Source organism: Luteimonas sp. A277 (genome assembly GCF_054052045.1).
The window spans coordinates 168,399-217,346 of sequence record NZ_JBSVRG010000005.1; the positions used below are offsets into that span (position 1 = coordinate 168,399).

At 65.5% G+C, this 48,948-nt stretch carries 45 protein-coding genes (1 of these 45 cut by a window edge); 16 read left to right on the plus strand and 29 right to left on the minus strand.

What is annotated here, in order from left to right; genetic code table 11:
* The 12 genes from ACW7G2_RS06850 to ACW7G2_RS06905 form a co-directional block, all read right to left on the minus strand.
* Positions 1-131, minus strand: the beginning of a protein-coding gene (locus tag ACW7G2_RS06850; protein ID WP_456974052.1) for a PD-(D/E)XK nuclease family protein. It extends 784 nt beyond the left edge of the window; 131 of the gene's 915 nt are visible here — the first part of the coding sequence; it begins with the start codon at positions 129-131; its stop codon lies off the left edge, out of view.
* A gap of 556 nt (positions 132-687) precedes the next feature.
* On the minus strand, positions 688-2,076 hold the full coding sequence (hslU, locus tag ACW7G2_RS06855) for an ATP-dependent protease ATPase subunit HslU (RefSeq protein WP_456974054.1): 1,389 nt from the start codon (positions 2,074-2,076) through the stop codon (positions 688-690).
* Complete coding sequence (hslV, locus tag ACW7G2_RS06860; protein WP_456974056.1) at positions 2,076-2,627, minus strand: ATP-dependent protease subunit HslV; 552 nt, start codon at positions 2,625-2,627, stop codon at positions 2,076-2,078. Before hslV ends, hslU begins: the two co-directional genes overlap by 1 nt.
* 229 nt (positions 2,628-2,856) lie before the next feature.
* Positions 2,857-3,762, minus strand: coding sequence for a tyrosine recombinase XerC (xerC, locus tag ACW7G2_RS06865; RefSeq protein WP_456974058.1), 906 nt, complete (start codon positions 3,760-3,762; stop codon positions 2,857-2,859).
* A 182-nt stretch (positions 3,763-3,944) separates the two neighbouring features.
* Positions 3,945-4,616 (minus strand): DUF484 family protein, encoded by a 672-nt coding sequence (locus tag ACW7G2_RS06870; RefSeq protein ID WP_456974060.1) that lies wholly within the window; start codon positions 4,614-4,616, stop codon positions 3,945-3,947.
* A complete protein-coding gene (gene dapF, locus ACW7G2_RS06875) occupies positions 4,613-5,440 on the minus strand; it encodes a diaminopimelate epimerase (RefSeq protein ID WP_456974062.1) in 828 nt (275 codons plus the stop codon). Before dapF ends, ACW7G2_RS06870 begins: the two co-directional genes overlap by 4 nt.
* Positions 5,441-5,468: 28 nt before the next feature.
* Positions 5,469-5,732 (minus strand): LPS translocon maturation chaperone LptM, encoded by a 264-nt coding sequence (gene lptM, locus ACW7G2_RS06880; protein WP_456974064.1) that lies wholly within the window; start codon positions 5,730-5,732, stop codon positions 5,469-5,471.
* A gap of 46 nt (positions 5,733-5,778) precedes the next feature.
* Positions 5,779-6,186, minus strand: coding sequence for a YbaN family protein (locus tag ACW7G2_RS06885; RefSeq protein WP_456974066.1), 408 nt, complete (start codon positions 6,184-6,186; stop codon positions 5,779-5,781).
* Positions 6,187-6,284: 98 nt separating this feature from the next.
* Positions 6,285-8,483, minus strand: coding sequence for a S9 family peptidase (locus ACW7G2_RS06890; protein ID WP_456974068.1), 2,199 nt, complete (start codon positions 8,481-8,483; stop codon positions 6,285-6,287).
* Positions 8,484-8,737: 254 nt separating this feature from the next.
* Positions 8,738-10,870, minus strand: coding sequence for a prolyl oligopeptidase family serine peptidase (locus ACW7G2_RS06895; RefSeq protein ID WP_456974070.1), 2,133 nt, complete (start codon positions 10,868-10,870; stop codon positions 8,738-8,740).
* Positions 10,871-10,949: 79 nt separating this feature from the next.
* On the minus strand, positions 10,950-11,189 hold the full coding sequence (locus ACW7G2_RS06900) for a hypothetical protein (RefSeq protein WP_456974072.1): 240 nt from the start codon (positions 11,187-11,189) through the stop codon (positions 10,950-10,952).
* A gap of 132 nt (positions 11,190-11,321) precedes the next feature.
* The gene (locus ACW7G2_RS06905) at positions 11,322-12,290 is read right to left on the minus strand and encodes a helix-turn-helix transcriptional regulator (RefSeq protein WP_456974074.1); all 969 of its coding nucleotides are present in this window, start codon (positions 12,288-12,290) and stop codon (positions 11,322-11,324) included.
* A 102-nt stretch (positions 12,291-12,392) separates the two neighbouring features.
* Between ACW7G2_RS06905 and ACW7G2_RS06910 the strand changes: the two genes are divergently transcribed.
* Positions 12,393-12,953 (plus strand): hypothetical protein, encoded by a 561-nt coding sequence (locus ACW7G2_RS06910; RefSeq protein ID WP_456974075.1) that lies wholly within the window; start codon positions 12,393-12,395, stop codon positions 12,951-12,953.
* 9 nt (positions 12,954-12,962) lie between these two features.
* Here ACW7G2_RS06910 and ACW7G2_RS06915 read toward each other — a convergent pair whose 3' ends face one another.
* Positions 12,963-14,378: an FAD/NAD(P)-binding protein gene (locus ACW7G2_RS06915; protein WP_456974077.1), complete on the minus strand. Its 1,416-nt coding sequence runs from the start codon at positions 14,376-14,378 to the stop codon at positions 12,963-12,965.
* 181 nt (positions 14,379-14,559) lie between these two features.
* Here ACW7G2_RS06915 and ACW7G2_RS06920 point away from each other — a divergent pair, with 181 nt between their 5' ends.
* The 3 genes from ACW7G2_RS06920 to ACW7G2_RS06930 all read left to right on the plus strand — a co-directional run bounded on the left by ACW7G2_RS06920 (position 14,560) and on the right by ACW7G2_RS06930 (position 17,509).
* Positions 14,560-16,386: an SLC13 family permease gene (locus ACW7G2_RS06920; RefSeq protein WP_456974079.1), complete on the plus strand. Its 1,827-nt coding sequence runs from the start codon at positions 14,560-14,562 to the stop codon at positions 16,384-16,386.
* A 22-nt stretch (positions 16,387-16,408) separates the two neighbouring features.
* Positions 16,409-16,636, plus strand: a complete 228-nt coding sequence (locus ACW7G2_RS06925; RefSeq protein ID WP_456974081.1) for a hypothetical protein — start codon at positions 16,409-16,411, stop codon at positions 16,634-16,636.
* 93 nt (positions 16,637-16,729) lie between these two features.
* Positions 16,730-17,509: a DUF481 domain-containing protein gene (locus tag ACW7G2_RS06930; protein WP_456974083.1), complete on the plus strand. Its 780-nt coding sequence runs from the start codon at positions 16,730-16,732 to the stop codon at positions 17,507-17,509.
* Here the strand turns inward: ACW7G2_RS06930 and hemC are convergent.
* The 4 genes from hemC to ACW7G2_RS06950 all read right to left on the minus strand — a co-directional run bounded on the left by hemC (position 17,502) and on the right by ACW7G2_RS06950 (position 21,004).
* Complete coding sequence (gene hemC, locus ACW7G2_RS06935; protein WP_456974085.1) at positions 17,502-18,431, minus strand: hydroxymethylbilane synthase; 930 nt, start codon at positions 18,429-18,431, stop codon at positions 17,502-17,504. The two genes, ACW7G2_RS06930 and hemC, sit on opposite strands and share 8 nt — an antisense overlap.
* A 66-nt stretch (positions 18,432-18,497) precedes the next feature.
* Positions 18,498-19,229 carry a LytR/AlgR family response regulator transcription factor gene (locus ACW7G2_RS06940; RefSeq protein ID WP_456974087.1) on the minus strand — a complete coding sequence of 244 codons (732 nt, stop codon included), beginning with the start codon at positions 19,227-19,229 and terminating at the stop codon, positions 18,498-18,500.
* Positions 19,226-20,227 carry a sensor histidine kinase gene (locus tag ACW7G2_RS06945; protein ID WP_456974161.1) on the minus strand — a complete coding sequence of 334 codons (1,002 nt, stop codon included), beginning with the start codon at positions 20,225-20,227 and terminating at the stop codon, positions 19,226-19,228. The genes ACW7G2_RS06940 and ACW7G2_RS06945 overlap by 4 nt, the downstream gene beginning before the upstream one ends.
* A 111-nt stretch (positions 20,228-20,338) precedes the next feature.
* The gene (locus tag ACW7G2_RS06950) at positions 20,339-21,004 is read right to left on the minus strand and encodes an alpha/beta hydrolase (protein WP_456974163.1); all 666 of its coding nucleotides are present in this window, start codon (positions 21,002-21,004) and stop codon (positions 20,339-20,341) included.
* Between the two features lie 256 nt (positions 21,005-21,260).
* On the opposite strand from ACW7G2_RS06950, the gene ACW7G2_RS06955 reads away from it, so the two are divergent.
* From ACW7G2_RS06955 to ACW7G2_RS06965, 3 genes are all read left to right on the plus strand, one after another.
* Positions 21,261-22,442 carry an alkaline phosphatase gene (locus tag ACW7G2_RS06955; RefSeq protein ID WP_456974088.1) on the plus strand — a complete coding sequence of 394 codons (1,182 nt, stop codon included), beginning with the start codon at positions 21,261-21,263 and terminating at the stop codon, positions 22,440-22,442.
* Between the two features lie 264 nt (positions 22,443-22,706).
* Positions 22,707-25,631: a TonB-dependent receptor gene (locus tag ACW7G2_RS06960; protein ID WP_456974090.1), complete on the plus strand. Its 2,925-nt coding sequence runs from the start codon at positions 22,707-22,709 to the stop codon at positions 25,629-25,631.
* Between the two features lie 90 nt (positions 25,632-25,721).
* Entirely contained in the window at positions 25,722-27,116 is a 1,395-nt protein-coding gene (locus ACW7G2_RS06965) for a metallophosphoesterase (protein ID WP_456974092.1), read from the plus strand.
* A gap of 95 nt (positions 27,117-27,211) precedes the next feature.
* Here the strand turns inward: ACW7G2_RS06965 and ACW7G2_RS06970 are convergent, their stop codons facing one another.
* Positions 27,212-28,615 carry a PQQ-dependent sugar dehydrogenase gene (locus ACW7G2_RS06970; protein ID WP_456974093.1) on the minus strand — a complete coding sequence of 468 codons (1,404 nt, stop codon included), beginning with the start codon at positions 28,613-28,615 and terminating at the stop codon, positions 27,212-27,214.
* A 321-nt stretch (positions 28,616-28,936) separates the two neighbouring features.
* On the opposite strand from ACW7G2_RS06970, the gene ACW7G2_RS06975 reads away from it, so the two are divergent.
* Complete coding sequence (locus ACW7G2_RS06975; RefSeq protein ID WP_456974095.1) at positions 28,937-29,509, plus strand: NADPH-dependent FMN reductase; 573 nt, start codon at positions 28,937-28,939, stop codon at positions 29,507-29,509.
* Positions 29,510-29,649: 140 nt separating this feature from the next.
* Here ACW7G2_RS06975 and ACW7G2_RS06980 read toward each other — a convergent pair whose 3' ends face one another.
* From ACW7G2_RS06980 to ACW7G2_RS06995, 4 genes are all read right to left on the minus strand, one after another.
* Positions 29,650-29,976, minus strand: coding sequence for a tetratricopeptide repeat protein (locus ACW7G2_RS06980; protein ID WP_456974097.1), 327 nt, complete (start codon positions 29,974-29,976; stop codon positions 29,650-29,652).
* 203 nt (positions 29,977-30,179) lie between these two features.
* Positions 30,180-31,328 carry an MFS transporter gene (locus tag ACW7G2_RS06985; RefSeq protein WP_456974099.1) on the minus strand — a complete coding sequence of 383 codons (1,149 nt, stop codon included), beginning with the start codon at positions 31,326-31,328 and terminating at the stop codon, positions 30,180-30,182.
* Positions 31,329-31,440: 112 nt separating this feature from the next.
* The gene (locus ACW7G2_RS06990; RefSeq protein WP_456974101.1) at positions 31,441-31,917 is read right to left on the minus strand and encodes a hypothetical protein; all 477 of its coding nucleotides are present in this window, start codon (positions 31,915-31,917) and stop codon (positions 31,441-31,443) included.
* Between the two features lie 98 nt (positions 31,918-32,015).
* On the minus strand, positions 32,016-32,546 hold the full coding sequence (locus ACW7G2_RS06995) for an outer membrane beta-barrel protein (protein WP_456974103.1): 531 nt from the start codon (positions 32,544-32,546) through the stop codon (positions 32,016-32,018).
* Between the two features lie 289 nt (positions 32,547-32,835).
* Here ACW7G2_RS06995 and ACW7G2_RS07000 point away from each other — a divergent pair, with 289 nt between their 5' ends.
* Positions 32,836-33,891, plus strand: coding sequence for a lipid A deacylase LpxR family protein (locus ACW7G2_RS07000; RefSeq protein ID WP_456974105.1), 1,056 nt, complete (start codon positions 32,836-32,838; stop codon positions 33,889-33,891).
* 3 nt (positions 33,892-33,894) lie between these two features.
* Here ACW7G2_RS07000 and ACW7G2_RS07005 read toward each other — a convergent pair whose 3' ends face one another.
* Positions 33,895-35,697: an esterase/lipase family protein gene (locus ACW7G2_RS07005; protein WP_456974107.1), complete on the minus strand. Its 1,803-nt coding sequence runs from the start codon at positions 35,695-35,697 to the stop codon at positions 33,895-33,897.
* A 59-nt stretch (positions 35,698-35,756) separates the two neighbouring features.
* Positions 35,757-36,359 carry an NAD(P)H:quinone oxidoreductase gene (gene wrbA / locus ACW7G2_RS07010; RefSeq protein ID WP_456974109.1) on the minus strand — a complete coding sequence of 201 codons (603 nt, stop codon included), beginning with the start codon at positions 36,357-36,359 and terminating at the stop codon, positions 35,757-35,759.
* Positions 36,360-36,530: 171 nt separating this feature from the next.
* Between wrbA and ACW7G2_RS07015 the strand changes: the two genes are divergently transcribed.
* The 4 genes from ACW7G2_RS07015 (at position 36,531) to ACW7G2_RS07030 (ending at position 40,892) form a co-directional block, all read left to right on the plus strand.
* The gene (locus ACW7G2_RS07015; RefSeq protein WP_456974111.1) at positions 36,531-37,430 is read left to right on the plus strand and encodes a LysR family transcriptional regulator; all 900 of its coding nucleotides are present in this window, start codon (positions 36,531-36,533) and stop codon (positions 37,428-37,430) included.
* A 128-nt stretch (positions 37,431-37,558) separates the two neighbouring features.
* Positions 37,559-37,900, plus strand: a complete 342-nt coding sequence (locus ACW7G2_RS07020; RefSeq protein ID WP_456974113.1) for a carboxymuconolactone decarboxylase family protein — start codon at positions 37,559-37,561, stop codon at positions 37,898-37,900.
* 208 nt (positions 37,901-38,108) lie between these two features.
* A complete protein-coding gene (locus tag ACW7G2_RS07025) occupies positions 38,109-38,885 on the plus strand; it encodes an isochorismatase family protein (protein WP_456974115.1) in 777 nt (258 codons plus the stop codon).
* Between the two features lie 171 nt (positions 38,886-39,056).
* A complete protein-coding gene (locus ACW7G2_RS07030) occupies positions 39,057-40,892 on the plus strand; it encodes an amidohydrolase (RefSeq protein WP_456974117.1) in 1,836 nt (611 codons plus the stop codon).
* Positions 40,893-40,963: 71 nt separating this feature from the next.
* On the opposite strand, the gene purF is transcribed toward ACW7G2_RS07030, so the two are convergent.
* From purF to ACW7G2_RS07055, 5 genes are all read right to left on the minus strand, one after another.
* Positions 40,964-42,448 carry an amidophosphoribosyltransferase gene (gene purF / locus ACW7G2_RS07035; protein ID WP_456974119.1) on the minus strand — a complete coding sequence of 495 codons (1,485 nt, stop codon included), beginning with the start codon at positions 42,446-42,448 and terminating at the stop codon, positions 40,964-40,966.
* Positions 42,405-43,529, minus strand: coding sequence for an oxidoreductase (locus ACW7G2_RS07040; protein WP_456974121.1), 1,125 nt, complete (start codon positions 43,527-43,529; stop codon positions 42,405-42,407). Before ACW7G2_RS07040 ends, purF begins: the two co-directional genes overlap by 44 nt.
* 16 nt (positions 43,530-43,545) lie before the next feature.
* Complete coding sequence (locus ACW7G2_RS07045; protein ID WP_456974123.1) at positions 43,546-44,217, minus strand: DsbA family oxidoreductase; 672 nt, start codon at positions 44,215-44,217, stop codon at positions 43,546-43,548.
* 13 nt (positions 44,218-44,230) lie between these two features.
* Entirely contained in the window at positions 44,231-45,421 is a 1,191-nt protein-coding gene (locus ACW7G2_RS07050; RefSeq protein ID WP_456974125.1) for an MFS transporter, read from the minus strand.
* Between the two features lie 309 nt (positions 45,422-45,730).
* Positions 45,731-46,849 carry an alkene reductase gene (locus ACW7G2_RS07055; protein ID WP_456974127.1) on the minus strand — a complete coding sequence of 373 codons (1,119 nt, stop codon included), beginning with the start codon at positions 46,847-46,849 and terminating at the stop codon, positions 45,731-45,733.
* Between the two features lie 119 nt (positions 46,850-46,968).
* On the opposite strand from ACW7G2_RS07055, the gene ACW7G2_RS07060 reads away from it, so the two are divergent.
* The 3 genes from ACW7G2_RS07060 to ACW7G2_RS07070 form a co-directional block, all read left to right on the plus strand.
* Positions 46,969-47,586: a TetR/AcrR family transcriptional regulator gene (locus ACW7G2_RS07060; protein WP_456974129.1), complete on the plus strand. Its 618-nt coding sequence runs from the start codon at positions 46,969-46,971 to the stop codon at positions 47,584-47,586.
* Positions 47,587-47,742: 156 nt separating this feature from the next.
* A complete protein-coding gene (locus tag ACW7G2_RS07065) occupies positions 47,743-48,447 on the plus strand; it encodes a pirin family protein (protein WP_456974131.1) in 705 nt (234 codons plus the stop codon).
* Positions 48,448-48,552: 105 nt separating this feature from the next.
* Positions 48,553-48,948: catalase (locus ACW7G2_RS07070; RefSeq protein WP_456974133.1), on the plus strand; the 396-nt coding region annotated here is incomplete at its 3' end.

The following is a 48,948-nucleotide window of genomic DNA, read 5'->3' on the forward strand; positions in this document are numbered from 1 at the left end:
ATTGATGGAGCCAAGTGGCCGACCCTTTCCAATAACCAGGCAGAGAACTTTGGTGAAACATTGATCTCTTCCAGAAGGAGCAGGTCAATATCCCTCTCCGCCACATACGAAACCTTACTGACGTTGATCACGGAATCTAACACCTAATTCGAGGACAAAATGGGCTGTAAGACAAGGTTATAAACCTGCCTTTGCACACTTTACATCCCATGAAACCCCCTTGGATTCAACTACATAGGGCCTGTGCCGGCACCTAAGCCCGCGTCCCGACCTCCCCGCCGGTTGCGCCCTTTCGACGCTACCACCGCCCTCCCACCCCCGGCAACTGCATGACTAGCCCACGTGACTGGCGCGGGGACATTCGGGTTTGCGGGGAGTCGGGGGCGTAGCCCCGACCTACCGGAGCGCCGACAATGAAGTAGCGGTGAGCCGCGTCCTGGCGCCGGGGTGTCGCGTCAAGCAATACATGGATGTATTGCGCGCGCGTCAGGGCAGGATGCCCTGCCGCGCGAAAAGCGACACCGCGGCGGCAGGGCGCGGCGTTCGGCCGAAGCCCGGCGCTGGGTGTCCGGGTTTGCGGCGCGTCGGAGGCGTAGCCCCGACCTACGTCAGGCGCGGGCTTCCCGGCGAAGAACGAAAAAAAGGCCCGCCAGATGGCGGGCCCTGTGTTTCCACGGTACGGGCGGATCAAAGGATGTAGCGACTCAAATCCGGATCCTCAACCAGCTCACCCAAGTGCTCATCCACATACGCACGGTCGATGGTCACGCTGCCGGTCTTGTCAGGCGCCTCATAGCTCAGCGTGTCGAGCAGCCGCTCAAGCACGGTATGCAGCCGCCTTGCGCCGATGTTTTCCTGCCGCTCGTTCACCTGGGCGGCAATTTCGGCCAGGCGCTCAATGGCGTCCTCGCCGAATTCCAGCTCCACCCCTTCCGTCTTCAACAGCTCCACGTACTGGGTGGTAAGCGCCGCCTTTGGCTCGGTGAGGATGCGCACGAAGTCATCCTTGGTCAGGGCGGCCAGTTCAACGCGAATGGGGAAGCGGCCCTGGAGCTCAGGGATCAGGTCGCTGGGCTTGGCCATGTGGAACGCGCCCGAGGCGATGAACAGGATGTGGTCGGTCTTGACCGAGCCGTACTTGGTGCTGACGGTGGAGCCTTCCACCAGCGGCAGCAGGTCGCGCTGCACGCCCTCGCGGCTGACATCGGCACCACTGGTGCCGCCTTCACTGCGGCGGGCGACCTTGTCGATCTCATCCAGGAACACGATCCCGTGCTGCTCGGTGGCCTCGATGGCGGCCTCGCGCACTTCGTCCTCGTTGACCAGCTTGCCGGCCTCTTCCTCGATCAGCAGCGGACGCGCGGCGCGGATGGTCATCTTGCGCTTCTGGGTCTTGGCGCCGCCGAGGTTGGAGAACATCTGCCGCAGCTGCTGGCCCATTTCCTCCATGCCGGGCGGGGTCATGATGTCCACGCCGCCGCTCATGCTGAGGTCGAGTTCGATTTCGCGGTCATCCAGTTCGCCAGCGCGCAGGCGCTGGCGCAGCTTGCGGCGGGTTTCCGATTCCTGGCTGGAGGGCTCGGCGCCGATATCCACGGTGGCGCTCTGCTGCGAAGGGCCGAAGCCGAAGCCCGGGGCCGGGGTTTCGCGGCGCGGCAGCAGGGCGTCGAGGATGCGGTCTTCGGCGTTTTCCTCCGCCCGGGTGCGCATGCGCAGCTTGGCCTGCTGGCGGAACATCTTGACCGCGGTGTCGGCCAGGTCGCGGATGATCTGCTCCACGTCCTTGCCCACGTAGCCGACCTCGGTAAACCGGGTGGCTTCCACCTTCACGAACGGCGCGTTGGCCAGGGTGGCCAGGCGCCGGGCGATCTCGGTCTTGCCCACGCCGGTGGGGCCGATCATGAGGATGTTCTTGGGCATGACCTCGTTGCGCAGGTCTTCGGCCAGCTGCATGCGGCGCCAGCGGTTGCGGAGCGCGATGGCTACGGCGCGCTTGGCGTCGTTCTGGCCAATGATGTGGCGGTCCAGCTCCTGCACGATCTCGCGCGGGGTCATTGTGGACGAGTTGTCAGCCATCAGAGTTCCTCCACCACGACGTTGCCATTGGTGTAGATGCACACCTCGCCGGCGATCTTGATCGCCTCCACGGCAATGGTTCTGGGGTCCAGGTCGGTATGGGCGGCCAGCGCGCGGGCGGCCGAGAGTGCGTAGGGGCCGCCGGAGCCGATGGCCACCACGCCGTCATCGGGTTCGATCACATCGCCGGTGCCGCTGATGATCAGCGAGGTCTCCTTGTCGGCTACGGCCAGCAGGGCCTCGAGTTTTCCAAAGCGGCGCTCGGTGCGCCAGTCCTTCGCAAACTCCACCGCTGCGCGCAGCAGCTGGCCGTGCTTTTCGAGCTTGGATTCGAACAGTTCGAACAGGGTGAAGGCGTCGGCGGCGGCGCCGGCGAAACCGGCCAGCACCTGGCCGTTGCTGCCGAGGCGGCGCACCTTGCGTGCGTGGGCCTTCATCACGGTGTTGCCAAGGGTCACCTGGCCGTCGCCGGCGATGGCAACTTTGTCGCCACGGCGCACCGACACGATGGTGGTGGCGTGGAAGACGTGGGGGTTCTGTCTGGGGTCCATGCGGCCTCCGGAGGTTGAACCCCCTGTCTGGGGGTCGCGCCCGGCCGATACAAGGGTGCGGCCTACTGACCGTTTACGCTGGACCACCTGAAATCTGCTGCTGTAGGAGCGCGCCATGCGCGCGAAGCCGCGTGACGACAATCCACGCCGTGGGGCGTCGGACGGAGCGTACTGGCCGAAGCTGTTCGGCGAAACACGATTCACGCGGTTTCGCGCGCGTGGCGCGCTCCTACTTGGGGTCGGGTTTGCGGCGAGCGCGGGGATGGGCGGCGTCGTAGACGCGGGCCAGGTGGCCGAAATCCAGGTGGGTGTAGATCTGGGTGGTGGCGATGTCGGAGTGGCCCAGCAGCTCCTGCACGCCGCGCAGGTCGCCGGACGATTCCAGCACGTGGCTGGCGAACGAATGCCGCAGCAGGTGCGGGTGGACACGCTTGAACAATCCCTGGCGCTGGGCCAGCAGGCGCATGCGGGCCTGTACGCTGCGCGGGCTGATGGGGCCACCGCCGCGGCCGGGGAACACCGGCGAATCATTGATGCCGCCGCTTTCCGCGCGCCATTCCTCCAGCGCGCGCCGTGCGTGCGAGCCGACCGGCACCATGCGCTGGCGGTTGCCCTTGCCGAGCACCGTGACCAGGCCGTCATCCAGCTGCAGGTCGCGCCAGCGCAGCTGACACAGCTCGCTCACCCGCAGGCCGGATGAGTACAGCAGCTCCAGCATGGCCCGGTCGCGCAGGCCCAGCGGAACGTCGGTGGGCACTTCCACCAGCGCCTTTGCCTCGTCGGGATCCAGCACCTGTGGCAGCTTGCGGCTGGCCTTGGGCGCGCGGATGCCGGCGGTGGGGTCGGCAGTGATCCGGCCGTTGCGCAGCAGCCAGCTGTACCAGCCCCGACAGGCCGAGAGCCTGCGCTGCAGGCTGGCCGGCGACAGGCCGCGACGGTGCTCGGCGGCGATGAAGGCGCGGATGTCGGCTCCATCCAGCAATTCCACCGCCCCGCCCTGCTTTGCCGCCCACGTGCACAGGGCAGTCAGGTCGCGGCGGTAGGCATCCAGCGTGTGCGGGGACGCACGGCGCTCGAACTGCAGGTGGTCGAGGAACGGCTGCGCCGGCGCGATCGGGTCGGCGGGCGCTGTCACAGGCCGAAGCGCCAACCGGTCGCCTGTAGGAGCGCGCCATGCGCGCGAAGCCGCGTGACAGCAGGCATCGCGGCGGGGCTACGGCAGGCAGTGTCCTGGCCGAAGCCACCCTGCACCCCACGATTCACGCGGTTTCGCGCGCATGGCGCGCTCCTACGGTGGGGGTGGCGGCGGCTCGGGGTTCAGTCATCGAAGCGTTGCAGGGCGGCGGTAAAGGCGTCGCCCATCATGCGCAGGAACAGGGTGCCCATGCCGGGGTAGAAGCGGTTGGGGTCGTGGCTGCCGATCGCCACCATGCCCACGCCCTCCAGCGGCAGGAGCGCACTGGAATTGACCTCTTCCACCCGCTCGCCGTACAGCACGGTCTGCTTGCCCGGGTGCAGTCGCCCGCACAGCGGCTCGCCGTCCTTCAGGCAGTCAGTGAACGGCTGCAGCAGACGATCATCGCGGGTGATCACCTGCAGCCACTCGGCGCTCTCCAGTCCGGGCAGCGGCTGGAACAGCACGATCCGCACCAGATCCCCGGCGAAATCCTCCGCCAGCGAGGCGGCCATGGCACGCACGGTGCCGGCGGCGTTGGCCTGGCGCATCAGCGACAGGGTCAGCTGGTGGGTGCGCACGGCCAGGCGCTCGTTCTCCTGCGAGATCGCGAACAGGTCCTGCAGGCGGCGCGACAGCTCGCGGTTCTTGTCGCGCAGCACTTCCAGTTGGTAGCTGGCCAGCGAGGCCGCCGGGCCATCGTCGCGCGGCACCACCAGGCTCAGGGCCAAATCGGGGAACTGCTGCAGGAACCTCGGGTGGCGGCGCAACCAGGCAGCCACTTCGTGGGCGCCGATTTTTTCGAGGTCGGTCATGCGGTCCACTCTCCTTCAAAAACAAATGCGGCCGGTCCGGCCATCGTGATCGGTTCGCCGTGGCCGGGCCAGGCAATCTGCAGGGTACCCCCTGGAAGCTGCACTGCTACCCGGCGTCCCACCCGTCCGCGCCGCATCAGCACCGCCGCGGCGGCACAGGCACCGCTGCCGCACGCCAGGGTTTCGCCCACGCCGCGCTCGTACACACGAAGGCGCACCGTGACCGCATCCACCACCTGGGCGAAGCCGACGTTCACCGAGTCGGGAAAGCACGCTGACTGCTGCAGTGCAGACCCAAGCCGGGCGACCGGGACGGTGTCCACGTCGCTGACTTCAATCACCGCGTGTGGATTGCCCATTGAGACCGCGCCGAATTCCACCGTGGTGCCGTCCAGCTGCACGCGATAGGCATCCTCGGCGCTATCAAACCCGGCCAGCGGAACTGCGGCCGGCTCAAAATCGGGAACGCCCATGACCACCTGCAGCTGGCCGTCGGGCAGCACGGTCACTTCGTGCAGGCCTGCGGGGCTGTCCATCAAGAAGGTTGGTGGCTGGGCAGCACCGTCGCGCAGCAGCCAGGCCGCCACGCAGCGCGCGCCGTTGCCGCACTGTCCGGCGGGCAGGCCGTCCGCATTCCAGATGCGGTAGGCGGCGACGGCGCCGGGCGAACGCGCCGGCTCGATGGTCAGGATCTGGTCGCAGCCGACGCCGGTATGGCGGTGGGCCAAGGCGCGGCACAGCTGCGGCGAAGGCGGCGGGCTGCCGTCACGCAGGTCCAGCACGACAAAGTCGTTGCCGGCGCCATGCATCTTGGTGAAGCGCATGCCCGCAGGGCCGCGGCGGCCTGTGGCCTCAGTCGTCACCGGTCGGCACGGGCAGCGGCAGTTCCGGTTCGCCGTCGTCCAGGTCGGTCTCGTCCACAGGATCGGTCTGGTCTGCTGGATCGGAATCGTCCAGCGGCGCGAAGTCGTCTTGCAGGTCCTCGTCACCGAAATCGTCGATCATTTCATCGTCGTCGGGCGGCGGTGGCATGAACAGGTCGTGCTTGTTGCCGCAGCCGGCGAGGGCCAGCGCGGCCAGGAGCAACAGGAGTGCGGACAGGCGTGTCGGTTTCATGCCGGCAGTGTAGCGGCAGGGAAGCCGGCGCGGAATCCAGCGGCCTTCATTTCCGCCCTGCCCCATGGGTCGGCACTGACGCCGGCGGCTCCGGCCGCCGCCACAGCCACGCTGCCACGATGGCCATCACCCCGGTGCCGGCCATTGCGGCCCAGAACATGGGGGAAACGAGGAACAGCACCACTGCGCACAGCACCATCGAGCCGATGGCCAGCACTTTGGAGCGGCGGGTGACGGCGCCATGTTCCTGCCAGTTGTGGATCATCGGCCCGAACGTGCGGTGCGCCAGCAGCCAGGCGTGCAGCTTCGGCGATCCGCGCATCGCCGCCCAGGCGGCGGCGAGAATGAACGGCACCGTCGGCAGCCCTGGCAGCACCACGCCCAGCATGCCGAGGCCGAGCATGGCGTAGGCCAGCAGCAACCAGGCCCAGCGGAAGCGGACGGGCGAGTTCATTGGAGGCAATGATATCTGGCCGGGGCCTCGCGGCACGCCGGAATTCACGCGGTTTCGCGCGCGTGGCGCGCTCCTACGAGGGAGCGCGCCACGCGGGGTCAGTTGACGCCGAGCTCGTCGAGCAGGAAGGCGTACATTTCCGACAGTTCCTCGTAGCGACGGAAGCGGCCGGATTTTCCGCCGTGGCCGGCGTCCATGTTGGTGCGAAACACGATCGGGTAGTCGCTGGTGTTCAGCACCCGCAGCCTGGCGACGTACTTGGCCGGCTCCCAGTACTGCACCTGCGAATCCCACAGGCCGGTGCCGACGAACATGGCCGGGTAGGCCTTTTCTTCCAGGTTGTCGTAGGGCGAGTAGCTGAGCATGTAGCGATAGGCCTCGGGCTGCTCCGGGTTGCCCCACTCGTCGTACTCGTTGGTGGTCAGCGGGATGCCGCGGTCGAGCATCGTGGTCACCACATCGACGAACGGCACCTGCGACAGGATCACCCGGTACTTGTCCGGGGCAATGTTGGCCACCGCGCCCACCAGCAGGCCGCCGGCGCTGCCGCCGTAGGCCGCCACGCGGTCAGGGGCCGCATAGCCCTGGGCCACCAGGTGGTCAGTGACGTCGATGAAGTCGGTGAAGGTGTTGATTTTGTTGAACAGCTTGCCCTGGTCGTACCACTTGCGGCCCATTTCCTGGCCGCCGCGGATATGGGCGATGGCGTACACCACGCCGCGGTCGAGCAGGCTGACCACCGGCAGGTTGAAGCCCGGATCCATCGACATGCCATAGCTGCCGTAGCCGTACTGCAGCAGCGGCGCGGTGCCGTCACGCTCGAAGCCGTTGCGGTACACCAGCGACACCGGCACCTTCGTACCGTCGCGCGCCGTCGCCCACAGGCGCTCGGTGGTGTACTGCTCCGGGTCGTAGCCGATCACCGGCTGCTGCTTGAGCTGGCGGCGCTCGCCGGTCACCACGTTCAGTTCAAAGGTGGTCGCCGGGGTGGTGAGCGAGGTGTAGCCGTAGCGCAGCCATTCGGTGTCCGGCTCGGAGTTGGTGCTCAGGCCCATGGAGTACGCCGGCTCATCGGCGCTCACGTAATCCTCGCTGCCGTCGGCACGGATCACGCGCACGCGCTCGAGCCCTTCAGAGCGCTCGCCGATGGCGGTGAAGCCGTCAAACAGCTCCACGTCTTCGATGAACACCTCTTCGCTGTGGGCCAGCCAGTCCTGCCACTGCTGGCGCGAGGTGGCATTGCTGGGCGCGGTCATCACGCGGTAGTTGGGCGCGTTCCAGTTGGTGCGGATCACCCAGCGGCCGTCGTGGTGGTCGGCGTCGTATTCAACGTCGCGCTCGCGCTCGGCCAGCACGGTGAAGCTGGCCGGGTCTGCCGCCGGGGCGCAGCGCATTTCCGAGGCCACGGTGCTCTGCACGTAGATGCAGATGTAGGCGTCGTCGCGAGTGCGGCCGATGCCCATGTAGAAGCTGTCGTCCTTCTCTTCGTAGACCAGCACGTCCTCGGAGGCCGGCGTGCCCAGCACGTGCCTCTTCACCCGCACGGTGAGCAGGGTCTCGGGATCGTTCTCGACGTAGAACAGGGTGCGGTTGTCGTCGGCCCAGACCAGGCCGGCGGACACGCCGCGGATCTCGTCCTCGAAGATCTCGCCGGTCTCCAGGTCCTTGAAGCGGATCACGTACTGGCGGCGGCCCACGTCGTCCTCGGCCCAGGCCAGGATGCGGTTGTCGGGGCTGGTTTCGTAATTGGCGACGGAGAAGTAATCCTTGCCCTCCGCCATGGTGTTCACGTCCAGCAGCACCTGTTCGGCGGCGAAATCGCCGGCATCGTTGGCCTGCTGGATGGAGAGCGCGTCCACGCCGTCGGCGTCCGCACGGCGTGCGTACACCGGGTAGTCCTTGCCGGTCTCGAAGCGCGAGTAGTACCAGTAACCACGCTCGCGGAACGGCACCGAGCTGTCGTCCTGGCGGATCCGGCCGACGATCTCCTCGTACAGCTTGCCCTGCAGCGGCTTGCTGGAGGCCATCACCGAATCGGCATAGGCGTTTTCGGCATTGAGGTAAGCCAGCATGTCCACGTCTTCGCGGGTGTCGTCGCGCAGCCAGTAGTACTCGTCATTACGCACCGCGCCGTGGGGCGAGGTGACCTGGTGCGAGCGCAGCTCGGCGATCGGCGGCTCCGGCACGGTGGCGGGCGCGGCGGCGGAAGCGTTGGAAGCCCCCGCTGCGTCATTGGCGGAAGGGGTGCAGGCGGTAGTCATCAGCAAAGCCAGGGCAAAGGACAGGGGAAGCTTCATGGATGGGGGTTTTCCGTCAAATAACAACGTTGCGGTTGCGGGACAGGTCGTTTTACTGCAGGCCGTTTTGCTGCGTGACGATTGCGGCTGTAGGAGCGCGCCATGCGCGCGAAGCCGCGTGACGTATGGCGTTTGGCGGGGCTTCGGACGGGACGCGGTGTCCGAAGCCGTTCCGCACAACATGATTCACGCGGTTTCGCGCGCGTGGCGCGCTCCTACGGTCAAAGCCGTCCCCGGGGCGCGGGGACGGAGGGTCAGTCCTTGCCCAGCTGCTGCCACAGGAAGGTGTAGAACAGCGCGTCCATGTGCGCGGCCTGGCGGTTGTTGGCCGCGCCGCCGTGGCCACCCTCGATGTTCTCGTAGTAGCGCACGTCCGCGCCCGCCTCGCTCATCAACGCATGCATCTTGCGGGCGTGGCCGGGGTGCACGCGGTCATCGCGGGTGGAGGTGAGCAGGATCGTGGGCGGATAGTCTTTCTTCGCCGGGTCGAACAGGTGGTACGGCGAGAAGGTCTGGATGTACTCCCACTCCTCGGCGATATCCGGGTTGCCGTACTCGGCCATCCACGAGGCGCCGGCCAGCAGCTTGTGATAGCGCTGCATGTCCAGCAGCGGCACCTGGATCACCACCGCACCGAACAGCTCCGGGTACTGGGTGAGCATGTTGCCGGTGAGCAGGCCGCCGTTGCTGCCGCCGCGGACGCCCAGGTGCTCGGGCGAGGTGATGCCGCGCTCGATCATGTCCTTCGCCACTGCGGCAAAGTCCTCGTAGGCCTTGTGGCGATTCTGCTTCAGCGCGGCCTGGTGCCAGCGCGGGCCGTACTCGCCGCCGCCGCGGATATTGGCCACCGCGTACACGCCGCCACGCTCAAGCCAGGCCTTGCCCACGCCTGCGGCGTAGCCCGGGGTCAGCGAGATTTCAAAGCCGCCGTAGCCGTAGAGCAGGGTCGGGTTGGTGCCATCGGCCTGCATGTCCTTCGGGCGCACCAGGAAGTACGGAACGCGGGTGCCGTCCTCGGAGGTGGCGAAGTGCTGCTCGGCCACGTGGGTGGAGCCGTCGAAGAACTCCGGCATCGACTTCAGCTCTTCCGGCGCGCCGCCGGTGGCCAGATCAGCCAACATCAGGGTGCTGGGGGTGAGGTAATCGGTGACGGTCAGCCACACCGCGTCGGATTCATCGCTGTCCACCGCGCTTACGCCCACGGTGCCCAGCTCCGGGGCGCCTTCAAACGGTGCGCGCGTCCAGCCGTCCTCGCCCGGGGTCAGCACGGTCAGGCGGTTCTTGACGTCGTCCAGCACGTTGATGACCACGTGGTTCTTCGTGATGGTCAGCCCGGCCAGCGAGGTGGTTTCGCTGGGCTCGAACAGCACGTCGAACTCACGCTCGCCGGCCATGTAGCCGTCGAAGTCCGAGACCAGCAGCGAACCGGCCTCGAAGGTCTTGCCGCCCACTTCCCACGGCTCGCGCAGCTCGAAGCCGATCCAGTTGCGCACCGCGAACTTGTTGGCCGAGTTCGGAGCGTCGATCTTGGTGAGCGAACCGTCTTCTCCGCGCAGGTACAGCTCGTCGTTGTAGAACGCCAGGGTGCGGCTGACGAATTCGCGCTCAAAGCCCGGGGTCAGGTCGCGCCGGGCGCTGATATACATGTCATCGGCCTGGCCTTCATAGACCACTTCGGCCGACTCCATCGGCGTGCCGCGCTTCCACTCCTTGACGATGCGCGGGTAGCCGGACTCGGTCATCGAGCCCTCGCCGAAATCGGTGTAGACGAACACCGTGTCGCGATCGATCCAGGCCAGGCCGCCCTTGGCCTCTTCACGGAAGTAGCCGTCTTCCACCCAGGTTTTGTTGGCCAGGTCGAATTCGCGGGTCACGTCGGCGTCGGCGCCGCCGCGCGAGAGCGCGATCAGGCAGCGGTCGTAATCCGGACGCAGGCAGTTGGCGCCGTGCCAGACCCAGTTTTCGTCCTCTTCGGCGTTGAGCGCATCCAGATCCAGCAGCAGCTCCCACTGCGGGGCGTCCTTGCGGTACTCGGCCAGCGTGGTCCGGCGCCAGATGCCGCGCTCGTTGTTCTGGTCGCGCCAGAAATTGTAGTAGTACTCGCCCATCTTCGACACTCCCGGAATGCGCTCGTCGGAGTCGTAGATGGCCAGCAGCTCGGCTTCAAGCCGGCGGAATTCATCGGTATCGGCCAGTTCGGCCTCGGCGACAGCGTTCTGCTCGCGCACCCAGGCCAGGGCGTCATCCCCGGTCACATCTTCCAGCCACTGGTGGGGATCTGCTGCCACGTTGGTTTCTCCCTGGTTGGCCTCGCCTGCTCCGGCGGAACAGCTGGCCAGCCCAACGGCAATCGCCGCGGCGAGGCAGAATCGTGAAATCGGGGACATGCGGCCAACTCCGTTCAGGTGTCAAACCCGAAACGCTAGCACAGGCCGGCCCGGCAGGGATCTGTCTTAAGTTTTCGGCTCAGGCTGCCGCGGGGGATTCCGGTGTCCGGGCAGCAATATCGGCCAGGGCCAACGCCCCCAGCGCAGACAAAGGCATCCCAAGCAGCCACAGCGGCACCCACCCGATCGGCCCGGCCCCGCGCGCCGCGGGCAGCGACGCCATGGCTATCAGGCCGAGGAAAGCCGCCCCCAGCAGGGCTTGCCGCAGGAAGCGGCTGGAGATGATGTCAGCAGGGCACTGGGACGTGGCGTTGCGCATGGCCGGCTCCGGGAAGGGGAAAGTGGTCGATGACCACAGCCTCGCCCTCCCCGGTCGCACGGGCTGCGATCCACGATTCGCACGTAGGTCGGGGCTACGCCCCCGACGCCCCCGACGCCCCCGACGCCCCCGCTATTGCTCGTAGTTGGACAGGGCCAGGGCCAGCAGCGCCCGGGCCTGCTCGCGCAGCGACTGCGGCTCGAGGATGGTGGCGTCGGCGCCGTAGTGCAGTACGTCCATCAGCAGTTCCCGCGGCGAGCTGTAAGGCACCTTCAGCTCATAGCTGCCATCGGCCAGCATCCGGCCTTGCTGCTGCGAGTGCCAGTGCTCGTCGGCCACCCAGCGCGCGGCGCGCTGGTTGAACAGGATCGTGGCCCAGCCGCGCGGTTCGCCGGAGAAAATCCCGTAGCTGCCGGTGAGGTGGCGATCAAGATCCTCCTCCTCGATGTCGCGGGCAGGCTGATCCAGCATCCGGGCTTTGCTGATCCGGTCCACCGAAAAACTGCGCAGACCCTCGCGCTCCTGGTCCCAGGCGTCCAGATACCAGTTGCCGCGGTAATGGGTGACGCGCTGCGGCGATACCGTGCGCCGGGTTTTCTGGTCGGTGGAACGGGCCTCGTATTCGAACGCCAGCTGCCGGCGCTCGAGCACCGCCGAGCACACGAAGCGGAACGCCTGTTCGTCCATCCGCCGGCTGTGATGCGGGATCACCCGGACACGCTCCACCGGCCACTCCTTGCCGGTGGAATGGGTGTTGAGCAGGGTCTCGATGCGCTGCTGCAAAGGCGCCAGCGCGCTGGAAAGCACCCCGCCTGCGCTGCGCGACAGCAACTGCTGGGCCGCCAGCAGTGCGTGCAGCTCGTCCGAGCTCAGCCACAGCCCCGGGAGCTCAAAACGCCCGCCTTCCTCAGGCTCGTAGCGGAAGCCCGCCTCGCCATCGCCGGTAATCGGCGCCATCAGCGCGTCCCGCAGGAAGGCCAGGTCACGGTAAACCGTGGCCCGCGAGCAGCCCAGATCGTCCTGCAGCCACGCCACGGTGACCGGGAGGCGGGCGTTCTTGAGCGTGCGGTGCAGCGAAAGGATGCGTTCGTATCTGTCCATGGGCTGATTATGGGCAAATTTCCGCGCTGGCAGGGCGGGATGTCCCCAAGCCGGGCCCAACCGCGTAAACAAGGGCAACCCTTACAGACGGAGCCTCCCTCCATGCGTCAGCTCTTCACCCTCGCCGGCGTGGCCGCACTGCTGTTTGCCGCCGCGGCCATGGCATCGCCCCGCGACGACGTGACCCGCGCCGTCGGCAAGCTGGCCGACGCCACCAGCTACGTCATCCATATTGACGCCCCGCAGACAGGCGCGGCCGGCCAGATCGAAATGCAGTACGTCGCCCCCGACCGCTACCGGATGATGATCCCGGGCGCGCCGGCGCAGACCATCATCGGCAACCAGGTCTATATGGAGATGGGCGGGCGCGTCATGCGCGTGCCGCTGCCGGCCGGCACCCTGAACCAGATGCGCGACCAGGCGCATATCCGCGAAACCCAGGAAAACGCGCAGATCGAGTCCGCCGGTAGCGATGTCCTCGACGGCACCCCTGCCAGCAAGTACCGGATCATCCACCCCGACCAGCCGGGCACCGAAGTCATGCTGTGGGTCGACAGCAGCGGCTGGCCGCGGCAGATGCAGGTGGATGGTGGCGACGGCTCCGCGACGATGCGCTATTCGCGCTTCAACGATCCGTCGCTGACGATCCAGGCTCCAGACTGAGCGACCGGCTCAGCGGCCGTGCAGATGCTTCTGCACGGCCTTCGCCACGGCCTGCGCCTGCCCGCGCAGGTCGGGCATGGCGATGGTTTCCCACAGGTCGCCGATGCGCAGCACGCCCAGCGTCCACAGCCCGGGGACCGGCTCGCCGTTGGCGCCCAGCACCGCACCATCGCCGTTGGTAGCGGCGCCCATGCGATGCGGGCCCGGCCGCATCAGCCCGCGGGCCTGCAGGTTCGCCAGCAGTCCGGTACCGCCTTCGATGCGCTTGTCCATGCCCAGCGCGTTGACCAGCACATCGGCCTTGAAATCCCGCACCTGGTCCTCGCCGCGCGGACGCCAGGAAATCTCCAATGGCGACCCCGCTTCCACCGCCACCAGGCGGCCGGCGACACGCTGCAGCCGCCCGGCCCCGGTCGCGGCCTGCAGCCGGCCTGCCGCTTCCGGCGCGATCCGATGGCGGTGTATATCCCAGTGACGCACCAGGTGACGCAGGAAGCGGCGCTGTCCGGCTTCATCCAGGCTGGTCCACAGGGCCTGCACGTGCGGACGCAGCGCATCCATCACCCCATGCCAGGGTCGGCCCTGCGCCACTTCCGTTGCGGCCAGCGCGCGCAGGGTGCGGGTGCGGGCGCGCAGGTCCATCGCCAGCAGGCGGTCGATGTCGATCTTCGCCGGGGGCGCCGGTGCGGCATGCGCCAGCGGCATCAGCCCGCTGCGGGACATTGAAACGATACGTCCACGGTGGCCGTTGGCTTCCAGGCTCAGCACCACATCCACCATGCTCAGGCCGGCACCGAGGATGCACACGTCGGCATCGGCGGGAATGGCGGCCACCGCGGGATAATCCCAGGCCTGGATGGTGGCCTCATCGTCATCGCGGCAACCCGCCCCCAGCGGCAGGCGCGCCGGCCGGTTGCCGACCGCCAGCACCACGGCCGCGGCTTGCAGCCGCCCGCCAGAGGCCAGCTCAACCTCGAACCCTGCGTCCACCGGCGCCACGTCCACAGCGGCATCGGTGATGCGGCTCAGCCGCTCCTGGTTCGGGCGGCCGCTGAGCACCGCTTTCAAATAGCGTGCATAGGCCATGCGCGGCATGAAGCGGGCAGCCAGGGCCGCTTGGCCTTCATCGGCCTGACTCTCATCGGCTTGGCCCTCGGCAGTGTGTTCCGGCAGACCGCGCAGGAAATCCACGAAATCCGCGGGCGCCTCGTCAAATGCGCTCATTCCGCTGGCGCGCACGTTCAGCAGATGCTCGCCGCGCCGGGTCGAGTACGCCACGCCTTCGGCCGCCGCCGGACGGGCTTCCACCAGCGCCACGCGGCAGCCGGCCGGGCTGGCGTCCAGCAACCGGGCCGCCACCAGAGCGCCACTGGCACCGCCGCCAATGATGACGACATCGAAACGCGAACACTCCGGACTGGCCAAGCAACCCCCTTCTGCAGGGCAGGAAAACGGGGAGTATCCCACCGGCCCGCGGCGCGGATCCACAGCCGCGGCAGGGCGACCGCAACGCATCCGCGTTACACCCGGCACGCCTGCGGATATCCTTGCCCTTGTTTGCCGGGGGCCCACAAGGGCGGAAAGGCATGTTTCCGGATGTGGATGAATGGATCTGCCGCTTAGCCTGTTGATCACGATCGCCGTCATGCTGGTGGCGATATACCTGTTCATCACCGAAAAGCTGCGCGTGGATGTCGTGGCGCTGCTGGTGATGACCGCGCTGTTGGTACTGGGCGTGCTCAGCGTGCCCGAAGCGCTGTCGGGCTTCAGCAACCAGGCCACGGTGATGGTGGCCTGCATGTTCGTGCTCAGCGGCGCGCTCAAGGCCAACGGCGCGCTGGTGGCGATCGGCGATCTGCTCTCGCGCATCCGCTGGCGCTGGCTGTTCCTGCTGGTGATGCTGGGGCTGGTGGTCAGCGTGGCGGCCTTCATCAACAACACCGCCACGGTAGCCGTGTTCCTGCCGCTGGTGCTGGTGGCCACGACGGCCAACGGCTGGGCCCCGTCCAAATTCCTGATCCCGCTGTCCTACATTTCCCAGACCGCGGGCGTGTGCACGCTGATCGGCACCTCCACCAACCTGCTGGTCGATTCGATGGCCCGCGACGCGATAGGGGTCGGCTTCACGATTTTCGAATTTGCGCCGCTGGGCATCATTTTCGTCGGCATCTGTTCGGTGTACCTGCTCACCGTGGGCTGGTGGATCCTGCCCAACCGCGGCACGGCCAAACCCGGTGAAACCGAGCACGTGGGACGCTTCATTGCCGAGCTGGTTGTACCCACGGAAACGCCCGTCATCGGCACGTCGCCGCGCAACGCACTGCCCGACAGCGCCGATGACGTGGAGCTGCTCGAAGTGCTGCGCAACGGCGTGGCGCAGCGCGACCCGGACGTCACCATCCAGGCCGGCGACCGGCTGCTGCTGCGTGGGCACTGGCCGCGGATCGAGTCCGCGCGCAAGGCGATGAAGTGCAAGTTCGACCGCGTGCCCAAGGCGCCTGACCGTGCACCACCGCCCACCCCGGACACGGCGGAAGGCGAGAAAGCGAAGGAAGCCGAGGGCGCGCGTCACGAGCGGCTGCACGTGGAGGCCATGGTTGCACCCGGCTCGCACCTGATCGGCCGCACCCTGTACGGCATGCGTTTCGCCCATACCTACCGCGCCCGCGTGCAGGGCATCCACCGCCGCCAGCTGGCCATCCGCGTGCCGCTGGACCGGGTGCCGCTGTCGGTGGGCGACGTGCTGATGCTCGATGCCCCGGCCGACGCGATCGACGCGCTGCGCTCCGACCCCGGCATGATCGTGCTGGGTGAACGCGCACAGCAGCGCGTGGCGCCGCGACGGGCCATCATTTCGGCGCTGATCATGTTCGCCGCGATCGGGGTGGCGGCGCTGGGCTGGCTGCCGATCGTCGCCTCCGTCCTGGTCGGCTGTCTGGCGCTGGTGGCCCTGCAGCTGATGACGCCGGATGAAGCCTACGAATCGATCGACTGGCAGGTGATCCTGCTGCTGGCGGGCATCATCCCGCTGGGGATTGCTCTGCAGAAAACCGGTGGCGCCACCATGGTGGCCGACCTGCTGCTGAACGTGCTGGGCCCCTATGGCCCGCTGGCCACGCTGGCGGCGATCTACCTGATGACATCGATCCTCACCGAGCTGATGAGCAACAACGCCTCGGCGGTACTGGTGGTCCCCATCGCCCTGGCGACAGCCGAATCGATGGGCGTAGATGCCAAGCCGCTGCTGATCGCGGTCGCGTTTGCCGCCTCCACCAGCTTTGCCACGCCGATCAGCTACCAGACCAACACCATGGTCTACACCGCCGGCGGCTACCGGTTCAGCGACTTCGTGAAGGTCGGCATGCCGCTGAACGTGATCTTCTGGATCTCGGCGATCATCCTGATCCCGCGGTTCTTCCCGTTCTATCCGTGATGGGTGGCAGGGGACAGATGGCATGAAAACCCTGAACCGGATCATCCGCCTGCTGATGCTGATTGGCGGCACCTGCGGCGCGGTGGCCTGCCTGTGGGCGCTTGTGGACCCATCGATCATCACCGGCTCCGGCGGACTGGTGGCTTCCCACGCGCCCTCGCCGCGCTGGCGCGCCGCTTTCGGACTGGTGTTCTCGATCGGGCTGGTGCTGTTTGGCAGCGGTGCGCTGCGCCACCGCAAACTGCCCTGACACCGCCCCCGGCCGGCAGGCACATTTGGGGCTATCACCGGGCTCGCGCATAATGGCCCGTTCGCACGTGATCACCCAGGTCCCTTCCCCGCCATGCGCCAACGCTTGCTGCTCGCCCCCCTCGCCATTGCCTTCATAGCTCCCGTATTTGCGCAGGACGCGCCCTATCCCGGCGCCGAGTCTCCGGTATGGTCCGCCACCGGTGAGATGGGCTTTGCCATGACCCGCGGCAACCGGGATTCGGAGAACCTCAACACCCGCCTGCACCTGGTACAGGAAGACTCGCGCAGCAAGCACCAGCTGACCCTGTCGGCGCTGCGCGCCAAGGCGGATGTGACCGTGGTGGACGCCGACGGCACCTCGCGGACCGACTACCAGACCAGCGCCAACCGCTACCAGATCGGCGGCAGCACCTCGATCAAGGTCGACCAGGTGCACAACTGGTTCGGCGCGGCGCGCTACGAGCGCGACGACTACGCGACCAATGACTACCAGGGCACGTTTTCGTTCGGTTACGGCCACCACTTCTTCAACGACGACAACACGTTCCTGCTGATGGAAGTGGGACCCGGTTACAGGCGCGCACGCGAAGCCAGCACCGAGGAAGTCAACAGCGACTACATCGTGCGCGGGCTGATGGACTTCGGCCGCAACCTGACCGACAACACCCGCCTAAGCAACACCCTGCTGGTGGAAGCGGGCAGCGACAACACCTTTGCCCAGAACGACCTGGGCCTGACGGTGGCGATGAACGATGCGCTTGCGTTGAAGGCCGGGCTGCAGTTCCGCCACAACAGCGAGGTGGACGAGAGTGCCGGCATCAAGCGCACCGACACCCTGAGCACGATCAACCTGGTCTACACCTTCAAGTAAACGCCCGATCCGCCGGCGGCAGCAGCTCGCCGGCGCCACGCGCAAGCAGCATTTCCGCCACCTCACGGCCAAGCGCCTCCCGGGTGCCGGCGGTGCCAACGGCTTCGGCCCGTACCTGGCGGCCAGTGCTGGCATCGCCCACCATTCCCTGCAGCGCAAGTCGCTCCCCATCCAGGGTGGCCATGGCGGCCACCGGCACGTGGCAGCTGCCGTGCAGGGCACGGTTCATGGCCCGCTCGGCCTCCACGCAGGTGCGGGTGTGGGCGTCGTCCACGGCGGTGAACAGTTCCGCCAGCTCCGGGGTGTCATCACGGCACTCGATCGCGATCGCGCCCTGTGCCGGTGCCGGCAGCCACTCCGGCGCGTCCAGGCGGCTGCGGATGCGTGCCTCAAACCCCAGCCGCTGCAGGCCGGCGCAGGCGAGGATGATGGCGTCGTACTCGCCCGCGTCAAGCTTGGCCAGGCGGGTATTGACGTTGCCGCGCAGGTCGCCGGGCTGGATATCAGGCCGCAGCGCGCGCAGCTGCGCTTGGCGCCGCAGTGAGGAAGTGCCTACCCGCGCGCCCTGCGGCAGCGCCGCCAGCGACTCATGGTGCACGCTGACGAAAGCATCGGCATGATCGGCCCGCGCCAGGATGGCCGGCAGGGCAAAGCCGGGCTCCAGCTCCATCGGCACGTCCTTGAGCGAGTGCACGGCGCAGTCGGCCTCGCCGCGCTGCATGGCCAGCTCCAATTCCTTGAGGAACAGTCCCTTGCCGCCAATCGCGGCCAGCGAGCGGTCCAGGATCTCGTCGCCGCGGGTGGACATGGGCACCAGCTCCACCTCCAGGCCGGGATGCGCCTGGCGCAGGCGATCGGCGACGTATTCGCTCTGCCAGAGGGCAAGCGGGCTTTTTCGGGTGGCAATGCGGAGGGTTTTCATGCGTCTATTATCGCCGCGGCCGGACGCCGCGGCCACGTCACGCGGTTTCGCGCGCGTGGCGCGCTCCTACAGGTGCTGGATGGCGTCGCGGACCTGGGCGGCGCAGCGGCGGCTGACTTCCAGCGGGGCAGCCACATTCCGCAGCACGACCACCGACTGGCCATCGGGCTCGCGACGCAGTTCCATCAGGAAGTGGCGCGACACCAGGCAGTTGCGGTGGATGCGCAGGAAGCGATCGCCGAATTCGGTCTCCAGCGAGCGCAGGGATTCCTCGATCAGGTCCTCGCCGTTGGCGTGATGGACCACCACGTACTTCTCGTCGGCCTGCAGGTAGTAGATGTCATCAATCGGGATCAGCCGCAGGCTGCCGCGCAGTCGGGCGCACAGATGGGTGCGCTCGCGCTCCTGTCCGGACAGACCGGCCGCCTGGTCGCGGCCCAGATTGAAGGTGCGGGCACGCTCGACAGCCGCCTCCAGCCGTTCCGGGCGCACCGGCTTGACCAGGTAATCCACCGCCGCGGCCTCGAAGGCCTTCAGGGCGTGGGCATCGTAGGCGGTGCAGAACACGACCGCCGGGCGCGGCTCGAACGCCGCCAGGTGGCGGGCCACCTCCAGCCCGTCGATCCCCGGCATGGCGATGTCCAGCAGCACCAGTTCGGGCCCAAGTTCGGCACAGGCGTGCAGGGCGGCCGGCCCGTCGCCGACTTCCGCCACCACCTCCACCCCTGGAAGCCTGGACAGCAGCCCGCGCAGGCGCTCGCGTGCCAGCGGCTCGTCATCGACGATCACGACTTTCATTTCCCCTCTCCTGCGACGCTGGCCCCCTCCAGCGGCAACTCGATCTCACACGCATAGTAGCCAGCGGACCAGCCACCCGCCATCCGCGCCCTCGGCCCGAATGCATATCCCAGCCGATGGCCGATGCTGCGCTGCGCATGTCCTGCACCGCGGCCTGCCCGGTCGGGCGGCGGCGAGGGGTTGCGCACGCGCACGAGCAGCAGGGAAAACGATGCCTCGATGCTGATTTCAACCAGCCCGCCCTGGGGCAAGCGGGAAATGCCATGCAGCACGGCGTTCTCCAACAGCGGCTGCAATACCAGGCGCGGCATGGACAGGTCCCATGGCAACTGGCCGGTCCGCTGCCAGCGCACCTGCAGCCTGTCGCCCATGCGCAGCTGCTCGATGGCCAGGTATTGCTCGGCCAGCTCCACTTCGCCAGCCAGGGTGGAGTCCACTTCACCGGCCTCGAGGGCGGCACGGAACAGGTCCGAAAGATCCAGCACGGCGCGCTCAGCCAGCTCGGGATTGCGCGGCAACAGTCCGGCGATCATGTTCATGCTGTTGAACAGGAAGTGCGGCCGGATCCGCGCCTGCAGCGCATCCGCCTCGGCGCGGGCGCTGGCACTGACCTGGGCCTGCCAGCGATCGGTGACATAGAAATAACGCAGCGCCAGCGCAGTGATCAGCGCAACCACGCCGCTCGACCCCATGACGAATCGCCGCAGCGATGGCCAGGTCCAGTCCTCCGCGCCGCTGCCCACGCTGACGAACAGACCATGCACCACCGCGGCCGCGATGCCCGCCACCAGCGCTGCCAGTGCCACCGCCGCCAGGGCGCCGATACGGCGGGGGAAGCGTGACAGGAACCGCCGAGACAGACACAGCAGCACCGATACCGCCAGCGCCAGCCACAGCGCATATCCGCTGGCCGAGAGGAAGCGGCCAAGCGTCCAGCCCGGCGCGCCATCCGGCATCATCGCCACCACCACGACCACCAGCTGGGCCAGTCCCAGCATGGCCGCCAGGCGCGGCAGCCGGCACAGGTCCGGCAGCCACGACGGGCCGCCGCCGATGTCGAAGTCCGTGCCGCCTTCTCCCAGCGCTTCTCCCCTGCGCCGGTCCATGATTCAGCCTTCCGCCAGGCGCGCGTTGAACCAGTTGCCGAGGTCGCGGATCTCCTCGCCGCAGACCGAATGCTGCATCGGGTACACGTGCCAGTCCACGTCGAAACCCAGCCGCCGCAGCAGCGCCGAACTCTGCTTGCCGGCCAGGTACGGCACCACGGGATCCTCGCTGCCGTGGGCCATGAACACCGGTTGGCGCTGCGCGCCTTCCACCAGCGCCGTTTGCGCGCCCTGGGCTGTCGGCATGTAGGTGGACAGGCCCACCAGCCCGGCCAGCGGCTCGCTGCGCCGGAGCCCGACGGCCAGGGTCACCGCCCCGCCCTGGGAAAACCCGGCCAAGATGATCCGCGAAGCGGGAATGCCGCGCTCCTGTTCGCGGGCAATCAGCGCTTCCACCTGGGTGACCGACTCGGCCACGCCCTGCTCATCGGCGCGGTTGGCCAGGTCGAGCTCGCGGATGTCATACCAGGCGCGCATCGGCGCACCGCCGTTGATGGTGACCGGACGGACCGGCGCATGCGGGAACACAAACCGGATCGCGGGCCATTCCCTGCGCACCAGCTCCGGTATCAGCGGCACGAAATCATTGCCGTCGGCACCAAGGCCATGCAGCCAGATCACCGTCCAGCGCGGGCCCGGGCCGGTTTCACGCTCGATGGTCTCAAGCAGCGCAGTCGCGTCCAATCCACTCTCCTCAGCCGATCGGGCACCGTCGCCCGTGATCCGGCTGATTATGGCATCCGTCCCTGCCGGGCCCCGGGCCGCAGCAATGCCGGAAAGCATGGTGACGGCGTTGATGCTGATCTTCATGGCTGTATTCCCGGCGACTTCGTCCCGAAACAATGCGCACGCACACTTGCGGGTCAGCCCGGGGCCGAAGGCAATTTCCGCCCCGCCGCCCTACCCGTTCCCACAGGAGTTCCAGATGAGCCATCGCTCATTCCCACGGCTGCGTGCAGCCCTGCTGATTGCGGCCACCTGCGCCTTTGCCAATGTATATGCCGCTGATGGCGACACCGCTGCGGGCCAGGAGCCGCGCGCAAAGAATGTCATCGTCTTCCTGGCCGACGCGGCCGGCGTGCCCACCGTGCATGCGGCGAGCCTGCACGGGTATGGCGAGCCGCTCAGCCTGCATGTCCAGCAGTGGCCACACCTGGGCCTGAGCGAAATGTCACCGGTGGACCAGTGGAAATCCGACTCGGCCAACGGCATGTCTTCGATCATGACCGGGGTGAAGACGCGCAACGGCGTGATCAGCCAGGGGCCGGACGCCGTGCGCGGTGAGCGCGACGGCACGCCGATGAAGACGGTGCTCGAATACGCCGAAGAGCGCGGACTGCGCACCGGCGTGATCAGCACCCAATCGATCGCGGACGCCACCCCCGGCGCCACCTATGCCCACTCCAACGACCGCGGCAAGCAGGGCGAGATCTTCATGCAGGCATTCACTCCGCGCTATGGCGACGGCGTGGACGTGCTGATGGGCGCCGGGCGTGAGCGCATCGGCGGCCTGCTGGCCGAGGCCGGTACCGGCTTCGACGCGCTGGCCCGCCGGCACGACCGGCCGATCTACGCCTCCCTGGAGGAAGTGGATGCATCCAATCCACGCCCGGTAGTGGTGGCCGACAGTCTCGACGTGCACGCCGCCACCCTGCGCGCTCTGGACCTGCTGCAGGATTCTCCGGAAGGGTATTTCCTGATGGTCGAATGGGATGCGCACACCGACGACGTGCGCAAGGGACTGCAGAACGTGGTTGATTTCGACCGGCTGATGGCCGAGGTCGAGCAGCGCGTGGACCTGGACGACACCCTGCTGCTGTTCACCGCCGATCACTCATTCGGCCTGCAGGTGGATGGTGGCCAGCGCGGCGAGCCGCTGCTGGCCGGTTATGAGGAATGGAAGGCCGCGGGTCAGAAGGACGACGTGGTCCGGCTGAAGAACGTGATGATCAACCGCACCCATACCGCGGAAGAGGTGATGGTGCTGGCCACCGGCGCCGGCGCCCATCGGGTGCGCGGTTATTTCCCCGGCACGCAGCTGTTCAACGTGATGCTGGATGCATGGGGATGGACCCCCGATGGACGCGCGGACCACACGGCGGATTGACCGCGGGCGGGAAGCCTGCGGTCACGGGAGGCATTATGCCGGCGTGCGAAAGCACGCCGGCTTTTCGCGTGTCCCGGATAATTCACCCATTACCCTCACTTGGCCATGAAGTTAATAAACTGTAATACCCTTGGCATATTCACCCCATAACGTAGCAGCCCTGCCGGATGGTCCGGTTCAACTAGGGGTGCAGTCGTGGTTCGTAACAATGCAAAGTCGGCGCTGTTCTGCGCCGTAATGTTGGCCCTGGGCGTGTCCGCGCCCGTGGGAGTCGCCCTCGCGGATTCGGATGCGCAACTGCGTGGCGTCAGCGTGGAGCAGGCCGGCGAGATCTCCGGCGTGGTGCGCGATGGCCAGGGAGGCTTCCTGCGCGGTGTCGAGGTCCGCGTCCAGGGTATGGATGTGGTGGCCGTGACCGACTCGGAAGGACGCTTCCTGCTGCGCCGGGTGCCCGAGGGCGCCCATACGATTGAACTCAGCTACGTCGGTCGACCGACCCGGCGGGAGAGCGTGACGGTGGTAGCCGGCGCGCTTGCAACCGCCAACGTGGTGGTAGGCCAAACGGGCCTGGAAGGCGACCTGGCTACCCTCGACGGCATCCAGGTGCGTGCTTCCCGCCCGCAGGCCGAGTCCGAGGCCATGGCGCTGCAGATCCAGCGGTCGTCCAATGCGCTGGTGAACGTGGTCGCCGCTGACTCCATCGGCCATTTCCCCGATCAGAACATCGCCGCGGCGCTTGGCCGCCTGCCCGGCGTCGCAGTCGAGCGCGACCAGGGCCAGGAACGCGCCATCAGCCTGCGCGGGGCACCCTCGCGCTGGAGCACGATCTCCTTCGATGGCGTCAACGTGATCGCCCCCGGTGGCAAGAGCGCGCGCACCGACACCATCCCCTCGGGGCTGGCGAACTCGGTGATCGTGCGCAAAGCGGTGACCGCCGACATGTCCGGTGAGACGCTGGCCGGCAACGTCGACATCATCACCCGCAGCGCGTTCGACTACGACGGGCTGCAGACCTCGCTCAACACCGGCATCGGCTACAACGACCTGGGCGGCGGCCGCCAGTACGACATCAGCGGGTTCATCTCCAACACGTTCGCCGACGGCCTGTTCGGCGTTGCGCTGACCGCCTCGAAATACGAGCGCGAGATGATCACCGACAACTTCGAGACCGACTGGGAGATGGCCTCGGAGGACCGCGAGCCGGGCAACGAGAGCCGGGCCTGGGCCGACGCGCACCAGAACAAGCTCTATCGCCTGACCCGCGGCAACACCGCGGTTGCCGGTCGGTTCGATTTCCGTCCGTCGGATGACCACCGGTTCTTCCTGAGCAGCATCCACACCGAGTTCACCGACGACGAACTGCGCAACGCGATGGAGTTCGACTTCGACGACGGCGCGGTGCGCACGGACCGGGCTGCGGCGACCCGCGGTTACGCGGACGTACGTACCGGCAACACACCGATTGAGGGCACCATCTACGGGGTGGAGCTGGACAGCACCCTCAACATCAACAGCACCGCCCAGAGCATCTTCACCAATACCCTGGGTGGCGACCAGCGCTTCGGCGAGTGGGATGCCTCGTGGCGGGCGAACTACACCGAGTCCAAATCCGAACACGGGCCGTCCTTCAACTCATCCTGGCGCAGCCCGCGGCCGGGCGGCGTGGTGGACTACAGCCTGCGTCCGACGGTCGAGTACGACTTCACCGACCGCGAGCGCCACGGCGTGCGGCTGTACGACACCATCGTCAATCCCGACGGAAGCTTCTCGCGGGGCGACTACAAGCGCTCGCTCGATCCGCAGGACTACGAGTTCGTGTACCTGCGCTCCACCTCGCGCCTGCAGGACAGCCGTTCGCGCAGCGGCCGGCTGGACCTGAGCCGGGCGATGGACCTGTTCGGACAGGCATCGGACATCCAGTTCGGCGTGCAGTACGACAAGCGCAGCAAGGAAGACACCCGCCACGTGCTGGAGATCCTGCCCGGCACGCTGACCGCCGCGGGTGTGCAGCTGCCCTCGCCGTCGGACTACTCGATCGACCGACCCTACAAGGGCAAGTTGCCGCTGGGCTATGCCTTCCGTTATTTTTCCGAGGCCGAGGCAAGGAAGCTGTGGTCGGGCCTGCATGGGCAGGGCCTGAGCAACGTCCGGGCCGGTGACGCGGAAACCAACAATTACCGGGTCACCGAGGAAGTCCTGGCCGCCTATGCGATGGCCACCACCTGGTTCGACTGGGGCAACATCGTGACCGGCGTGCGCGTGGAAACGGTGGACAACACCGGCGAGGCGCTGGTGGAGTACGACCACGGCTTCGAGCCGGTGCGCGTGTCCGGCAGCGACACCGTGGTGCTGCCCAGCGTGCACCTGAACTGGGACATCAACGATGAGCTCAAGCTGCGCCTGTCGGCAAATACCGGCGCCGCGCGTCCGGACTTCACCCTGCTGCGGCCGAACTTCAGCGTTGACGACGAGGAGCGTGTTGTCAGTGGCGGCAACCCGGACCTGGGGGCGGAGAAGGCCGTGGGCCTGGACGCCTACCTGGAGTGGTATCTGCCGTCGGGCGCGTTCTTCTCGGTCGGCGCTTACTACAAGTGGCTGGACGACGTGCTGTTCGACATGGAGTTCTCGCGCTTCGGCAGCGACGTGCTGGACCAGCCCGGCCTGGACCGCTCGGAGTACATCTTCGAGACCACGGCGAACGGCGGCAAGGGCCACCTGGCCGGCTTCGAGGTGGCGTTCTCGCAGACCTTGGAGCCGTTTGTCGAGCGCTGGGGGCTGCCCGAGTGGGCAGCTGGCTTCGGCGTCCGCGGCAACATGACCTTCAACGACAGCGAGACCGAAACCCCGGACGGGCGCAAGGTGTCCCTGCCGGGTTCGTCGGACTTCATCTACAACGTGGCCCTGTCGTACGAGCGTTACGGCCTGTCTACCCGCCTGAGCTGGCAGCACCGCACCGAGTGGATCGACGGCATTGGCGACGGCGACTACCTGGGTGACACCTACTGGGACAAGGTGGGGCGGCTGGACTTCAAGGCCAGCTACCGCTTCAACCCGAACACCGAGGTGTTCCTGGAGGCCAACAACCTCCTCAAGGAGCCCGGCATCCGTTACGACGGCGCACGCTACCGCGTGTCCGAGTACGAATCCTTCGGCGCACGCTACATGGTTGGGCTGCGGCTGAACTTCTGATTGGCATGGATATCCCGACCGGGCAGGAGCCCGGCCGGGATGCAATGGTCCATTGAGTCACCAACCCACATCAGGCTTCGAAGGAAACCCATGAAACGTTTTGCTCTTGCCGCCCTCGCCTCGGCGCTGCCGCTGGCCGCCCTTGCCCCGGCGCACGCCCAGGCAATGCCCATCGAAACCGCTGCCGAAGTCCGCCAGGACTGGGCGCCGGGCGGGCGTCCCGATCGTGTCGTGCTGACGCCCGGTGCGGATGCATCCACCGGGCTGGCCGTCTCCTGGCGCACCGATGCCCGCCAGACCGAAGCGCTGGCCGAGATCGCCCCGTCGATCGGCACCCCGGCGGTGGAGGCCAATGCCCGCGCAGTGCGCGGCGTCACGGCGTCCGGGACCGAACGGGGCGGCCAAGGCCTCTATCATTCCGTGCGCTTCAGCGGGCTCACTCCCGGCCAGGCCTATGTCTATCGCCTGCGCGGGGCTGACGGCTGGTCTGAGTGGCACACCCTGCGCACGGCCGAGACCGAGGTGGCGCCGTTCCGCATCCTTTACGTCGGGGACACACAGAACAACATCCTGGCCAAGGGATCGCGCACCCTGCGCCAGGGCCTGCTGCGCAGCGCGCCGGACGTGATGGTGCACGCCGGCGACCTGACCGGGCGTTCGCACGACTGGGAGTGGGGCGAGTGGACTGCGGCGGGCGGCTTTGCCTACGCCATGGTTCCGCAGATCCCGGCAGCCGGTAACCATGAATACAGTTCCGGCGACGACGACAAGCGGGTGCTCGGCCCGCTCTGGTCCGTCCAGTTCACCCTGCCCGGCAACGGCGTGCAGTCAGGCGCGGCCCAGCCCACCAGCTACTACACCGACTACCAGGGCGTGCGCTTCATCGTCCTGGACGGCACCGCAGCGCTGGGACTGGACGCGCTGGACGAGCAGACCACGTGGCTTGAGAGCACCCTGGCTTCCAGCCAGGCGCACTGGAACGTCGTGGTCCAGCACCAGCCCATCTATACGTGTGCCCGCGTGCGCGACACCGAAGTGCTCAAGGCTGCCTGGGAGCCGATCTATCGCGCCCATGACGTGGACCTGGTCCTGCAGGGGCACGACCATTGCTACAGCCGCGTCACCGACGCGGAAGGCGCAGCCGTCTCGCAGCAACAGCGTGAGGCCGGCCAGCCGCAGGGCCCGGTGTACCTGGTGTCGGTTGCCGGTTCGAAGATGTATGGCCTCAACGACCGCGCCGGCCACCAGCCTGATCGCGTTGCCGCCGACACCCAGCTGTACCAGGTGATCGACGTGGACCGCGACCAGCTCACGTTCCGCGCCTACACGGCGACGGGAGAGCTCTACGATGCCTTTGACCTGCAGCGTCTGGAAGACGGCTCGAATCGATTGATCGATGCACCGGTCGCGCTTCCGCCGGTGCGGCTGTGCCGGGATGGGACTGGCCCAGACGGCGGAAAGTGTCTGGGGTCGCCGCGCAGCTGAGCGCGGCGCGAGAGGTCGGGACAGCCCTTGCTTTCTACCCCACTTCGTTAACGCCGCCCCGCCAAAAAGAGGGGGCGGCGTCGAGACGCTGTACTTCATGGTGTTTTGTTGTTGTCGTACGTCACGCGGAAGATAGTGCCGTTGGCGTCGTCGCTCACCAGGAGCGCGCCTTCCGAGTCGACCGCGACCCCTGCAGGGCGGCCCCAGACCCGGTCGTTGTCCAGCACGAACCCGGTCATGAAATCTTCGTAGGCACCTGTCGGTCGCCCGCCGGACATGCGCACGCGTACGACCTTGTAACCGGTGATGTCGGGGCGGCTGTGTGAGCCGTGCAGCGCTACGAAGGCATCGCCGCGATAATCGGCCGGGAATCCCTCGCCATCGTGAAAGGCCACGCTCAGCGCTGAGGAATGGGCCTGGAACAACACGTCGGGCGCGGTCACCTTGCCTTCCAGGTCGGGTCGTTGCCCAGCCCGTGCCGGATCTTCCCGGCCGTCGAGATAGAACCAGGGCCAGCCGTGGAAGGAGCCCTCATCGATGCGCACCATGAAGTCCGGCGTGACATTCGGACCCAGGTGGTCACGTTCGTTCACAACGCACCAGAGATGTCCGGTGGCCGGCTGCACCGTCATGCCGGAACAGTTGCGCAGGCCGGTGGCGTAGTTGCGCGCGAGCTTGCCATCAAGGTCGAAGACACGGACCACGCCGCGGTCCTTTTCCTCGCCCCAGGCCGCACCGAGGCCATCGGTCGCTTCATGCGCGCGAATCTGTGTCGGCGTCATTTCGGGCATGCCGCCGACGCCGAGATTCGATGCAGAACCCACGGAGAGGAACAGGCGCTCGCCATCAGCGGAGACCGCGAGGTCACGGGTCCAGTGCCGCTTGGTCGGGATGCCATCGATGATCACTTCCGCCGGGCCCGCGGCCCTGGCCTCACCGCTGCGGTATGGGTAGCGAACGACCTGGTTGGCCGCCGCCACGTAGACGTGGGTGGGGTTGGATGCCGGCACGAAGGCGATGCCGTAAGGCCGGTCCAGGTCCGTGGCAAAGGCTTCCGGCGTCGGCGTACCGCCCTGCCCCTTTCGGAACACGAGCACGCGCCCCGCGCCGCTCTCGGCAAGGAAGATGTCGCCGTTGGGCGCCACACGGAGCGTGCGCGGCTGTTTGAAACCGGTGGCAAACACCTCGGCAGTAAAGCCGGCCGGCACCTCGGGCACTGCCCCTGATGGCGCCGGGACCACCTCCACGTTGCCGGCGACCGAACCCTCCGGGTCCATGCCCGTCGCAGGGGCCGGGATGTCCGCCGCGCGGATATGCCGGATCGCACCGGGCGCGTCATCTGACCAATCGCTGAGTACCGCCGCCGCGCCGGAGTCGCTGCGTGCGTCAGTTCCAGCGGTGTTGCGCACATCGCCGCCATGTGCGCATGCCGCCAGGATCAGGACGACCAGCGGCAGGGACGCGAAATGGGCCAGTCGCGGCGGGTTGGAAGCGTTCATTCGTGTTCTCCTCGGAGTGGGGGCGCCGACTTGGTGCGCGATTTCCGCCGGGGAGGCCGATCGATCCCGACTCGAGCAGGCACGGCAACCCCGATCCTCTGAAAGGCGGCGTCATCGCAACGTGATCACGATGGCCACGGGCGTTGGGTAAACCGTGCCACGCTCAAGGTAAGTGCCATCACCTTCGGGCTTGAGCTTGCCAGGATCGGTATCGCTAGCCTCGAAAGAAGCTAAGCGCTTTTTGAACAAGAAATGCGATAGGTTCTCTGAGGCATCGGTTTCCCACCCGCTGCGAGCCAACTCACAACCTTGGAGATGACAATGAAGACCTACAAAGTGGGCTACCTGGTCGGTAGCCTTGCGTCCGGATCGATCAATCGCAAGCTCGCCAACGCGCTGTTCAAGCTGGCCCCGGAACAACTGCAGTTCCAGGAGATCCCGTTCAAGGATCTGCCGCTGTACAGCTATGACTACGATGACGACTACCCCGAGGTCGGCCGCAAGTTCAAGAAGGCGATCGAGGACTCGGACGCGATCCTCATCATCACCCCGGAATACAACCGGTCGGTGCCGGGCGCACTCAAGAACGCCATCGATTGGGCCAGCCGGCCCTGGGGCACGAACTCGTTCGCCAACATCCCTTCAGGCGTGATCGGCACCTCACCGGGCTCAATCGGCACCGCCGTGGGCCAGCAGCACCTGCGCAGCATTCTGGGTTTCCTGAACTCGCCGCAGATGAACGCCCCGGAGGCTTACATCCAGTTCAAAGACGGGATGATCAACGACTCAGGTGAGATTGCGGACGATTCGACTGCGGAATTCCTTCGTAACTACCTCAAAGAGTTCCACGAATTTACTGCTCGGGTCCTGACTGTTCTTCCGAGAGGCGCCTGACTGCGCGGGCGCCGATACTTTGGTATCGGCGCTCTGTGCCCCATCAGCCATTGTTATGGATATGCGTGGGACAGCAGCTGCGAGCCCAGTTCGTTGGCGATTACATTTTGCCGACTTCGTGGCGGCGCTGGGCACCATAATCAGGGCTGCAGGCGTTTTGGCTTATCCAGCCTTTTCAAAAATACCGTCATGACCTTGGCTGCCTGGACATCTCCTTTCCTTTCTGCAGCTGCCAGACCCTTTTCCCAAGCCTGGCGCGCTGCGGTGAGATTATCCATTCCCAGCTGTGCCTTTCCAAGAAGGTTCCATCCAGCCGAGTAACCTGGGTCTTGGCTTACACATTCGTCCAGATGAGCAACCGCCTGTGCGTAGTCTTTGGCGTCAAGATGATGCTTCCCCAGACTGAACCTCAGTAGCGCCGAATCACGGCCCTTGGCAAGCATCGCCTCAAGCTGTCCAACATCCATTCTTATATCCTGAAAGAAAACCTGATAATTGTCACCTTTGGTGGAGTCCCGGTCAAAGCGCTCTGGTGCCGGGCTTCAACCTTGAAGCGCTCGTTCGACTTCGGTTTGACCGAAAGCGTACGATCCAATTTTGTTTTGACGGGTTCCCAACCTGCCGGGAAAAACTACCTCGCAGGCTGCAGCAAAGTTTTTAAAAATGAAAATCAAGCGTGCCCCTGCTCCCGAAAAGACTGGCGGGCCAACACCACCATGACGCCAGCAACCACGGCCATGCCCACTGCCACCGTGGCCCAGCCGGCACCCGTAGCCAGCAGGCCGGCGATGGGCGGGCCTGCCAACATGCCGACATTGTGCCCCTGCATCGCCAGTCCCAGAGTTGCGCCTACCAGCGCCGGCGTGGGCGCGAAGTCCGGAGCACTATCGGTGATGACTACGGGAATCAGGCCGGACAGCAACGCAAAGACAATGGCCAGGCCTGCCATGACCAGCCACGGCAGGTTTGCAGCCAGCACTCCGAAGCCAAGCAGGGCCAGGCTGATGAAGGCCACACCAAGGATCCGTGATGGGCGGCGCCCTGCTGCGAGAAGAAAGCCGGCAAGAATATTTCCCGCCGCGCTTGCCGCAACGGCTATGCCGGAAATCACGCCGGCCACGTTATGGCTCAGCCCATAGCGCTCCATCAGGAGCGAGGGCAGGAAGCCAAAGACGATAAAGAAAAACATGCCGAAGGCACCGAACAGGATGGCCAGTACCCAGGGCCCCCTGGCGGAGAGCGTCTGTTTCAGCTGCTGCGTGATTGATTGTTGGGGGCTTGAATCCGTCTGCGGACACGAGATGGTCAACGCGAAAATGACTGCGTACGCCGCGAGGATGGCCGCATTGAGCAGCCAGAAGCCGCGCCACTGCAGAACCCCAAGCAGCGGGGAGGACAGCATCACAACGGTCATCCCAACCGGCATGAAGGTGGACCAGACGGCGATGGCTCGCTTCCGGATATCAGCGGCAACGATCATGAAGATCAAGGTGGGTGCAGCCACCTGTACAGCCATGAAGCCCAGCCCCTCGATGACGCGGGAGAGCATCAGCAGCTGGATTCCGTGCGAATAGCCTCCCAGCGTTGAGCCGATCGCCTGGATGATCAGACCCCCGATGATCATCCGCTTGATGCCGAGCCTGCTTGCGGCCAAACCAAGCGGCGCTCCGAAGACAGCTCCAACGATGGCGAATGCGGAAATCAGCCAGGAGGCGACCGCGAGGCTCAGGCCCAGATCCAGTTGCACAGCGCTCAAGGCCATGGGTGCCTTGCCAACTTGGAATGCGGAAACCACGCCCGCTCCTGCAATCAGCAGCACGGCGCCCCATCCGGCCCCCTGCTGCCTGTTGTTTCCGGTATCCGATACGACCGATCTGCTCGTCACTTGATCACGTCCTTTTTCTGATCCTTGTTCGTCACTGAAGCGTCGCTCAACGGGCTCGCACGTCCGGATTGGACGGAGACGCAAGCCACGCCAGCAGCCGCGACCGCGGCATCAGGCTCGCGTTCACGCAGCGCATGACTGCCTCCAGCCTCTCACGCTGCGATCGAGGTGCACGGGCACTTGTCCGACAATGTGCTTCAGCCCGCTTGATCGTCCGCGCATGTATCCACTCATCCGCGCTGATGCCGCCCGGGCCGAACGCGAGGATGCCAAACAGTCCCAGGGTGAACACCGCGGTCGCGGAAAAATGCAGCCAGGCCGCCTGTGTAGCGAAGCTCCAGGGCATTGCCAGCAGCGCCATCACCCCTGCGACGCCAAGCACCCCCGCTACGTAGCGGGCCTTGAAGCCGGCCAGGAGCAACAGTGCCCCTGCCCAGGCCAGAGGCTCAGGGCCTATCGGGGACGCCACCAGCAGCACCGTGGCAGCCATCAACCGCAGCAGAAATACCGTGAAATCGCTCATCTACCCCTCCGATGGAAAAAATTGGGCCGCGGCAGGAGGCGGAGACTCTTCCTGCCGCGGCCCGGTGCCGGCCACCGCGGCCGGCGTCCCTGCCTCGCTCAGAAGTCGAAGCGCACTTGGATCTGGGCGGAGTCCACGTCGATCCGGTCCATCTCGAACCGCGTGTACTCGCCGCGCAGTGCCACGCGGTCGTTGAACCGGTACTGCAGGCCCACGCCGTACAGGGGATCGGTACCGTCATCCTTCACGGTGCCGGTCAGGCCGGGGATGGCGGTGTCCAGGTCCCAGCGCTGCAGGCCTGCCTTTGCATAACCCGAGAACTTGTCAGTGAAGGGCAGGATGCCCACCGCGCTCAGGTACACGGAGCTGGGCTCGAGTGCGATGCCGCCTCCGTCCGGCTTGAGCTTGCCGAAGTCGGTATAGCCCGCCTCCAACGCAAAATTCCGGTGGAACTGATAGCCGCCAAAGACCGAGAACGCGGTGTCCTCGTCGTCATAGCGACCCTCGTCAACCAGGCCCGCGCCAACGCCGGCACCGGCGTAGAAACCGGTGTCCTGTGCCTGGGCGGAAAATGCGGCCATGCCCAGCAGCAGGGCTCCGATGGTGGTGGTCAAAAGCTTGGTACGCATGACACTCTCTCCTGAAAGGGGTCGGGCTCCGTGGGCCCGCTGCGATGGGCCAGCTGCGGGATGCGGCTGGGCTGCCACTGCGAGTTGCAGAAGAGGTTAATCGTTTTGAAAATGAAGTTAAATGGAATACAAAGAACTGATTGTTTCCATTTTTGGGCCTAATAAAGCAGCGCCAAGCCCCAACACTGTTCCGCAGTCCGCGCGCTCCTCATTAAAAAAACCGCGCCTTATGCCGAAATCAGGACGCCGGACGATCTGCTGACCCTTGTTCCCGACCTGGACTGATCCCATGGCATATCGACCGATCCTCACCAGTGCGCTACTGCTTCTCGCTTCCGCCCTTGCCCCTCCCGTTGCATTCGCGGCGGACACTACCGGAGCGGGCGCCTCCGGCCCGATCGTCAACCTGCGCATCGACAACGACATGTTCGCCGGCGACGACCAGGGCTATACGAGCGGCGTGCAGTTCACCGTGGTCTCGCCCAACCTTTCAGGGCCGGCGAGCGGCGACAACCTGCCGCGGCTGCCGGGCTGGCTCGACAACAAGCTCGCGTTTCTCCACGGCAGGAACGAGGACGCGGAGCAACGCAATCTGGTGCTGCGCATCGAACAGCGCATCTACACGCCGGAAGATCCCACCCGAACCGACCCGATCAAAGACGACCGTCCGTACGCCGGCACGCTCATGGCGACGCTTGGCTACAACGTCCGCAGCGGCGACAGCATGCACACCACCCTGCTTGGCGTAGGCATGCTCGGGCCGGCCTCGGGGGCCAGGCAGTCGCAGCAGTTCATCCACGACCTGATCGGCTCCGACAAGTTCCAGGGCTGGGAGCATCAACTCGGCAACGAGCTGATGCTGGGCTTGCGCCACGAGCGCGCCTATCGGCTCGGTACCTGGGACCTGGGCAGCGGAAGGCTGCAGCACGACGTGATCACGCACTGGGGCGGCGCCATCGGCAACCCGATGACCAGGCTCAACGGCGGGTTCGAGCTGCGCCTGGGCCATGATCTACCCGACGACTTCGGCTCAAGCCCGGTGCGGCCGTCCGGTGATAACACCGCGCCGCTCGACAACGGCGGCTCCGGCCCGGGCTGGGCCTGGCACGCCTTCCTCGCGGTAGATGGCTACTGGTCCATCCATGACCCGTCGCTGGACGGCAACCTGTTCCGCAGCAGCCACAGCGTCGACAAGGACCCGCTCGTGGCGGAGGCCGCAGTGGGCATCAGCATCACCAGGGGGCACTGGAAGCTCGCGTTCGCCCGCTACTTCCGCACCCGCGAGTTCAGCGGCCAGCGTGAGCGCCCGAAGTACGGAAGCATGACCATCAGCCGGGCGTTCTAACCGTTACTGCCCGCTCCTTCCGATCCGCTCCAGCAGGATCCGCTTGAGGATCGAAATCGTCGCCGGCGCCGTCTGCAGGTCGTGCCCGGCGGCTACCTGGTCCACGCTTCCCGTCGGCCAGCTTGCGCTTTCCAGCGAGACCACGCCGTCGCCAGTCTCGGGCTTGGCGGGATCCTGTATGCCCACGATGGAGTGGATTGTCACGCCGCTTGCAATCGGCAGGCGGCGCGCCGCGCGGATCACAGGCTGGTCCGGCGACAGGGTGACCAGGCTTGTCGGGCCGCCTTGCCGGTAACTCGCCAGCACTTCCGGCCGTACCTTGTCCGGCTGCTCAACCGCAAGCTCGACCAGGTAGTCCATGGTTTCGCCGGGAAGGCGGATCAGGTGCTGCACGATCCACGCGATGAAGCCATGCGCCATCGCGCTGCCGCCGTGGGGCGCGGCGATCATCACCAACTCGTCCACGGCCGGGATCGGCTCAAAAACAAACAACCCGCGCGCGCGCTCCACCGGCGGGCCCGGGTCGAACTCGTCCGGGCCCACCGTAAATGCCGCATCCCACAACGTGTCACCCGAGCGCGTCACCAGCAGGCGCGATATCACCCCTCCCATCGAGTGGCCGACCAGCACCGCGGGGTTGCGCTGGCCTGCCAGCTCCGACGCCCTGCTGCGGAAGTCTTCCAGCGTCGCCGCCAGCCGCTGGCGGTTGACCAGCACCGGCAGTCCGGTCGGATAGCGCGCCATCCAGAATTGGTAGTGTTCGGAAATATCGGGATCGCCAAGCAACTCGTTCACCATGTTCGCCCACGTCATGGGGCTGCTTGCGAAGCCGTGGACCAGGATCACCGGCGTCTTGTCCGGGTCTACCGGCGCAAGGAGCCGGATCCGCGAGCCTTCCCGCCCCGGTCTGGCGCCAAGCAGGCTGCGGATGAAGCCGATCTCGCGCTCGAACTCGACGGCCGCCGTCGCGTAGGCCGCGCTGGTGTCGCGTGCAAGCGCGACCGGGCCAAACGCGCTTGCCACCGATGCGTGGCGCGACGCGTCACGAACAACCAATAGCTCGCTGTCGTCCGCCTGCGGCTCATAGAGGATATTGACCGCCAGCGCGAACGGCTGCGGCGGGAACGAGCCGATCGTTTCCCTGGTCCTGCCCCTGGCGATCGCCGCAACGCCGATGCCGTCCTGGACCTGGCGGGTGCGAAGGCCCCGCATGCTGACCTGTCTGGCCAGTTCTATCGAGGACACGGCTACCCGAGGGAAGTGTGTCTCATCGACTTCCCAGTGCAGCGCACCGGGCCCATCGGTCTCGACAGCTGCCATGACCAATCCGGCCGTACATGCGTTGTGCAACCTCATCGCGAGCTGGGTGCGCGCGGTGATCGGGCCCTGCCTGCCCGGCAGGTCCGCCGCGTGCAAGTACCGGTGCGTGTGTCTGGCACAGTCACGCCAATGGTCGCCCCTCCCCGTTACGGGGCCACTCTTGGCCGCGTGGTAAAGGATGTCGGACGCGGCAATCAGCCGCGTGGCTTCACGCACGGTGCCCGGAACTTCCAGGATCCTGGAGGCACACTCCTCGCTCGCGGGGGCGCACTGTTCGCGAAGATCAAGCATCGACACCACTTCGAGCGTGGTGTCGGCCAGGCGGTCAGCCAGCTCCAGGCCGTCCAGATTGATGCGGGAGCCCAGGCTGGCGTTGTCGCGCACGCCGAGGGTCGAACAGGCGCTGGCCAGCAGCAACGCGGCAATGATGATCGTGCACCGCCAGCCATCCAGAGCTGGCTTATTTCTGCACCCTGAACGTGTCATGCCCGTGGCCAATTGCGGGACCCTTGTCGGATCCCGCATTGTGCAGCGGGCCAGGCGGATCAGCCAGCGGCGAGCTTGGTCGCCACTTCAGCCACCAGTCGGCCCTGGAAGCGCGCGCCTTCGAGTTCGTTTTCGCTGGGCTGGCGGGAGCCGTCACCGCCAGCGATGGTGGACGCGCCATAGGGCGCACCGCCGGTGACTTCGTCGAGCCGCATCTGGCCCTGGAAGCTGTACGGAAGGCCGACGCACACCATGCCGAAATGCATCAGGTTGGTGTGGATGGCCATCAACGTGGTCTCCTGTCCGCCGTGCTGGGTGGCGGTGGAGGTGAACGCCGAGCCGACCTTTCCGTGCAGCGCGCCGCGCGCCCACAGACCGCCGGTCTGGTCGAGGAAGTTCGCCATCTGCGAGGTCATGCGGCCATAGCGCGTGCCGGTGCCGATGATGATCGCGTCGTAATCGGGCAGCTCCTCGACCTTGGCCAGCGGCGCCTGCTGGTCGAGCTTGTAATGCGATGCGCGCGCGACATCCTCGGGAACCAGCTCGGGAACACGCCGAATGTCCACAGTCGCACCGGCACTGCGTGCGCCTTCTGCGACCGCTTCCGCCATTTGTTCGATATGTCCGTAAGCCGAGTAGTACAGAACCAGCACCTTGCTCATCAGTTGTCCTCCTAGGGGATCAGCTCCTACCGTAGTCGCGGTCGGAACGAGCGCACTAGTAGCGCTTCTAGAATCTGACTGATTCAAATATGGGGACAATGATTTACGTCCTTGCCGTATCGTCCCGATTGTGGGAACAATGAAAGTCGGCAGTCCGACTCAGGAGTCAAAATGGATCAGATCGAGTCCATGCGCGCATTCGTGGAGGCCGTGCGCGCCAACGGGTTCGCGGCCGCCGCCCGCACGCTGGATGTGCCGCGCTCGAAGGTAAGCAAACAGGTCCAGGCGCTGGAAGCGAAGCTCGGCGTGCAATTGCTGATGCGGACAACCCGCAGCCTGCACCTGACCGAAGCGGGCGCCACCTATTACGATGATGCACAGGAAGTGCTTGCCGCCCTGGACGAGGCGGACGAACGGGCCCGCGGCACCACCGGCATCCGTGGCATTGTCAGGTGCAACGTACCTGTATCGTTCGGAATGCGCGTGCTGGCGAACCTCGTCCCGCGCTTTCTTGCCCAATATCCGGACGTTGAACTGCAGGTATCACTTACCGATCACCTGATTGACCCCGTCCGCGGTGGTTTCGACGTAACCATCCGCATTGCGGATCTCCCCGACTCCTCGTTTGCCGCACGCAGGATCATGCCGGCCGCACGCAGCCTGCTTGCCTCGCCCGACTATCTGGCCCGGCATGGCGTACCGGAGACGCCGGATGAGCTGGCAACCCGCTCCTTCCTCAACTACGGCTGCCTGCAGGGCGGCATCACCATCCAGCTCACGCGCGGCAAGGAAATAAAGCGCGTCCGCACCCGCGGCCCGGTCATGGCCGACAACGGCGATTTCCTCGCGATCATGGCCGAGGCCGGCCAGGGCATCGTCCTGGTGCCGGACTTCATCAGCCAGGACGCAGTCGCCGCGGGACGGCTGGTTCCCGTGCTCGAAGAGTGGAAGGCACCCCCGATCGCGGTCCACGCCCTGTTCCCGCAGTCGCGCAACATGCCACTGCGCTTGCGGCGCTTCTTGGATTTTCTAGTCGATGAACTTGGCGACGAAAGGGAAGCGCGCGAGTAATCCACCACCTGCGGGGGAGTCCGGCGAACCGGTGGACCGGCCCGCGCGAAGCCCTGCGGGATCTCGAGGTGACCACATCCAATACCAGTCCCAGACCCGCGTCAGAGGACGCTTACGGAGGAACCACCATGCTTGACTGGAATGCCTATCGCAATGAACTCAAGGGCCGGATCGGTGAAATCGGAAAGCTTTCACCCGATACCGTGCGCGGTTACGCGGCGCTGAGCGGCGCCGGCGCCAAGACCGGGCACCTGGATGCCAAGACCCGTGAACTGATCAGCTTGGCGGTGGCCGTGACCACGCGCTGTGATGGCTGCATCACGGTTCACGTCGATGCAGCCCTCAGACACGGCGCGAGCCGGGAAGAGATTGCTGAAGCACTGGGGGTCGCGGTCGCGCTGAATGCCGGCGCGGCGCTGGTGTATTCGGCGCGGGTGATGGACGCGGTAGCGGCGCACCCGGACCAATGAACGCGCCGCTCACGGGCGTCGAGTCGTATCAAATCCGGAAACAATGAAGTGATTCTTTCCGGGTTACTGGTTCTGTTTCCGATACATAGACTGCAGCTGTCGAACCACGTGCAGCGCCCGAATCGAATCTCGGGCGTAGATGCACGGGCAACCAGCCGATGAGCTTGCCTCGGTCATCGTCATTCACTTCGCACGAGAGGGAAACTCCATGAAACAGTCAAAGTTCTTCAGCGCTGTCCTCCACACGGTGGCGGCAATCGCGCTGGTGTCCGCCCAGTTTGTATCCACGCCTGTGGCGCACGCTCAAGCCCGGTCCCAGGCTCCGATCGAGGGGCTCTCACGCCAGCCAACCGCAGCAGCCCACGCCGCGCTGTATAACCCCGACGACGCCGTCCTGCTGCTGCTTGATCACCAGACAGGGCTTTTCCAGACCGTCAAGGATATTCCGCTCGCCGAGCTGCGCGCCAATACGGTGGCACTGGCGAAGATCGCCGTGCAGGCGGGTATTCCGATCATCTACACCGCATCGGAACCCGACGGTCCGAACGGTCCCATCATGGAAGAGCTTCTCGAAGCCGCGCCGAACGCGATCTACATCGCCCGCCAGGGCGAAGTCAGCGCCTGGGACAACGCGGACTTCGTGGCGGCCGTCGAGGCCACCGGTCGCAAGACTCTCATCATGGCGGGCGTCTGGACCAGCGTCTGCGTCGCCTTCCCGGCGCTCCAGTCGCAGGCCGATGGCTACGAGGTACTCGCGGTGATGGACGCCTCGGGCGATGTCAGCAAGCTGGCGTCTGACGCCGCCATGCTGCGCATGGCGAATGCAGGGATTGCTCCGGTCACGACCAACACCATCCTCAGCGAAACCCATCGGACCTGGAACCGCAAGGACGCCGCTTCGTGGGGCGCCCTGTACTCCGAACTGGTGCCGCACTACCGCGCGGTTTCCGAGAGCTACCAGCGTGCCCAGGAGGCCGCGAAGTAACGACCGGAAGTCCGGCTTCCCAACGGGAGGTTCGCAAGCAGGGGCCGGGCAATAACAGCCCGGCCCCGTCGTTGCGGGGCCTGCGGGTTGATCCAGGCCCCCCCTGCGTTTCCGGATTCCATCCATCGACACCGATGTTCGGCGGCATTCGCGCCGAAAAGGAGCTAACCAATGCGGTACTTGACCTTGGCCGGCGCAGCGCTCATTGCGGCAGCGTGCAGCAATCCGGCACAGCAGCCCGACGCAGAGCAGCGATCCGATACCGGGCAACACCCGGAGTCGGCCGACCTTATCGTGACCAATGCAAACGTCATCACCATGGATTCGCAACGCCCCGGCGCCAGCGCGTTTGCCGTGGTGGACGGCCAGATCGTGGCCGTCGGCGATGACGCGGATATCGCAGTCCGACGCGGCGAAAACACGCGTGTGATCGACGCGGGCGGCCGGACCGTCATTCCCGGCCTGAACGACTCGCACACGCACGTGGTCCGGGGCGGGCGTTTCTACAACCTGGAGCTTCGCTGGGACGGCGTTGACTCGCTGGATCGCGCCCTGGGGATGGTTCGCGAGCAGGCCGGACGGACACCTGAAGGACAGTGGGTCCGGGTCATCGGCGGCTGGTCGCCGTACCAGTTCCAGGAGAACCGGATGCCGACCGTTGCCGAACTCAACCAAGCAGCGCCCGACACGCCAACCGTCGTCATCTACCTGTACAGCCAGGGCATGATCAATCGTGCTGCCGTGGAGGCCCTGGGCCTGACGGAAGAGACCGAAGCACCGGACGGTGGACGGTACGAATTCGTCGACGGCGGCGCCATCCTCCACGCCGAGCCGGATCCCTCGATCCTCTATGCAATGATCGCCCAGCCGCCGCCACTCTCGGCCAGCGACCAGGTGAACTCCACCCTGCACTTCTATCGCGAGCTCAACCGCCTGGGAATGACCAGCGCCGTTGACGCAGGCGGGGGCGGCCAGCTGTTCCCGGACGATTACGCCACCAGCCTGGAGGTTGCGACCAACGGCCAGATGCCCTTGCGCGTCAGCTACTACCTCTTTGCGCAGACCGCAGGCGAGGAGGCGGCCGACTTCCGCCGCTGGGCCAGCGGATACGAGCTCGACAACAACCAGCACCAGCATCTTGAACATGGCTACGAGCTTGAGGGCGCGGGCGAGTTCCTGGCGCACAGCGTTGGTGACTGGGAAAACTTCCTGGCGCCCCAGCCAGACCTCGACGAGCGGAAGGCGCGGGGCATCGACTGGGAGGCGGATCTCCATGAGGTCACCTCCATCCTTGTCGAAAACCAGTGGCCGCTGCGGCAGCACGCCACCTACGGTGAGAGCGTGACCCGGATCCTTGATGTATTCGAGCGGGTTGCCGAAGAACAGGGCCGCTTCGTGCCGCGCTGGGCGATCGACCACGCGGAAACCGTGACCGACGAGGACCTGCAGAGGATCAAGGACATGGGCGGCGGCATCGCCATTCAGAACCGCATGGGCTTTGCGGGCGAATACTTCGCCGAACGCTATGGAGAGGAGGTGGCAGCCAATGCCCCGCCGGTCCGCAAGATGCTCGAACTGGGAATTCCGGTCGGCGGAGGAACCGACGGCACACGCGTGAGCAGCTACAACCCGTGGCCGGCCATCTACTGGCTGGTGACCGGCAGGACGATGGGCGGCACGCAGCTGTTCGCAGACGAAAACCGGCTGTCGCGCGAAGAAGCCCTGCGGCTGTTCACCGCCAACGCAGCGTGGTTCAGCCAGGAAGAGGACGTCAAAGGCCGGATCGCCCCCGGCCAGTACGCCGACTTCGCCATCCTGACCGAGGACTACCTGACCGTCCCCGAAGAGCGCATCAAGAACCTGCAATCGCTGCTGACCGTGGTGGGCGGAAACGTGGTCTATGCGGCGGCGCCGTTTGATGCCTTCGCGATGCCGGAACTTCCTTCAGTCAGCCCCGCCTGGTCGCCCGTGGCGCATTTCGGCGGATACCAGAACAAGAGTCCGTAACGTCCGCTTAGGATACCGCTGACGATGGGTCCGACGGGCCCGGCTGCCTGGATACACAGGCAGCCGGGCTTTCATCCATCACCGGTGACGTAACGACCACTGAAGCAGGAGTCCTCAAGCTCAGTGATCGCCGGGTTGATGGAAGCAACCGACGCACGTAATGCTTCGAGGTCTTGATAGATCAAAGCGTCCACGCCAATGCATCGAGCAACCTCGTCTTCGCTTCTGTCGTATGCGATCAATTCGACCTGCGCAGGCATGTCGATGCCGTAGACATTCTGATAGCGCACAGGTGGTGCTGCGGATGCCATGTATATCCTGCGAGCACCGGCGGCACGAGCCATCGCAACAATTTCGCGGCTGGTCGTGCCGCGCACGATGGAATCGTCCACCAACAGCACGCTTTTCCCCTTGAACTCCATATTGATGGTCGTGAGCTTTTGCCGCACGGATCTCCGACGTGCTTCCTGGTCCGGCATGATGAATGTCCGCCCGACGTATTGGCTCTTGTTCAGACCTTCCCGGTAGTCAAGGTTCAACTGGTTTGCCAACTGCATGGCCGCAGGACGTGCGGAATCCGGAACCGGCATGACCACGTCGATGTCACCCGGGTGCAACTGCCTGGCCACCTTGGTGGCAAGGTGCTCACCCATACGCAATCGGGCACCGTAGATGGAAACTCCATCCATGAATGAATCCGGTCGAGCCAAATAGACATACTCGAACGCGCATGGCGTACGGGCTCTCGTGCCTCCATAGGCACAAGAGCTCATGCCCCCATCAAGATTGACAAGCACGGCCTCACCCGGAAGCAGGTCGCGCACAAACGTGAAACCGTTGCTGGCCAAGGCCACGGACTCCGAGGCGACCATCCACTCTTCGCCAAACCCCTCGTCACGACGACCCAGACAAAGCGGACGTATGCCATGGGGATCCCGGAAGGCCAGCAAGCCGTATCCGGCAATCATTGCCACGGCGGCATAACTGCCGGTGGTCCGTGCGTGCAAGGCATGCACTGCCGAGAATACGGAGTTCTCGCTTATCGCGGTTCCGGAAATTTCAGTCTGAAGCTCGTCTGCCAGCACATCCAGCAAGATGCCGGATTCGGAGTCGCTCTCGCTGTAGCTACCGGGCTCACGGAACAGTGACTGGCGCAGCTCTCTCCAGTTGTTCACGTTTCCGTTATAACCAAGAGCAATCACGAACGGTGCATCAACGCGTGATGGCTGAAGCGCTTCGATGCGGGTGTCCGACGTTGCTGTCTGATAGGTCGTGTGGCCTATGCCCGCGTTGCCGGGCAACAAGCACATGTTCCGGGTTTGAAATACGTCACGCACCAGGCCACGGCCCTTCTGCACGTTGAGCCAGGCCTCCTGCGTTGTGACGATTCCAGCAGCATCCTGCCCTCGATGCTGCAACAAAATCAGGCTGTCGTAGATCACTTGATTGACCGGGCCACGGCCAACCACACCAACGATTCCAGACACGATGATCCTTACACGTTGGCCAATGTCATCGAGCAGGATTCCGGACCAGGCGTGATACCCAGCCAGCATCAGCCAACAGCCGACGGCCAACCGCGATCAGGTCGAATTCCTCTTGCTCGATCCGCTCGCTCAGGCGCCTCAAGTCCGGCTCGCTGCTCGGCAGTCCAGTTGGCTCAAGCCCAACCGAGCCAACGGCGATGGTCGGAAGCTCCGTCAGCTCCTTGACCCATACGGCCAGGCTGCGATCCGATCCTGCAAAGGCCGGGCGATCGAAATGTCCATCCGATGCGTGCAGCAGGGTGGCACCCGCCTGAACGATCGGGCCAAGCAACGCTTCCAGGTCGTGGGGGTTGGTCACGATGGCTGCATTGCGAACGCCGACCTTCCATTGCGAGAGCCGGAACGAAATCGGGAACGATGGTCCGGTCGCCCGGCGTATCGCGGAGACAACCTTCGCCGCGAAGCGTGCGCGGCTTCGCACCCCGCCGCCATAGGCATCGTTGCGCCGGTTGGTATGTGCCCACAGGAACTGATCGATCAAATAGCCGTGCGCGCCGTGGACTTCAACACCATCAAAGCCGACCGACTGCGCATACACCGCCGCCCGCGCATAAGAGGCGGCAACGTTGTCGATGTCGTCCAGCGTCATAGCCTTGCCGTAGCTGCCGCGAACCGCGGCTATCCCTGAAGGGCTGTAAGCAAGCTCGGGATCGACGCGCCCCTCGTCGTTCGCGCCCTGGTGGAACAGCTGCACGAAGATCTTGCCTCCGGCGGCATGGACCGCTTCGGTCATGGCCGTGAACCCGGCCTCAGAACCGGGCGCAAGGCGCGGAAGACTTGGCTTCTCTCCTGCCGAAGGATGGTCGATGTAGGTGGCTTCGGTGATGACCAGAGCGACGCCGCCATTGGCCACGCGCTGGCGGTAGTGCTCTGTCATCTCATGACCTGGAACACCACCCGGCGACCGCTCTTGCCCCATCGGCGCCATGACGAAGCGGTTGGCCAAAGTCAGCGAACCAAGCACGAGTGGCCGGAATAGCGGATGCTCTGGAGCGTTGTCCGGTAGCGTGCAAACCCCATTGGCGCAGCTTCCTGCAGCATCGTCGCCCATCGAGATCCAACCGGCGAAGGAATTGTCAGTGGTTTCCATGTGTTTCCCTGCCGTATTAGATGGTCGGGGCTCCATCGACAGGCGCGTCAGCCAGCGCACTGCGGATGGCGTTCTCGAAGACGTCCTGCGACTGGGCCCCGGAAACGGCGACCCGCCCATTGAAAATCACTGCCGGCACACCCTGGACACCTCGATTGAGCCATTCACGCTCCGCATCGCGGACTTCGCTCGAGTAGGCGTCGCTTCCCAGCACCGTCCGCGCTTCGGCGGGATCAAGCCCGGCGGATTCTGCCAGTCGTATCAGTACGTCACGGTCATCTGGGGCCTGGCGATCGGTGAAGTGGGAGTCGAACAGCTCATGCTTGAGCTCGCGCTGGCGGCCTTGCAGCTTGGCCCAGTGCAGCAGGCGATGGGCGTCGAAGGTGTTGTAGATGCGACTGTCATCATCGAGATCGAAGACGAATCCGACCTCTTCGCCACGTCGGCGTGTCATGTCGAAGTGCTGGTGAACTTGCCCGATGCCCAGGCCGTACTTCTGCTCCATATGCTCGATCAGGTTCTGGCCGCCCTGTGGCATCTGCGGGTTCAACTCGAAGGGTTGGAAGTTGAAGTCGGCTGCGGCATCAATCACGACATTCTCGACTGCACGTTCAAGCGTCGGCAGTGCAATGGCGCACCAGGTGCAGGAAATGTCGGAAACGAAATCTATTCTCAACGGCTTGGACATGATGATTTCCTATTCAATGGGAAGCGGAGGTTGCCGCTTGCGGCGCCTGCGATGTCGAAGGGAAGCCGCTGCGTGAAGCAAGTACGACCAGCAGCGCACCCGTCACCAGCAGCAAAGCCAGCGCCGGAAGCCAACTCACGTCCAGCCAGTCCAGCGTCTTGCCGCCGATGAAAGACCCGGAGGCGATCGCCAGGTTGACGGCAGTGAACAGGACCGTGGAAGCGATGTCCGGTGCGTTGGGAGCGGCGCGCAGCATGGCGGCCTGGAACAGCATCGGAACTGCCGACCATGCCAACCCCCACAGCACCGTGGCGGCGATAGCCAGCAGCGGTATCTCATGGCGCGCTGTGAAGACCAGCACGACCATGGTGGACAAGAACAACCAGAGCGTGATCAGGGCAGCCAGGCGAGGACGACTGTCAACAAGCCTGCTCATCACCCAGACGCCGGCAATCCCAACGATTCCGAAGGAAAACAGGACGGGGGCAATGGCGCCGACTGGGACGCCAGCCTGGCGTAACGAAGACGTGACGTAGGTGTACAACGCGAAGTGGGCAGTGAAGATCAACAGTGTCGCCAGGGAAATGGCGATGACGCCAGGCGTGCGAAGCACCTTGCGCAAGGACAGGTGGGGCGATGTGGCGGCACCTGGCAAAGGCGGCAAAGTCCTCCAGGCCAGCAGCGCCAGGATCAAGCCCACCGCGCCGACCAAGGCGAATGACGGTCGCCAGCCGATCAGCAGCCCAGCCGCTGCGCTCAACGGGATACCGAGGCTCATGGCAGCGACGTTTCCGGCGAAGATCGCCGACAGCGCGCGTCCGCGCTGCATCACTGGAACCATTCGGGTGGCCAGTGAGCCGATCATGCCCCAGAAAATGCCGTGCATGATGCCCGTGACGAAGCGGATGACAATATCCAGCGCGTAGCTGTCGCTGAGCGAAACAGCGATGTTGCCCAATGACAGAACCGTCAGGATCGAAACCAGCAGCGGTCGCCGCGGCAGTCTTGCCATGATGCCGGCCAGCGGTGCAGAGGTCACAACGACTGCGAACGCGAAGATCGACACCAGGAAGCCAATGCGTGCTTCGGTTTGCCCAAGATCACTGGCCATCACCTGGAGCACGCCCATGGGCAGCAGTTCTGCGGTGATGAAGTTGAACGTGATGGCGAACAGCAGAATCAGCACCCATGTGGGCTGCTTCACCAAACGCCATTCTTCTGTTCGGGCAATGGGGGAGCCTCCCCCACCAAGGTCCGGAGAAGTCGCAGTAGCTGCGGCCACGCCGTCCGGGTTGCGCTGCATTGTGATGGTCCCTCGATACAGGAAGTCGTCCCCCAACCGTCCAGAGGTCGCGAAAAGCGTCCTCGGATCAGGGGCTAGCGGTTTGGAATGACGCCAGAGGGCGTCGCATCGAACGCTGGACACTGCCCACCGCGTGTTCAAACGGCGGCAGTGCAATGGCGCATCAGACACAGGAAATGCCGGAAACGGAGTCGACGTCCGGCGGCTTGCTCAGGAAGCCGGCAACACTTCTTCCCCAACGAACTCCGGGTAGTCCGTGTATCCAGCCGTGGTTCCGCCATAGAAGGTGTTGCGATCGGGCTCCGCCAGGCGCCACCCGTTCTGCAGGCGTGCCACCAGGTCCGGATTGGAGATGAACGGTCGTCCGAAGGCCGCCAGATCCGTCAGCCCTGCTGAGACATCGGCCTCGGCGGTTTCACGAGTGTAGCCGCCTGCAATAATCAGGGTGCCGTCATAGGCTTGGCGGAACGCTTCCAGGAAACGCCTCCCCTCATCGGTCGCAACCAGCACATCGCGATTGCTGACATGCACGTAAGCTAACTTCCGCGATGCGAGCTGCCGCGCCAGTTCCAGCCACGTATCGGCCTCGCCGTCGAATGCGGGCATGTCGAAGATGCGGTTGAACGGGGACAGACGGATGCCGACGCGACCCGGGCCGATCGCCGCCGTGACGGCGTCCACGGTCTCCAGGGTGAAGCGAAGGCGATCCTCGATGGTCGCGCCGCCATAATGATCGTCACGCGTGTTAAGCCCTGCGTTGATGAACTGCTCCAACAGGTAGCCATTGGCGCCATGCACTTCGACGCCGTCGAAGCCGGCCGCCACGGCGTTGTGGGCGGCGGCAACGAAGTCCTGGGTAATCCGTGGGATCTCCGCGGTCTCGAGCGCGCGTGGCATGCTCGCCTGCACCGGTCCAGGTTGGCCTTGCTCGTCATAGGCAAAGGCCGTGGTGCCTTCTGCGACCTTGGCAACGGAACTGACCGGCGCGCGGCCTCCGGTCTGCACCGACACGTGCGAAACCCGCCCCACGTGCCAGATCTGGGTGAAAATCACGCCGTCCCGGGCATGGACCGCGTCGGTCACGGCCTTCCAGCCCTCGCCCTGCGCCGGGGTGTGCATGCCGGGCGTGAACAGGTAGCCGCGCCCTTCGTCGGAGATTTGCGAGCCCTCGGTGATGATCAGCCCGGCCGTGGCGCGTTGTTGGTAGTAGGTCGCCGTCGCCGCGTCGGGCACGGTGTCGGCGGCGCGGGAGCGGGTCATCGGCGCCATGACGACGCGATTGCGCAGTTCAAGGCCCGACAGGTTGAAAGGGTCAAAAAGAGTGGTCATGGATGCTGCCTCGGCAATTGTGGATCGACTGTTCCACAACAGTACAGAGTGCCGGGTTACCTCGGGTGTAGAATTATGGAACGATCAGTACCGAATTCGTTCCACTACGGAGAATCAACATGGCCACGCTCGGCCGACCCCGCACCTTTGACCGTCAGCAAGCGCTGGAGAAGGCCATGCACGCGTTCTGGCGCCATGGATACGAGTCAACCTCGCTGGCGCAGCTGCGCTCAGCCATGGGCGGTCTGTCGGCAGCCAGTTTCTATGCTGCATTCGGATCAAAGGAAGCCCTTTATCGGGAAGCGATCGAGCTGTATCTGCTGACCGACGGCAGCGCTGTTCGCACCCACCTGACGGATGCTTCGATATCGTCACGCGAGGCTATTGCACGTTCGCTCCGCGGTGCGGCCAGGATCCAGGGCACCGAAGAGCATCCGCAGGGTTGCATGGTGGTGCTTTCAGCACTGAACTGCTCACCAGCCAATGCGCACGTTCGTCAGCTCCTGGCGGAAGAGCGAGCGGACACAGAAAGGTTGGTCCGCAGCTGCGTACTCAGGGCGGTCGAACTTAGAGAGTTGTCACGTGACATCGACGCCGAAGCGCTAACGCTGTTCATCGTCACCATTCTCAATGGAATCTCGATCCAGGCCCGTGACGGTGCTACGTTGCCCGAACTCGACAACATGATCGGCCTCGCCATGAAAACGTGGGATGCCGCTGCCGCGGGGGACTTGTAGATAAGCCGGGAGATCCGGCGCGGGTGACAGGTGCTGCTACGGATCCCAAAGCAATTGACCTGTATTTGGAAACAATGAAGTGACGATTACCCCGTATTTGTCCCGTTTCCCTGCCCCTAGACTGGGTTCAACGAATTCACTCCCAGGAGAAACAACATGATCGAACGTCGCCCTTTTGAAAGCCTCGGCGGAGCCAACCATGGCTGGCTCGATGCCAAGCACCACTTCTCTTTCGCCGGATACCACGACCCCGCTCGCGTCCACTGGGGTGCCCTGCGGGTCTGGAACGACGACACCATCCAGGCGGGAACCGGCTTCCCGCCGCACGCACACGCCGACATGGAAATCATCACCTACGTCCGCGAAGGCGCCATCACCCACGAGGACAACCTGGGCAACAAGGGACGCACCGAAGCCGGTGACGTCCAGGTCATGAGCGCGGGCAGCGGTGTCCGCCACTCCGAGTACAACCACGAACCGGGTACCACACGGATCTTCCAGATCTGGATCATCCCGAACCAGCAGGGGCGCCCTCCCTCCTGGGGCGCAAAGCCCTTTCCCAAGGGCGCGCGCTCGGGACGCTTCATCACCCTGGCCAGCGGCATCGAAGGCGACGACGACGCACTGCCGATCCGCACCGACGCACGGGTGCTTGGCGCCACGCTGAAGGCGGGCGAGAGCACCGAGTACCGGTTCGCAGGACCCGGCCGGTTCGGCTACCTGGTCCCGGCGAAGGGCAAGGTCGAGGTCGACGGCGTCGCGCTCAACGCCCGCGACGGCGCAGCCATCAGCGGGCAGGAAACGATCCGCGTGACCGCGGTCGAGGACGCCGAAATCGTACTCGTCGACACCGCTGGTTGATCCATCCACCAAGGCCCGGGCATCCCGGGCCTTTTTGTTTATAACGTCCCTGCAACGTGCCGGGGAGCATCATCTCCCTGGCTACTGCCGAGAAGGAGGCTTCCCATGGCAAAACAAGACGACAAGCACGTGACCGGTTCGACCATGAGCACCGGCGCGCCCGCGCCCAGCGACCGCAATTCGCTCACCATCGGGCCCGACGGCCCGGTCGTGCTGCACGACGTGCACTTCCTCGAGCAGATGGCGCACTTCAACCGCGAGAAGGTGCCCGAGCGCCAGCCGCACGCCAAGGGCGGCGGGGCTTTCGGCGTCTTCGAGACCACGGAAGACGTCTCGAGGTACACCAAGGCGGCACTGTTCCAGCCGGGCGCAAAGACCGAGATGCTCGCCCGCTTCTCCACCGTCGCCGGCGAGATGGGCAGCCCCGACACCTGGCGGGACGTGCGCGGGTTCTCGCTCAAGTTCTATACCGAAGAAGGCAACTACGACCTGGTTGGCAAC

Coding starts and splice junctions, on each gene's coding strand:
- hslU (WP_456974054.1), bottom strand. CDS start 2,076: ATGGCTGACAACTCGTCCACAATGACCCCGCGCGAGATCGTGCAGGAG.
- hslV (WP_456974056.1), bottom strand. CDS start 2,627: ATGGACCCCAGACAGAACCCCCACGTCTTCCACGCCACCACCATCGTG.
- ACW7G2_RS06870 (WP_456974060.1), bottom strand. CDS start 4,616: ATGACCGACCTCGAAAAAATCGGCGCCCACGAAGTGGCTGCCTGGTTG.
- dapF (WP_456974062.1), bottom strand. CDS start 5,440: ATGCGCTTCACCAAGATGCATGGCGCCGGCAACGACTTTGTCGTGCTG.
- lptM (WP_456974064.1), bottom strand. CDS start 5,732: ATGAAACCGACACGCCTGTCCGCACTCCTGTTGCTCCTGGCCGCGCTG.
- ACW7G2_RS06885 (WP_456974066.1), bottom strand. CDS start 6,186: ATGAACTCGCCCGTCCGCTTCCGCTGGGCCTGGTTGCTGCTGGCCTAC.
- ACW7G2_RS06890 (WP_456974068.1), bottom strand. CDS start 8,483: ATGAAGCTTCCCCTGTCCTTTGCCCTGGCTTTGCTGATGACTACCGCC.
- ACW7G2_RS06895 (WP_456974070.1), bottom strand. CDS start 10,870: ATGTCCCCGATTTCACGATTCTGCCTCGCCGCGGCGATTGCCGTTGGG.
- ACW7G2_RS06900 (WP_456974072.1), bottom strand. CDS start 11,189: ATGCGCAACGCCACGTCCCAGTGCCCTGCTGACATCATCTCCAGCCGC.
- ACW7G2_RS06905 (WP_456974074.1), bottom strand. CDS start 12,290: ATGGACAGATACGAACGCATCCTTTCGCTGCACCGCACGCTCAAGAAC.
- ACW7G2_RS06910 (WP_456974075.1), top strand. CDS start 12,393: ATGCGTCAGCTCTTCACCCTCGCCGGCGTGGCCGCACTGCTGTTTGCC.
- ACW7G2_RS06920 (WP_456974079.1), top strand. CDS start 14,560: ATGGATCTGCCGCTTAGCCTGTTGATCACGATCGCCGTCATGCTGGTG.
- ACW7G2_RS06925 (WP_456974081.1), top strand. CDS start 16,409: ATGAAAACCCTGAACCGGATCATCCGCCTGCTGATGCTGATTGGCGGC.
- ACW7G2_RS06930 (WP_456974083.1), top strand. CDS start 16,730: ATGCGCCAACGCTTGCTGCTCGCCCCCCTCGCCATTGCCTTCATAGCT.
- hemC (WP_456974085.1), bottom strand. CDS start 18,431: ATGAAAACCCTCCGCATTGCCACCCGAAAAAGCCCGCTTGCCCTCTGG.
- ACW7G2_RS06940 (WP_456974087.1), bottom strand. CDS start 19,229: ATGAAAGTCGTGATCGTCGATGACGAGCCGCTGGCACGCGAGCGCCTG.
- ACW7G2_RS06945 (WP_456974161.1), bottom strand. CDS start 20,227: ATGCTGGGACTGGCCCAGCTGGTGGTCGTGGTGGTGGCGATGATGCCG.
- ACW7G2_RS06955 (WP_456974088.1), top strand. CDS start 21,261: ATGAGCCATCGCTCATTCCCACGGCTGCGTGCAGCCCTGCTGATTGCG.
- ACW7G2_RS06965 (WP_456974092.1), top strand. CDS start 25,722: ATGAAACGTTTTGCTCTTGCCGCCCTCGCCTCGGCGCTGCCGCTGGCC.
- ACW7G2_RS06970 (WP_456974093.1), bottom strand. CDS start 28,615: ATGAACGCTTCCAACCCGCCGCGACTGGCCCATTTCGCGTCCCTGCCG.
- ACW7G2_RS06975 (WP_456974095.1), top strand. CDS start 28,937: ATGAAGACCTACAAAGTGGGCTACCTGGTCGGTAGCCTTGCGTCCGGA.
- ACW7G2_RS06980 (WP_456974097.1), bottom strand. CDS start 29,976: ATGGATGTTGGACAGCTTGAGGCGATGCTTGCCAAGGGCCGTGATTCG.
- ACW7G2_RS06990 (WP_456974101.1), bottom strand. CDS start 31,917: ATGAGCGATTTCACGGTATTTCTGCTGCGGTTGATGGCTGCCACGGTG.
- ACW7G2_RS06995 (WP_456974103.1), bottom strand. CDS start 32,546: ATGCGTACCAAGCTTTTGACCACCACCATCGGAGCCCTGCTGCTGGGC.
- ACW7G2_RS07000 (WP_456974105.1), top strand. CDS start 32,836: ATGGCATATCGACCGATCCTCACCAGTGCGCTACTGCTTCTCGCTTCC.
- ACW7G2_RS07005 (WP_456974107.1), bottom strand. CDS start 35,697: ATGACACGTTCAGGGTGCAGAAATAAGCCAGCTCTGGATGGCTGGCGG.
- wrbA (WP_456974109.1), bottom strand. CDS start 36,359: ATGAGCAAGGTGCTGGTTCTGTACTACTCGGCTTACGGACATATCGAA.
- ACW7G2_RS07015 (WP_456974111.1), top strand. CDS start 36,531: ATGGATCAGATCGAGTCCATGCGCGCATTCGTGGAGGCCGTGCGCGCC.
- ACW7G2_RS07020 (WP_456974113.1), top strand. CDS start 37,559: ATGCTTGACTGGAATGCCTATCGCAATGAACTCAAGGGCCGGATCGGT.
- ACW7G2_RS07025 (WP_456974115.1), top strand. CDS start 38,109: ATGAAACAGTCAAAGTTCTTCAGCGCTGTCCTCCACACGGTGGCGGCA.
- ACW7G2_RS07030 (WP_456974117.1), top strand. CDS start 39,057: ATGCGGTACTTGACCTTGGCCGGCGCAGCGCTCATTGCGGCAGCGTGC.
- purF (WP_456974119.1), bottom strand. CDS start 42,448: ATGCTGGCTGGGTATCACGCCTGGTCCGGAATCCTGCTCGATGACATT.
- ACW7G2_RS07040 (WP_456974121.1), bottom strand. CDS start 43,529: ATGGAAACCACTGACAATTCCTTCGCCGGTTGGATCTCGATGGGCGAC.
- ACW7G2_RS07045 (WP_456974123.1), bottom strand. CDS start 44,217: ATGTCCAAGCCGTTGAGAATAGATTTCGTTTCCGACATTTCCTGCACC.
- ACW7G2_RS07055 (WP_456974127.1), bottom strand. CDS start 46,849: ATGACCACTCTTTTTGACCCTTTCAACCTGTCGGGCCTTGAACTGCGC.
- ACW7G2_RS07060 (WP_456974129.1), top strand. CDS start 46,969: ATGGCCACGCTCGGCCGACCCCGCACCTTTGACCGTCAGCAAGCGCTG.
- ACW7G2_RS07065 (WP_456974131.1), top strand. CDS start 47,743: ATGATCGAACGTCGCCCTTTTGAAAGCCTCGGCGGAGCCAACCATGGC.